The sequence below is a fragment of the Photorhabdus sp. RW14-46 genome (assembly GCF_963887965.1).
Taxonomy (GTDB): Bacteria; Pseudomonadota; Gammaproteobacteria; order Enterobacterales; family Enterobacteriaceae; genus Photorhabdus; species Photorhabdus laumondii.
Genome location: NZ_CAWPHH010000010.1, coordinates 115,343 through 167,225, shown reverse-complemented (window position 1 = coordinate 167,225; position 51,883 = coordinate 115,343). Strand labels below are relative to the sequence as shown.

Here is a 51,883-nt window from a genome sequence, read left to right as displayed (position 1 = left end):
GTGGTAAAGCAGCTAAAGAAGCCACTTTAACGTATAAGTATTCATGGGCCGATAATGGGTAATAGTCCGGTTGAATTGCCCACTTTACCGCTAAATAACTCAAGTGCCCCAGACTTTTTTATGCTCTCATTTTTACGCTCTCCTGTGGAAGAACCCCAAAATTTGACGATCAATTTAATCGAGGATCTAAAATATCTATTACTTTAGCTAAGACTTCATTAACGCTCCACATAAGCATCCATCACAGGCTGACGATAATCCTTATTACCTGTCAAACTTAATGAGGTTCCTGTCATACCGTGAAAACCATTGGTAAAAGCAACGACTCGACAGCGTTGGGTTACTTTACGTGCAAGCTTAATCGCCGATTCAACAACACTGCTACCAGTCGGTGAAGTAAACTGTAGTTTATAGGTCAACCCTCTGGGTACCAGAATGTTTTCTTGAAAAGCGGTGATAAAGTCTTTTTTCGCTTTAGTGTGCAAATCCAATGCACCTTGAATACCATCTTCATTGATGTACTGAAATACAGCCAGTTTTAGTGCGTAATGGTTATGCCCATAATTCAACGCCCCTGCACAACTGAGAAAATCAAGATATGGCGAGCCATCTGTTTAAGTTCTCCTCCAAATGTTTTCTGAATGAGGCTAATGTAAGTCAGCCTCGTAGATTAGATTTCTGCGTTTACAGCAACTAAAAACTGTGAAATCAAATACCAAAAAATTAACTATCCGACGATAATTAAATAATCTGCTCGGATACAAATGCTATGTCTTCTATCTTTTCACTAAGTCGTTCGGCCAACGCTAAAGCGAATCCCGTGCCATAACGTTTTTCATCTGCTGTCACATTTATTAAAATACCTTCGCCTTTCAAATCATTTATCAACTCAACCCTAATCGGTAAGCTGGTATGGTCACGCACATCTTCATCACTATTCACCAACCCTTGCTCTAATAACTCATTGCGAGAATGAAAATGAACGTAGCTAAATGCAGCCTCGAAGGGTGGCCCTCCTAACATGGTTTGTATTTCTGAATATGGAAAGCGTCTAAAGGGCAATATTTCTTTTTCAGCATCGAAAGACTGTCTTGCCAGTGCCTGCCAGTTATTAGCAGAGTCAAGATTCAACTTTATCGGAATATGATTAAGGAACAGTCCAAGAGTTAAATCCGCACCTTCCATCTCAGGCCTACCGTTAACAGACATCCCTGCAACAAAGTCAATATCTTGTAACTGATGAGCTGTTGTCAGATAGAAACCAGCAAAAAACATACTTTTTAACGGAATGCCCCAATCTGATACATTTTTTAACAATTGCTCCACTGTTCTTTCCGGCAAGACCAGTACTGCTTTCCTATAATCAGTATCTTGATATCTATCCGTTTTTTCTTTAGCTGAATATTGACTAAAAAACTGTTTCGCCTTGTCGTTATCGAGCGCTTCTCGCTCAAGTCTGACAAACTCTGACAATGGTGCCGGTTGCTCCAATAAAACAGACTCGCTAACTAAATTGGCTTGATACAATCTCAAAAGCTCAAGGATAAAAACAGACTCACTCCAACCATCAAGGATCGCATGATGAAAGGCATAAGCTAACCGAAATTGTCCTTCATTCAATGCCGCCGCATGTACCCTCATTAAAGGAGCCTCTTCAGGATCAAATGGTTGGCTTAACTCAACCATTACTTTTTCGTGACGTGCAGCCAACTGTTCATCATCAAGATTTGTGTAGTTTTCCACTATAAGTGGCAATGATGGTAGTGATTCAACCAATTGCATCACTTCACTAAAAGAGGCCAAATCAAATTTTGTTCTGAGAACCGGGTGCCTTTTGGCTATTGACTGAAGCGTGTCGTGAAGTATTTTTTCATCCAGTGGCAAGTTGACATCCCGAGCAATAACATCAAGGTAGATTGCTTTACCACTGTATAATCCCTCAAATAGCATCCCTAGCTGCAATCTCGTCGCCGGATAAGCAGTTTCGATATTAACAGGCAACCTTTGCTTATCCGTTTCATTTATCAGTGGGTTCTCATTCTGCTGACTGAGAGCTTCTTCTGTTTGTGCCAAACCGCGGCAAACCCCACGCAATGCCGGATTGCGAGTTAGTCCATTATCTGTTTGTTCTGGGAGCACCAAATCTTTACACATCGCCCTAAGCGTCGAGGTACGAAATAAGGTAGAGAGTGTCAGATTGAGTCCTCGTTTTTCAGCTTCCGCGATAACCTGAATAGCCAATAACGAATCGCCTCCCAACGCAAAAAAATCAGCATCAGGCACAACATCAAATGGCCCTAGAATTTGTTGCCAGATCTCTGCCACCAGTGCTTCTGTCATGGAGAGTTCACCGGATACCACCTCTTCTAATCTCTCAGCCTCTTTCCAACCCATCAAAAATCGACGATCCACTTTACCACTGCTTGTTAAAGGTAGCTGTTCATGCTGAATAAACTGACTAGGCCACATATAGCTGGGTAACAATGTTTGAACACGAGTGATGATAGCTTGCTCAACATCAGTGTTTTTATGAGTTGTATGATCAATGTGAGTTGTATAATGGGCGACCAGTTGTTCAACATGGCGATCACTGTCAATGTTCAGCACAACACAAACAGCACTCACATCCTGACAGCTTTTTATTGCATGCTCTACTTCTGCCAGCTCAACTCGATGACCCCGCACTTTGACCTGATCATCAAGCCTGCCCACAAACTCAATCAGTCCATCATTCGACAATACGCCTTCATCACCAGTAGCAAACATTCTGGCTCCTGGTTGGGTGGAGAAAGGATCAGGTAAAAAACGCAGGCTAGTTAGCCCAGGTTGATATAAATACCCCCGTGCGACAGACTGTCCCCCAATATAGATTTCACCACGCTCACCTGGCCTGACCGGTCTTAACATCTCATCCAATAAGTACATTTCCGCATTGACGATAGGTTTACCTAAGGGAGATTTTATCGCATCAATACTTAATGATGACATAGAGTAACTACTCACCAAGGTCGTTCCTTCAGTCGGGCCATATACGTTATTAAATAAAAAGTGTTTGCCTAATTTCTGCTTCCTGGACAAATACTTAAACGCATGAGTGACTGACATTGCATCGCCACCAACAAGCAATTGAGGTACGCTATCCAGAGCCTCTTCGCGATAATCTACCAATACGTGAAATAAGGCAGGTGTCAGTAGCAATATCGTAATCCCATGTTCAACAAGGCATTTCGGTAGCTCATCAATGGCTTGATATGAAGGAGAAGCCAATACCAATGCCGCGCCATTAGTCAATGCTCCCCATATTTCAAAGGCAGAAGCATCAAAAGCCGCAGGTGCTAACTGCAATATTTTTTCATTAGGTCCGAAATGAACGTACTGCTGTTTCTGGCTAACGAGGTTGGTAACGCCATGATGAGTCACTCCCACTCCTTTGGGGCGTCCTGTACTTCCCGAGGTATAGATAACGTAAGCTAGCTGTTGACTGGTAACTTGTGGCAGGATTTTTGGCACTACAGATTGGATTTCATCGATATAAACAGTGGCAACATTTTCAATGACCGTTGAATCTTTCATCATAGTTCGAGTTAACACCAACCTTGTACGCGAGTCCGTTATCATATAACGAAGTCGCTCAGTCGGATAATCGGGTGGGAGTGCTAAATAAGCAGCACCAACTTTAAGCGCAGCCAACATCGCTATGATCATGTCAGAAGAGCGCTCAATATGGATTCCAACCACATCTTCAGCCCCGATATCTAAGTCCATTAGTCGATAGGCAAGTTGGGTAGCACGGTCTTGCACATTTTGGTATGTCATTTCTACATGATGTGCACTAATGGCGATCTTGTGAGGAGCATTCTCAACCATCGCATCAAATTGTTCATGCAACACTATGCGTTCTTTCATTATTTATTCCTATGAATAATGTGCAGCAGTCAATTTGACTGGCAAGCGATGGTAACCAGATAGAAAAGTCGAATAGATAGGGCTGGGTTCTCCACTCAAAGAGATCTGATCAACGAGCTCCACAAGCGCCTCCAGCAGTGCAATAATTTCTATTCTGGCAAGAGCGGCACCAAGGCAAAAATGAGCCCCATATGAAAAAGAAATATGCCGATTATCACTCCGATTCAGATCAAGCTGATTGGGTTTAGTAAAGACGGTTTCATCAAAGTTAGCAGACCGATTCCAAACAATGACAATATCACCAGCCCTAATCTGCTGACCGCCTAATTCAACATCTACCGTTGCGGTCCGACCACCATGTAAAGCCGGCGTGGTCCATCGCAACAACTCCTCTACTGCCTTACTAATTTCTGCTTCACCACGTCGCAATTGAGCCCAGCATTCTGGATATTCGGCAAATGCTTTTATGATCCCTATCAATGCCAACCGAGTTGTTTCATCGCCACCCAGTAACACGCTATAACAATTGAAGACGAGTTCTTCTTCTGTTAATGCCAGGGAGTTTTGAGTCATTGCTATCAGGTTACTTATAAGATCATCTTCCAATGGCGCGATTTTGCGAGTCTGAATACATTTATAGAAATACATCAACACTTCATTTCTGGAGAGGCGGGTATCTACTTTATCAACTGACAAAGAGTTCGAAGCCAGTGCTGCACTTGCATTGACAAATAGTTTTGCTCGATCCGATTCTGGAACTTTTAAAATGTCACATATGGCCGCTAACGGAATATGTGGTGCTACATCAGTGGCAAAGTCACATTGCCCGGATGTTACTGCATTACGTACAAGCTCATGCATCGCATTTTTGATTCTTTTCTGTACCGACATCAGGTTCTTAGGGCTGAAAGACTTTAACAACTCTTTACGGATTTGACGGTGTCTATCTCCATCAGACACTGCAAGCATGCGACCACCCGCTGTGTCTCCATCATGTAACAGTGTAGCCATGACATTTCCACGAACAGAGGTAAAGGTTTGACTATCACGGTAAACCCGCATAGCTAACTCATGGGTGCTGACAACCCAAAATCCTGATTGACCATTGACCGCAGGATGCCAAGCGACAGGTGACTCATTACGTAATTGCCGCCAGATGTTATCTATATCAGGACGTAAATGAGTCAGGGGGTCAGTGAGATTTATGTTATCCGGCACTTTAGCTACGTTTGAAATAAGACTCATATCGCCCCCAATTCATGCGCATCAAGAATTTGAACGGCTTCACTGTCCATAAATCGAACATGAAAACGCAAGCACTGCCCCATACGCTGATAAATATCCAGAAATGCCTTATGGTTATCCACTTTGCCCAACACCATGTTAATTTCATTGGTTTGTGAGCCTCCCGGCAAAGTAGCTCCTGCCCATACATATGGGCGATATGACGATACACCCTCAAGAGAGAGAAGTTCATCTTCCCCATTAATTCGGAGAATTTCACATGGACGTGTTGGCGCAATATGGCAGATATTGAAATAGACGTGCTCAGGATTGAACACAGGGAGATCAATCATTTTTCCCAGCGCTAATCGTGCAGCCATTTCAAGCAGACTAATATTGAGGCTGATTTTGGCCATCTCGTTGATACCCCCGCCCACTCGGCCATTTACTTCAATGATCCTGGGTCCCTGCTCGGTCAACTTCAGCTCGGTATGGGTGATCCCCCGATTAACCCCTAACACGTTGATGGCACTTGACGTTAATGCATAGATTTGGTTTTGTTCACTATCACTTAAAACTGATGGCCAGATATGACCATATTCACGAAAAGGGGGACTAAGTGGCATCTTGCCGGTCACATTTATATGCTTAATCTCTCCGTTAACCACCAAGCTCTCAACCGAGACATAGTCACCAAAAGGCAACGATGGCCGCCCCTGGAGGAACTCTTCCAATACCAGTGAACGACCACCATCAAATCCAACCTGTTTATTTGAAAGCAGTTTTTCTACAAGGCTCTTTCCTGTTTGCGGATCTTCAATAAGATAAGTATCGATGCTGCCACCACCATAGGCTGGTTTTAACACTGCGGGAAGACAAACCTGTTCAACAGCTTGCTCCCAATCTGACACAGTGTTAATGAGGTAGAATCTTATCGACTCAATGCCAGCCTCTTGTAAAGCCACTCGCTGCTTATATTTGTCAGTAAGCCGATAGACCGTTTCGAGATTGTGAAAAGGCAAATTCAAGTGTTTTGCCAGCGTAGCTGTAAGACGTAAGGCACGCTCACTAAATGTCACAATCCCCGCAGGATTAAGGTGAGCAAGTTCTGATACCGCCCTTGCAATATCAGAACCATCAACTACGTGACCAAATCGTGAAAAGTAGGATATGCGCTCTCTTGTGTGTTCGTTTGAATTGATAACAAGTACAAGTGGTGCAACCCCATTCAATTCAGTGACAATATCTTTGGGAAGGGCTGCGCCTTCATCATAAATCACTATCAGAGGTTGATTATCAAAGGATTGTGGGCCATTACGCAGAGAAGCCGGGCGCATATCGGTCCAAACTTCTTCAATCCATTTTTTACATGCTTCTTGCGTCCCACTAAAACCGGTCGCTCGCCATCCGGTAGCGACAGGCCATTCAGAATGAACACAGGCATATTGCTCTTCATCATTTATTACAACCAAATATTCATCCGTCAAACCTTCAAAACGGGATGAATACTTCATTTGTGTTTGGGTATTTTCATCACTCATTAGCGCAGACTTCCTTCTTTTAAGCAAGTTTGACGGATATACAAATAAATGTCGTAAAGCTGATCTCGATAATAGAAGTGATCTCCAGGGAACATGACTAATTGGCAAGAATCATGTGTCAGCGATTGCCACTCTTGTAAATGATATGGGCTCACCCACGGGTCACGATCACCGCCAATGGCTAAAATAGGGCAATGTACCTTGCCACTGGCTTGTTTGTGCTCAGCCACTAACAAATAATCAGCACGCAATACAGGCAACATGAGATCAAGCACATCCGCATGAAGCAGTTTCTTATCTTCATTTCCTATATTGGTTTTTAGCTCTTCAATCCAAGCTTCCCGGCTCATACGGAGTATCTCTTCTGGCACCATACTATTCAAATGTGGTGGACGTGCTGCTGATAAGACCAAATATTCAACGGTTCGGTTAGCTTGTTCTAAAAGTAATGCCAGTTCATGACATAACAAAGCGCCCATACTATGACCAATAAGAAGAAGAGGCCCCTGTGTATGCAGCAATACATCTTTTGCCGCGGTAGCCACCAAATCTCTTATACATAAAGGGAGTGGTTCAATACTTCGAGAACCTCGTCCCGGATACTGAAGCACCAGCACTCGATAACTATCAGTCAACAGTTGCTGAACCCAGTCGGTCATAGAATAAGCACTGCCGCCGCCAAAAGGCGCAATCACAACAGTCATTGTCGTCTGCTGTCGATCGCAGTAATTCCATAATCCTGGCGTCAGTTGAACACGTTTCATTCCAACGTCTCTGCGGAAACTTTCAATTTAGGATCACTCCAATATGTAGCTATCCAATCCAGGCATTCTTGTTCTGATCCCGAAAAACCCACATTTTGCCACCCTAACGGTAATATCCGCCCTTCAGGCCAAATGGAGTGCTTACCCTCTTTGTTACATACCACCCTGTAATTCATGATGTTTCGCTCCGCCGTTTGATAGTCACCACTTGATCCGCCTGAGCAAGCAGGTCAATATTTTGCGAGGCTACAATCCAGATCCCCGACCACTTTTTAGGCAGTGCTGACCATATGGCTCGGGCGGTATCAGTATCCAGAGATGAATCGCAATCATCGACGACATAAACTTCGGCTGAATGACATAGCATACGGGCCAATGTCAAACGTTGGCGCTGGCCTCCTGATAACTGTTTGACACTACCGGACCCCAGCACAGTATCAAGCCCTTCAGGAAGATCAGATGAACCCGGTTTCAGATATACTGCCGTTAACGCCCGCTCCATAGTTTCATCACTGACAGCGTCGTTACCCAGTGCCAAGTTATCTCGAACAGTACCGCCAACAAAGCCAGCACCTTGACGGGCATAAGTAACTTTAGGGCTTTGCCACCAATCGACGTCTCCACAAACTTCTTTGTTATTCCAAAGCACACTTCCTGATAAGTGTCGTTCCAGCGCGAGCAGACCGCGAAGCATACGACTTTTACCGGAACCCACTTCTCCATTAACGACAATCAGTTGATTGGGTGTGGCTGTAAACGAAATAGGTTGCGTATCGCTATTGCAACAAAGCCCCCTCACTGTCAGTGATTTCAGGATGTCATCAGCAATAGGGGCTTCGCTGGCAGGCTGCTCTGTCTGTAACAGTGGCTGAATTCGCTCGTAGCAGACATCGGCATTTTTATAGTTAGCCAAGGCGCGACCGAAAAAGAAGATCTGCTCACTGACCCAACCGATATAAGTCAAAAACAGAGCCAATTTACCAATAGTGAAATCGCCACTGACAATTCGGGTACTGACAATAATCAAAACAATAGATGTACCTAGCATCACGATGTTACGAAATAGCCCCGACAGCAGATCAGTGAACATTTGATGCTTTGCCTGCACCGCCCGACGACGTTCAAAACTTGCCGAAAGTCGCTCAATATGCAGATCCAACTTTCCACCAAGGCGAAGGTCACGGATTCCTGCCAATATGTCGGTGATACGACCCGCAATTTGGCCTTGATATTGACGTTTCTCCTCCTGTAATGCTCCGACCTTATGTTTGAGAGCTATGCCCAGCCACAAACCACCAGCCATCGGTAAAAGCGCCAATGTCGTCACAATGTCAGTACTCAGCAACACCACAAGTGCTATCAACAATAGTACCGCTCGGTAGAAGAAATCCGCTGTCCAACCGAGAAAAGAGGCTACTTCATCACTGTCATTACGAATACGGTTGAGCATATCCCCTTGAGAAAGACCCAGATCCGCGCCAGAGTGGCTGCAATTTATTCCCTCCAGAATGCGTTGTTTAAGATATGCGCTGACCTTAAAAATAAGGGTAAAATCAATCTGTAAGCCAAAAATCAGTATCACTGAGCGTAATACCATTGAGCCTACCGCCAATGCCAATAGCCACCAAACCGCTGAGCCTACGGGATCGATAACAGCACTATCAAGAAGCTGGCTGATGGCAAAACCAACGACCAAAGGTAAGCCGTGGATCAGCGTCCATATAACCATGCTGATGAAGTAAAGAAAGGAAAATCTGCGCACTAAACTCAGTAAAGAAGGCAACATTTTTGATGGGAAAAAGTGGGTTAACCCCGTCATGATATAAGTTCCCTATGTTTTGTTAACGTTTTGATCCCTGCGCCATGAAGGAGTTCCTCGACACGGCCTTCATTCATGATAATGACTTGGTCAGTAGTGGATAATGTGTGCAGGCGATGGGCAACGATGATCACGGTACGATTAGCGCTAATTTTTTCCAGTAATCTCATCCAACTCTGCTCAGTGCGAGGATCTAATAGCGAGGTGCCTTCATCGATAATGATTAATTGTGCGTCTTGAAGCATGGTTCTTACCCCGGCAATCATTTGGACTTCCCCTTCCGACAATGAACGCCCCCCAACCCCCACCAAAGTATCCAGCCCCTCTGGTAATGTCTTCGCCCATTTATGGATCTCTAACTCTTCGAGCGCGCACCAAATTGCATCATCTGAAATGCTGTTATCGAACAGAGTTAAATTTTCGCGTAGTGTTGCTGAAAAGAGATACGCTTTTTGGCTTAACACTGCCACACGATTGGCAAATTCATCAGGATGAATGGAAGTGACCTCAACACCAGCAAGAGTAACCCGTCCGCTATCAGGCTGAGCCAACCCACACATGAGATTGAGTAATGTGCTTTTACCTGCCCCCGTGCGCCCAACAATGCCTACTTTGCTTCCAGCGTCCACACTGAAGCTCACGTTATGTAAGACTTGCTTACCCTGACTTTCATAGCGAAAGTCAACCTGATCAAATTGAACTGACAGGGGGCCTTCAGGTAGCTGATTCTCTACACTGTTGTGATTGACTTTCTCCTCATCTCGCAACATCTTGACTACCAGTGATAAGGTCGCCATCAATTGTTGTACCTGATCTACCTCCGAAGACATCTCTTCCATTGGCTCTCTGAGTCGGTCAACATAAAGATAAATCATGGTTAACGTACCAATACTGATACTGTTATGACCGAGTAATTGCAGCCCAAATCCAAAACCCAGGCCAAAACTCAAGGCAAAAAATAGCTGGGTAATCGGCCAAAATATGCGTCCGCTGACATAGGCTTTACGTTCCATTTTTAATAAGCCAGAAAGCATCTTCTGTAGTTGCAAAGCAGGCCAACGGCGTCTTCCCAATGAATGCAAATCATCTTTCGCAGCAAGAGCATCGCCGATAAAACCAAATATGTGGGCTTTCTCTTCACGGGCTTTTTTCCATCGCACTACTGCAAGGTTAGTAAGTTTCACCAGAACATAAGCCACAACGAGAACTAACACGGTAATTGCGATACCTACTTCTGGGATAATAGAAAACAAAATCACCAAAGTGCCTAATGCTAATGCGATATTGCCTATAATTCGGAATCCGGATTCCGCAATAGTTTTTCCAATAATGTCCGCATTCCCCTCAATCTTTTCAAGGAGCTTACCCTGAGCTTCACTTTCAATTTGCAGGATAGACCGATTGTGCACAACATGATGAAATAGCTGACGCCTAAGCGCATCGGCAATACCCCAACCTGCACTGGTACTGCAATAACTGGTAACCAGACCAGCGATAACACCGGCAAAAGAGATGATTGCGTATCCTAAAGCCAAGAGGACAAGTTCATAAACAAAAGTACCTGCGGTCGCTTTATCAATGTAATGACGGATCACAAATGGCCCCGCTAAATCACAAACCAGTGTGACAACTAATGCCAGAAAGGTGCCAATAATGGCTTTTTTCATTGTCCGGGCGCTCTGCCAAAGCAACTTAAAACCTGTTAATGGGTTAGGAGAATTCATACCTTGCATATTCGTTTGTATTTTCATATTAATTTTTATGAGTTATCCGTTCATTAAATTCAGATAGGACCGTTTTTATTTGCTCTTTTGGCATGACATCACCTGCAAATTGAGCACGAATTTCCATCTGCCCATCATTCACACTGATGTTAAAGCAAAGCAAATAATCCATCGGTGTTACCTGAGGATTCCAGTAACCCGTTCCCTCTGTGGTGATATCAATAAAGATCGGATTAACTTTCTCCTCATCAGGTGTATTCAGAAATAAAAGCTCTCCTTCAAAATCCAGTCTTAATTGTGGTCGAGGAATTGCCTTTAATTTTTCGGTGATTTTAGGATTAACAGAAAGATAGCGAAGTGCTTCAAAGCCAAACCCTCGAACAGGTACCTCACGTAACAACCGCGCCACATCAGTTGCATGTTCATCAAAACTGCGTCCCATCGAAAAGGGCAACAGGAACGGAAAACCACATGTAAACCAGCCGATAGTGCGTCCTAAATCAACTTCGTCGAATAGGTCTTCTCGACCATGTCCTCCCAACTCAACAAGGATATTGTTGGCACTGGAAAGAAAATGGCTTTCTAAAGACCGCGCAAGCAGAGTCAGTAATCGGGCAAGTACGGGAAGTTGACTGTGCTCAGATGGTTTTAAAAACTGCTGAGTCTGTACTTCATCAAATACTGTTGTTTGCTCAACCCTATTCGCCTCAATGCCAATAGCATCCGTACTTACTAACTGCTGTGCCTGTTCATAAGGTTGTGAAAGCCAATAATGAACACCAAACAACGCTGGATCATCCTGCACCAATCGGTGTAAACGCCTGGCCCAAGCGAGATACGAAGTTGTCGGAATATCTAATTCATGGGCTTCAGCTCCGCCAAGCAACGCCGCTAAATCCTCTGTAAGTAAATCCCAGGAATAAGGATCGACTACCAAGTGGTGAACTATAATCAACAACTTGTCCGGCAAATTATGAGCAGTTCGATAAAGTTGTATGCGGCAGATTGGCCCATTCAGCAGATCTAACGACTTATGACCTATATTCGCTAACTCAGTAATTTTCTGCGATAAGCTATTTAGGGCTATCTGCTGCAATTCAAATTGTTCAATTGCGATACGGGCTTGCGGGTTAATTCCTTGCCACCTCCCCAATGTAGTAACCATAAAGCTGGCTCCCAAAATAGGGAATCGGGCCAATAGCGCTGCTGCTGCCTGTTCAACAGTCTCCAATGACAAAGTGCGACTCAGTGTAAACAACACACCATGATTACAATGATTTTCATTTGGATTATCACGCTCAAAAAAGGCATGCTGAGCTGGTGTCAAAGGGGCCAGATCACTTAATTCATTCGGTGCATATCTGACTTTGGTTAGTGCACTCTTCCACTTGGCTAACAACACATTAATTGCAGCTTCATTATGACGGGAGGGGATGTACTCAAGGGTAATAATCAGTTTCCCATCAACGATGGCCGCATTGATTTCCCATTCCAGTGGACGGTGCCCCGTTGCTGCCCGCCGCATTCCAATATCTTCTTCTACACTGAAAAAGCCATCATTCTGCTGCTTCGTATTGAAGCGCCCTAAGTAGTTGAATCCAATATTTGGATTCTGCTCCATAACATAAGTTTGTTGTAAATGGGTCTTGATATAGGGACTAGCTTCAACCATTGCAGTCGCAACTTCGACTACCGTAACCATAGCATTGACCGGTAGCACAAAGGGGCCTATTGTTGTAAACCACCCCACAGTTCGCATTACGTCAATAGACTTGTTTTCCTCTTGCCTGCCATAACCTTCCAACTCAATCAAGAGTTGACCGTTACCCTGTTCAACAGCAATGGTATTTGCAAGTCCCGTCAAAAGAACCGCAGGTATTCCTCCGTTAGGCACTAATGCCGAAATTTCCTGAATATATTGTGTTTCTGACTCAGATAACTTGACCTCAGCAACCGAACGTTTGCCATAAAGGTTACTTACATGACTATTCACCTGTACCACATCAATTGGTGCAGTTAACTGGATCGGAGGAAGTATTTGGGGAGATATTGCTGCTTGTTGCTGAGACCAATAGAGATATTGCGTGCTTTTCCTCGGAAACCTCGGCATTTCTTTTTGAATAATAGCCTGATACGCAGTTTCAAGATCTTCCAGCAAGATTTGCCAGGAAACTTGATCCACAATTAAGTGATGTAATGTCAGCAAAACTCGAAAATCATCCAACATTACAATTCGTAGTAACGGTCCTTCCTCGATTGATAATGATGCATGAGCCTCATTGGCGATGGTTTCTTCCGAACAATCTGATTCAGCGAACCAAAGTAAGTTGTCATAAGGCGAGCGCAAGGCTTGATAATGCTTTCCCTTCTCTTTGGGAAAACAAACTCGCAATTGTTCATGGTGCTCAACTAATGACTGTATCGCCAAGGATAATGCTTCTGCATTTAACGGCTCCGTTGTACTGATCACATGTGACTGATTCCAATGGTGCTGTTCAGAAAATCGCTGCTCGAAAAACCATTGTTGGATTGATGTCAATGGTGCTTTTTCTATACGCGGAGTTGAATTTGCTGCCATTTCACCTTTGGTACTCGCCAGTTTTGCAAGTGAAGCGATAGTTGGATGTTCAAGCACATGACGAGGACGCAAATTGATCCCCAAAGAGCCCGCCTCATGTATCAGACGGATACCAATAATGGAATCCCCACCCAAAGCGAAAAAATCATCCGTGATGCCCACTTTGGCTAGCTTGAGGTATTTACACCATAAATCACAAAGCTGTTGTTCCAACTTGCTGCGTGGTGCAACATAAGAAGCAGATTCAGGTTGTTGTTTTGCCAGTGCCTTTAATTGCTTACGATCGACTTTACCATTAGCATTACATAACAGTGCATCAAGAAAATAAAACTTGCTCGGCACCATATAATCCGGCAATTGCTCAGCCAAAAATTTACTCAATGATCTGGCATCCACAACGGTATCACTCGTCTGCGTCACGAAAGCACTTAATTGCTCAAAGCCACTCATATCAACAAGTTCAACCGCACACATCGCTACATCCGGATGGTTTGCCAGCACCGCTTCAATTTCTCCAAGTTCGACGCGGCGACCACGAATCTTCACCTGGTTGTCGGCCCGGCCAAGGCACTCCAATATGCCATCCTCTCGCCAACGACCACGATCACCCGTCCGATACATACGGGCACCCGGGACAGGCAGAAATGGGTCCGGCAAAAAAGCCGCCGCCGTGAAGCGATTACTGCCGATGTATCCTCGCCCGACATTCGGCCCACCAACGAAAATTTCACCACCGACCATTGGAGGAACAAGTTGAAAATCTTTATCTAATACATAAATTGTCACGTTTGGCAAAGGCGTACCCACTGGACAATATAGCCCATCAGATTGCTCTTCGACCTTTCCTTGAGTCACATCATCGGTACACTCAGCGGGACCATAAGCATTTAGCAGTGTCACCATTGGCATACACTGATGCCAGCGACGTGCTAGATCCGTACTTAACACTTCTCCAGTTGAGATCATCCCACGTAACTGCCGCTGAACCCGCATCTTCAATGAAATCGATTGTTCAAGGATATCCAGGATAACTGCAATGAGCGAAGGAACTAGTTCAATATATTCAAATTTCTGCTCAATAATGTATTGAATTAACTCTTGAGGATCTTTTACAACATCATCAGAGACAATGGAAACCGTCGCACCTACGGTCAATCCAGTAAACATTTGCCAAACTGAGATATCAAACGAAATGGGTGCTGTTTGCGGCAATGTCACCCCTAGTTTCAATTCACAGTTTTGGACCTGAAATACCAGTAAATTAAGGAAAGAACGATGTTCAATTCCTACACCTTTAGGAAGACCTGTCGAGCCTGAAGTAAAGATTACATAAGCTAATTCGCTTGGTGATGGCTCAGTTACCTGCTGATTAAGTAACTTTATCTCATCACCATCCACTAAAACCGGGCTTTGAAAACTAAGTTCACTGAATGAGAACCAAACTATCTGCGGCATATCCACAACATGATCTGCAATCAATGCCTTCGCATGTTTTAGCATGTGCTGTTGCCGGGCTTTCGGTAAAGTTGGATCAATAGGTAAGTAAGCACCACCCGAGAAGAAAATACCGGTAGCAACAGCAATAAATCGAGCGCTGCGTGGTGCTGAAAGCGCCACAATATCATCGGCACTAATGCCAGCATTTTTTAACTTCAATGCTACCGATAACGCCAACTGAAATAGTTCCCGATAGGTAAGCGATTCTGTTTTATCACGGAGAGCTATCGCATGGGGGTTACTTTCCGCTTGCTCCAACACTAGCCGATAAAATGATTTTCCTGAGCTATAATCAGGTTGGGAATTGAATCTGGCTAGCAATTTTGTTTGCATCGCGTCATCGACGATAGCCATATTATTTAGACAGATGTCGAGATCGAAAAGCCCCTTGTTTAACAGTGTCGCGATACCTGCCGCTAAGTGATGAAGCGTCTGAGTCGCAGCAACAATTCCACTCACACTCACTACACCATCAATAAGCTCGATAGCTATCCCAGTTTCCGTCTGAGCGCAATTAACGACAATAGGCATGAAATGCTCCAAAAACGGCATCAACAGCACCTTGTCTATCGATCCATGATTAATAGCCTCAACAGCGGCCATGCGAACATGGCTTAACCATTCACGAAAAGTCACGGCAGGAGGTACCGTCAATAAGACAGGCAAACGCTTGCCTTGTTCGGTGTTAATATGCAACACAACAGAGGATACGCCCCCAATACGGCGCAACACGATACTAGTCACTGCCGCCAAAATTGCCCATGTCAGCAATTCAGAGTTGCCCGCTACTTGTTTTAGCCGGTCAGTAACGGTGGGGAAAAGCGGACATTGCGCACTTACCAGAGATCCCTCATGGTGAGGAAAAATATCTGCGGTTGTGGCAGCGGCCTTAGTTAAATCACCAACCCGCATCAGCCAGTATTCACGATCAATCAGCTTCATAGTTGTCATTTTTTTATCCACATCTAGAACTGAAAATCTGGAATATCGCTAAGAACATCGTCTTGACCATCAAACAAGGCGAAAAGAGTGGTTTCTTCGCCTAATGTCATCAGCCGTGTCAGTGCCTCTATATAAATATTCAACCAGCGAGAAACCGTGTCTTGTGAGAAAAGGGCAGCGGAATATTCCAATCGCGCTTGAAGCTCATCACCATATTCAATACAGGTAAGATTGAGCGGATATTTCGCGCCATTAGGATCGACATCCAGCAATTCGACAACGGCTCCATTTCCCCCTAATACCCTAATAGGATCAACATCATTCTGAAAATCAAACATGGTGAGATGATAGGAGGTATTTGCCATCAGTTTCTGGATTCGATCAGAAGGAAATGCACTATGTGAAATCGCGCTGAGTGATGCCTGCCTAACCGCATTCAGCACTACGTGAAATGGCTGGTGTGGATCAAGCCGTGCACGCACAATCACGGTATTAACATAACAACCAATGGTGTTTTCATCTTTCAGTTGCCGGTTAGCCACCGGCATAGCAACACAAATATCATGCTGCGCACTTATCTGCCATTGTAATGCCACCCAAGTTGTCAACATTATCATTTGTACCGTTACGCGAGAATTCATCGCCATCTGCCTCAACCTCTCGGTAACATCCTTCGATATCATCACAGGTAAATTAGCACCCTGGAGGTTAGATGCTGTCCCGCCCTCACCATCACAAGGCAGCAGCAGAATTGGGATGTTTGCCAAATATCCATACCAGAAAGCCTCCAGTTTTCGACCCTGTTCACTTTCAAGTAAGGTATATTGCTCCATCGCGTAATTTAAATAGTCGTTCACAGGCGGAGATATCTTGCCACCACTAAGAGCTGCCAATACCAATCGCCATGACCAGCCATCAAAAAACAGGTGATGAAAATTCAGCAATAGTGCTTGACGTACTCCATCGCTAAAATTCACTTGCAACAGTTCGAATCGTGTGGGAGGAATACCATAAGGTGAGAGCGGCGTTTCAACCATCTGCTGTAGACGCTGAGTCAGAACGGGTATGCCCGTTGCAATAGTGTATTTTGTTAAATCGACTTCACTATGAACCAGTTTGACCTGCATCGGAGGATGGATTACCGGGTTAACGCCTTGTTCGTTGTATTCCAGACTACAACGCAGCATCAACTGTTGTAAGACAAGTTCAGTTAGCGTTTTTTCCAACCAGGCAACATCCGCCTCCGCATTGATAAGCAGAGCAGCGGGAACATTATAAGCGCCAGACTCACCAGCAATTTCCGTTGCCGCCCAAATTGCTAATTGCTGACCAGAAAGTACATGTTTATTGTTCCTTGTTTCTATCTCCGGTGTTGTAGATACGGAGGATAATTGAACACTGTCTTTCACCAATTGATAAAACTCATTCAGATCCAGGCAATCCAACAAATCTATCAATTTCAGATCCGTACCTAATACCTCGTTCAGCCGAACCACAAGTTGCTCACCATTAAGTGAATTACCTCCAGCCGCAAAAAAATCATCATCAAGTGTTAATTTCGGCTCTTTCAGCACTTCTCTGACCTGAGTCAACAATATCTCTTCAACATTTTCTCCTGAATTTGATATCGAAGTGTGCGGTACAACATCAGAAACCATAGCAGGGTTCTCAATAGTCTCTGGCCAGCAATAGGTGGCAACAAAAGGAGCAAATGGCAGTTCAAGACGACGATTTATCTTGCGTTCACACCCTTGCTGCCAATCTAGATTGGCTCCATTGACAAACCAATCTCCAAGCAATGTCAACAGAGATCTTTCACTATCGTATGACTGATAACCCAACGTGTTAATGGCTGTTGCAAGCTCACCACAACGACTGAATCTCACCAAGCATAGTTCAGCCTGTTCTTGCAACAAGGTTTGCAAACGCTGGTGATCAAATGTTGAATCAGTGACCGGTTCATCAGCAAGACGCAATGCATCAACAAATTCAAGACCACCATCGACGACCTGTGCGGCCAATTTCCCCACACCGTAGGCCAGTAATAAGTCAATTGTCACCCCAAACGCTGTCAATACCGCGTGATGTCCCAACAACCAAATAATCCAGCGCTGCCGAAGCGTCCAAGTTTTCCCTGAACATAAGTTCTCTGCTTGTTTTATTACACGATGAAAAGCTGGAAATGTTTCTCCTCGTTTCATCAATAGTTGAATATCTATTGGAGAGCATTCATCAAAAATAAGACCAACAGATAACGAAGATGATGGTGAAGATGAAGATAGCGAGATTGAACCGTGGTTCGTGAGTTGCTGCACTAAATGCGAAACAGATGAAGCCACACAGCTCCAACGATATGGGAAATGCTCCCGTCCCAACATTAATATATCGGCAATCTCGTCAATTGATGCTTCGGTTGAAGATAACGCATTAGTTATAGCACTTAGGTAAGTGCTGAGATCTTGTGTCGTCTGTGCCGATATCAGCACCAATCTCTCATTTATCTCATATTTTTTGTGCCTTAAAGTTGAGGGGGCCTCTTCAACGACTAAATGCACATTAGTACCACTTAGCCCAAACCCACTGATTCCCGCGCAGTAAGGACGCTGACCTTGACGTGGCCACGGCTCACAAGAAGAAGAGACACGTATCGGCAGCTCTTCTGTAGATCTACACAATGGATTCAACTGTTGGAAGTGAGCCGTAGGGAAAATCTGACCAGTGCGGAATTGAGCTATAATACGAACAAGCCCCGCCAACCCAGCCATACCACTTAAATGTCCAAAATTACTTTTTACAGAAGAGATGACACAAGACTCCTGTTGCACGTCATAAGCGGCAAATGTATCGACTAAACCTTGTACTTCTATCGGATCACCAATTTTAGTGCCCGTACCATGAGCTTCTATGTAACCAATATCAGTAGCTGTGACCCCTGCTTGATGCCATGCTGCCGTAATCACCTCGGTTTGTGCGATGCTGCTAGGTGCAGTGATACCATTGCTACGGCCACCGTCATGATTAATCGCACTCCCTCGTATGACAGCATGGATAACATCATGATCTTGATGTGCACGACTCAACCGTTTAAGCAGAACAAAACCGCCTCCTTCCCCAAATCCAGCACCATCAGCCATTGCATCGAAAGGACGGCATCGATCTGTCATTGACTCAACCCCTAACCCACTTGAGTTCTTACTACTCTGAGGCAAGGTACCTAAAACAAGTTCACAGCCTCCTACCAGAGCAAAATCAGCCTCCCCTGTCAGAATCTTGTTCCGTGCTTCGTGAAGTGCGACCAAAAATGATGAACATCCCGTATCTATGGCATAAACTGGGCCACGCAGATCAAGCAGATACGCAATGCGACCCGCCGAAAAAGCATGCAAGCTGCCGATGAAAGCGAACGGATTGGCTTTTCCCTGTACCGATAACGACTGAAAAAGATCTGGATGCGGCCCGCCGTGCGCAGCAACAAGTACTGCTGTACGCGCATCAGATAACTCTTTCAGAGTGTATCCCGCATTGACAATCGCTTCTGTAGCCAGTTGAAGCCCTATACGTTGTCTGGGATCGATATATTCGGCTTCACTTAGTGCAATACCAAAATAACGGTGATCGAACCCGGTAATTTCATCAAGCCATCCCCCCTCTTTCTCATTGCCTGTAAGAATTTGCCCCGTATTAGCCACCCGACTTTCAGGTATTGGGCGAATGCAGTCCCGACCGTCAGCCAAAATATCAATCAATTCACGCCAATTTGAGCATTGTGGTAACCGAAAAGAGACGCCAATTATGGCGACCGCATCATCTGAATATAGTGTCGTCACAACTGTACCACCTTAGTTTTATTGGGAGCTGTACTCTCGCCACCGAGCACTTTGGCTAAGGACCCAATGGATGGATATTTAAATAGTTGGGCAACAGTGAGATTTGGAAAATGACGACGTAATCGCCCAAAAACCACTAACGACTTGAATGAGTCACCTCCCGACTCCAGGAATTTAGCCTGCATATCAATATCATCACGCTTAAGCACTTCACGCCAAATATCTAAGATAAGCTTTTCTATGTCATTACGAGGAACGGTAACATCAGAAGAAATCGATTCAACAGTATTAACAGAAGCCTGCAAACGCGCTATATCAAGCTTTCCATTAGCATTAACAAGGATTTCATCAATGTTGTAGATTCTGGATGGAATATGACTGGCCGGTAATCGGGTAGCTAAGTTTGAAAGTAGTTCATTCTCTCTCGCAGTACCCACAACATAAGCAACCAGTTCATCAATCTGGTGAAACTCAGATTTTACACTGGTAACAACAACCTGCTTAATCCCAGGTTCAGCAAGCAAGGCATTCTCAATCTCTTTAGGCTGGATTCGATATCCACGGATTTTGAGCTGGCGATCCACGCGCCCGATAAATAAATAGTTGCCTTGCTCGTTTTGTTTAACCAAATCACCACTGGCATAAAACCTACGTCCAAAGATATCAACAAAGTGAATTTCTGTCAGATCTTGATCCCCATGATAGCCTCTGGCCAGCGCACGCCCTCCTATATATAGTTGCCCCACTTCCCCGGGGGAAACTGGTCGCCTGGCGTCGTCCAATACAGCTATTTCAACACCATTTAAGGGCTTACCGATTGGAATTGAGTCATTGCCTAGGCGTGTTCCATTTAGCTGATGCATTAATACACCAATAGTCGTTTCCGAAGGGCCATAGTGATTAAATATTCTCAGATTGGGGTTTGCTGCAAATAAAGTTTTAGCAAGTGCCGAAGTTAGTTCTTCCCCACCAATAATAAGTACTTTTTCAGGTAATAATTCCGAAAGGTTACCTTCTCTGGATAACATCTCTAATTGCGAAGGCGTGCATTTCAACATTTCAATTGAAAATTTACTGATATGCTTAGCAAGCTCGATTGAGTCCAGCATCATTTCTCGATTGATAAGCTCAAGGGTACGACCTGTTAGCAGAGCAACGAAAATAGACGTATTACCAAGATCCGAAGCAAAAGTTGTTGTACTCGCCAAACTGGAGGGTATTGGTGATACACGCTCAACAAATGCCGAGACGTAATTCATGATACTGCTGTGTTCAATTGCAACAAGTTTGGGAATTCCTGTTGAACCGGAAGTTGATACCAAATAAGCCAAATCACCGGCTTTGCGACCTGATACCGGAATATATTCCTGTGGATCTAATATTTGTCTATCAAGATTAATGTAAGAATGGTGTTCAATACGTCGGCAGTTCAAATCATCAGTTAATACTGTAACCCCGCCTGCACGCTCTATTAATTCATTAATTCTACTGTCGGGTTCGCTGACCTCTAACTGAATATATGCAGCGCCAACGGCCCAGATAGCCAATGCAGCTACAAGACTTGTAGCAGATCTTTCCATAAAAATTGCCACAACATCACCATTTACCACTCCTTGTGAAATGAGTAATTGAGCAATGGCACCAGCCTTCCCTGCCAATTCTTTATAAGTAAGTGCAATGTTGTCATGGCGTACAGCATATAATGAATCTGAAGTGGTTACTGAATTGGCAAAAAGATCTGCACAAGTTCTTGATTCTGTCAAAGTGTCCCATGTTTGCATCTCATGTCCTCATTTGGCAGGAAAAAATTGCAATGCATTGGTGAAGCCATGATCACATAGACTTTGCGTGCTCCACTAAACGGTTCCCTGCCGTGGGCAACGGCAAGGTTGTCAACAACCGCCACATCACCGTTCTTCCAATCCGGATACACTGTCTCCGCATCAATAGCGGCTCGAATTTCAATTAATGTGGATGCGCTGATAAGAGTACCATCGCCATATTTCGCCATTCGTGGAAATATCCCCACACCGAGTGCAGCTTCCAAAGCAAGCTGAACTTCTTCAGGCAAACTGGAAGGATGGAACAGATTCGCTTGATTAAACCAGCTTTCTTCCCCAGTGTAAGGATGAGTCACAACACCTTGTACAACCTGTCGTGTGATTAACTGCTCTTCATCTAACCACTCAAAGTCAACACCTTCAGATCTGAGTTTCTCTTCAACTATTCTCCTTTCCTCAGTCTGAAATACTTGCTGCCAAGTTAAGTCAAACCCAGTGTTATAACGTCGTTCATATAAAACACCTTTACTTTTAAATTCTTCGCGGGTTTCATTCGAGAGACGTTGGAGCACTTTTCTATAGTCTGCCAATGTTGTCTGACCACCAGAATCAGCAGCTTTTTGTGACCACAGCCATAAATATTTTGGCCAAGTACGCCGGTAAGACATTTCATTATGCAAAGGTATTCGTTGATCAGCAGGGTACTCTGTAGAAGTGAACACCCGATCATTGACTTTAGTACGTGGTGTTGAGGGTTCTTCATAATCCAATATTTCAGGAGTTGCACTTAATACTGCTTCTCTGAATGCAATAACATCTTCAATGTTGAATCCACGAAAAAGTAAGGCACCATGATCATTAAGCTTTTTTTTACACTCGTTCCAGTTATTACTAAACCAGGAATACAGTGTGATCCCACTATTTGGAGAGCAAATCGTGTAAGGTAGCATATCATATTAATCCTATTTAAAATGGATTAGCTAAACTGCCTACGTCATTCATTTTCCAAAGTTATTAATTGAGTAAATTACCAAAACTAAAAAGAGCAGCACGAATTCGAAATATCTGGCACTATTTCGATACTCTTAAAATAGATTTAAACCGTATATCCAAGTAACTTGGATATGTATACCCGTTATCTTTCAAGTTGCCTCTTTGTTGGCTGCACTCGCTCACCCCGGTCACATCGTTATCTATGCTCCCGGGGATTCGCTCCCTTGCCGTCGCGATGCACCTCGAAATCCATAAGGTATAGGTTTTAGAATTTGTAAACGGTTAGTAATCCCAAATGCTAGTGAACGCTAACACTCTGGTAAAATTACATTTAGTAAATCGATCTATTGCTATTATGAACATCTTATTACATAAATCAGAAAGACTCAATACTCCCACATAATTGAGATGAATAAAATTGCCGTTTGTCTCAAATGCTTTATCTTTAACTTTTTTATAAGAGTAAATATATTCAGTTAAATAGTTAATAAGCTGTATGATTTGATAGATTGAAAAACTATTACTGACATTATTATCAGACTTATTTTTCATATTTTAGATAATATTTGATATGCCTAATAATGGTCGTTTTATAAATTTATCATACTTGAAAACCATGAGTGTACTCCAGTTCATATTAAAGCGTTTTCTCGCTGTTATTTTACGAAGAAAACCATGATAATTAAACTTAAAAAAATAGGCGTTTCTGCCCTAAAAAAGGGTAAATAAAAAGGTGAATGGTTTTAATACCGAATTTCTTTCCTAAAACATAGAAGCTTTTTTTATCTGTTTGAGTTAATAGTTTCGTTTATTAGAGATGGTTGGGATAATAGAATTTAAAGCATTTATTTTTTCATTTTCATACTTAAAGCCTCATTCCTATCTCGTCAGGTTAAATCACATTTAAGTGTGGAGCTTCGTTCTGTTACTCAGTTTTAAGCATTATAAAAATCCGAGCCTAAAGGGATTAAGTCTATGGTGTTATCCCATCAGAGGTGATTTTATCCATTATGATGCAGGAATATAATGGCTGATGCGTTGCGATTATCCAACATTTTGCTATTATGCAACCAATATGGCTTTTTTTTACACAACGATGTTATACTCAAATTGTAAACTCCATCCGTTAAATACCGATGTGATGATTTTTGATTTTAAGAATATTAAAGGAAATTTCACGATGACACATAAAAGATACAGCCCCTCTTGGGAAAGCTATATGGGCGATTTTCTAAGAGGTAACTCTGGGATTAATCATTTGAAACCTCAATATCAGCCCTTTGATGCTATTGGTCTTGAGAAACAGTTAAACGAGAATACAACGTATATTGCGTTACTATCCTTAGAGGAAGCGAAAGATGTTTTAGAGGATATTGATTCGCCAAAACCAAAAAGTCCATTTATAAAGAAAGTGTTTTCGATTACCGATCCTATATCACCCTATGCAGGTAATATACGTGATGCTTTTGACTTTGCAAATGTAGTAGGAGAATTTAAAAAATTAGGAATTAAAGCCACAGAGTATGTTGGTAAAAATGGGCAAAGATATATTAAAATTTCAGGTCATGCGGAGCTTAGAAAAATCATCAATGCTTCAAGATACAGTGCTTCTAACATGAAGATGATCTCTATGGGGATAGGGCAACAGGGAATAAATAGTAGCATAGTTAAGGGAGTTAAATTCAATATACTATTTTCCTCAGCTTATCGAGCGGTTGAATACATCTTTAAAGATGAATACACGCTGGCTGATTTCTTAGGCAATATTTCAGTAGATATGGCGCTAAAGCAGCAGTAGCGGCCTTTGCTTCTTGGGTTATTGGAACTTTTGCAGCAACTGCATTTGCTACTGGTGCTAGCGTAATTGCTGTGGCTGGCTCAATGCTTTTTGTAGGTGCTTTGACGACATATATACTTGATTCTATAGATAAAAATTTCAAAATTAGTGAAACTATAATTAATTTGATCAAAAAAGAATTAGAAAGAAAACCAAAAACACCAGAAGCTAATTTCAATCAATTTCTTCATAACTGGGGGAATTATGGTAAATAAAAAAAAGCTTTTGCATATTATAGGAGCTTTTTCTTTTATTATTCTAACGTTATTTACTTTTTTTTCTAGCGGAGAAAATTTAATTTCCTTAGTTAAAATGGAAGATAAAATAATATTCTCAGTCCCTGTTTTTATGCTATTTTTTGCTTTTCCTTTCCTTTCATACTTTATAGTTTCTGTTATTTTCCTTAATATAAAAAATCGCTGGCCAAAACATCACGATAGTTTTATTAACTGTTTTGAGGTGATTGCCATTGTTTCATTCTTTTTAAGTTTTCCCCTATCTTTTTATGTGGATTATAAATTAAAAAGTGAAAATTATTTAATATGTGAAAAAATATCCTGGAGGTCGCCTAATACCTATGTGAAAAACATTAAGCTATGTGATTAATATTATTGCGTTTAATTTCTTTATAACTGGAGGGGTTATGATAAATAAAAAAAAGATTATGCATATCATCGGCGCTTTTGCTATTTTTATTTTAGCACTATCAGGTTTCTTTTTGACTGGGGAAAATCTAATTTCCTTAATTAAAATGGAAGAGAAAATAACATTCTCAGGCCCTGTTTTTATAATATTTTTTTCTTTTCCTTTTCTTTCATACTTTATAGCTTCTGTTATTTTCCTTAATATAAAAAATCGCTGGCCAAAACATCACGATAGTTTTATTAACTGTTTTGGGGTGATTGCCATTGTTTCATTCTTTTTAAGTTTTCCCCTATCTTTTTATGTGGATTATAAATTAAAAAGTGAAAATTATTTAGTATGTAAAAGAATATCTTTAGCATCACCTAATACCTATGTAAAAGATATTAAGCTATGTGATTAATATTATTGCGTTTAATTTCTTTATAACTGGGGTGATTATGAAAAACAAGAAAAATATCTTACCAATAATCTGTGCCATTGCTATTTTTATTTTAGCACTATCAGGTTTATTGTTATCTGGGGAAAACTTAATTTCTTTAATTAAAATGGAAGAGAAAATAACATTCTCAGGTCATATTTTTATAATATTCTTCTCTTTTCCTTTGATTTCATATCATATGGTTTTAGTTATTATTGTTTATATAACTGGTCGTTATCCCAAGCATCATGATACCTATGTTAAATATTCAGCCGTAATAGCTTTTTATTCATTTATTTTAAGTTTTCCCCTATCTTTTTATGTAGATTATAAATTAAAAAGTGAGAATTATTTAGTATGTGAAAGAATATCTTTGGCATCACCTAATACTTATGTAAAAGATATTAAGCTATGTGATTAATATTATTGCGTTTAATTTCTTTATAACTGGAGGGATTATGATAAATAAAAAAAAGATTATGCATATCATCGGCGCTTTTGCTATTTTTATTTTAGCTCTATCAGGTTTCTTTTTTGCTGGGAAAAATCTAATTTCCTTAATTAAAATGGAAGATAAAATAACATTCTCAGGTCCTGTTTTTATAATATTTTTTTCTTTTCCTCTGCTTTCATATAGCATGATTTTTGTTATTTTCTTTAATATAACTGGCCGTTATCCAAAATATCACGATAATTTTATTAACTGTTTTGGGATGATAACTGTCATCTCATTTTTTTCGAGTTTCCCCCTATCTTTCTATGTAGATTATAAATTAAAAAGTGAGAATTATTTAGTATGTGAAAGAATATCTTTGGCATCACCTAATACCTATGTAAAAGATATTAAGCTATGTGATTAATATTATCGGATTTAATTTCTTCATAACTGGGAAATTATGGTAAATAAAAGAATAACCTGCACACACCAAATTAAACTTGCTTTACACTGTTTTAATCGGTCTGGTTTACGAAATATGGCCTGATACTAAAATCAATGACGACAACCTGATAACTCTTTGGGCTGTTTGCTATCCATCTCCCCCCGAATACTAAAAGCTCGCTTTGCTCTCAATTAGCATTCAGGAAGGAGAATTCCGCCGATTTGTTAAACTCAGATAATCCGATGTTTCTCTAATTGAACCTGCCGCGCAGCTTCACGCGCCATACGTTTTTTACGGGCATCACAAGGTTCTGGGCAATCACATACTTTTTCCACCCCAATACTGCTTAAACCACCGCAGCTCCCTTGTATGCTCTTACGTTTAATCATATAGCCTAACGACATTCCCGCAAAAGCCAGCAGGAAAAAGACGAAGGCAGCAATAAATACTTTCAGCATTTCCTTCCGCTTCTCATTGATTTTTCTGTAGGTATGGCTCAAAGGCTTTACTGTAACGCTCTTCAAAACCATTTTTCGTTTTTATAATCATAAAAACCGGGATATTCAAATTTTCCGCAACTTCCATTCCTTTTTCCGGCCCTAAAACATTCAATCCAGTAGAAAGCCCATCAGCACTCATACAAACTGGAGCAATCACCGTAATAGAGACTAAATTATGAGAAATAGGGTTCCCCGTTTTTGGATCAATGGTATGTGAATAGCGCACGCCATTTTGTTCAAAGTAATTACGGTAATCACCCGAAGTCGCTATCGACATATTCCCAGGCATTATCACTTCCTGAGCATTTTGTGCCATGCCAGTGTCAGATGGCTTTTCAATCGCAATCCGCCACAGCAGATCTTTACCATTATGACCTGATGTACGAACTTCACCGCCAATGTCAACCATATAGTCTTTGATATTCTGTGATTCCAGATATTCAGCAACAACATCTACGCCATAACCTTTAGCGATAGATGATAAATCGATATACAGCTCTGGAACGGTTTTAATCAGGCTATTACCTTCTACCACCAGTTTATCAATCCCAGTCCATTCACGGCGTTTTTCCAGTTCACTCGCAGAAGGTGCTTTCGTCACGTGCCCTTCGGGACCAAACCCCCATAAATTAACCAATGGGCCAACCGTCACATCCAATGCGCCATCGGTCAATTTATTAATGTAGATCGCTTCTTTAACCACTTTGGCTGTCGCAGGTGATACCGGGAATGGCCGATCAATTTGGCGACTTTGATTAAAACGACTTAATTCAGAATCAGGGCGATATGTCGACATCTGACCGTTAACCTCCTCCAGCAAGCGATCAATCTCTTTTTGCAGAGCTTCTGGCGAAGGAGCCGATGAACCCGTGACAAATTTAATGGAATAGTAAGTCCCCATTGTTTGCCCATGAATATTTTTCTGCTCCAGACCATCGCATGCCGCCAGCAGCAATACTGCAAATATTAACGCTATCCAGCTACTTATCTTTTTACGCACAGTTAATTACTCTTTCCGAATTGTTAGCGCCCACAAATTTGTGGGCGCGCCGGTCATTAAAATCAAACTATTTATGGTGTATCAGCCGCCAAAATCATCTAACATGATGTTTTCATCCTCAACACCGAGATCTTTCAACATTTTGATCACCGCGGCATTCATAACCGGAGGCCCACACATGTAAAACTCACAATCTTCAGGAGCCGGATGATCCCTCAAATAATTCTCATACAGAACATTATGGATAAAACCGGTGTAACCATCCCAGTTGTCTTCAGGCAGTGCATCTGATAGGGCTACGTTCCAGGTAAAGTTTTCATTTTCAGCCGCTAGCTGATCGAAATCCTCTGTATAGAACATTTCACGTTTAGAACGAGCACCATACCAGAAGCTAATCTTACGTTTGGAATTCAATCGATTAAGCTGATCAAAGATATGAGAACGCATTGGTGCCATACCTGCACCACCACCGATGAAGATCATTTCCGCATCAGTATCTTTTGCGAAAAATTCACCGAACGGACCCGAAATAGTCACTTTATCACCGGGTTTTAGTGACCAAATATAAGAAGACATAATTCCCGGAGGTGCTTCCGAATTTTTTGGCGGCGGCGTCGCAATACGAACGTTAAGCATGATAATTCCGTGTTCTTCTGGGTAGTTTGCCATTGAGTAAGCACGAACTGTTGGCTCTTTCACCTCAGAGACAAAACGGAACAAATTAAATTTATCCCAGTCCTCACGGTATTCTTTCGGCACATCATAATCCTCGTAACGAGCAATATGTGGCTGAGCTTCAATCTGAATATAGCCACCTGCGCGGAAAGGTACAACATCCCCATCAGGGATCTTCAATTTTAGCTCTTTAATGAAAGTTGCTTTGTTATCGTTGGAGATAACTTCACATTCCCATTTCTTAACACCGAATATCTCTTCCGGTAACTTAATTTTCAGGTTCTGTTTTACATTGACCTGACAAGCCAGACGACACCCCTCTTTTGCTTCACGCTTACTAATGTGAGAAAGCTCTGTTGGCAGAATGTCACCACCACCATCTTTAATCTTTACGCGGCACTGACCACAAGAGCCACCACCACCACAAGCAGAAGAGACAAAAATCCCCTGGCTTGACAACATATTTAGCAATTTATCACCGGCAGGAGCGGTAAAGCTCTTTTCCGGATCACCATTAACTTCAACCCTAATATTTCCAGTGTTAACTAACTTTGATTTTGCGAACAAAATCAGCGCCGTCAGTACCAACACAATTAGGGTAAACATCACTACGCCTAAAATTATTATATCCATGAACGCTTCTCGCCTTTATAACTGGACACCAGAGAAGGACATAAAACCCAATGCCATCAAACCCGTAGTGACAAAGGTGATCCCCAATCCTTTCAGACCCGCTGGAACATCAGCATATTTCATTTTTTCACGGATAGAAGCCAGCAGAACAATTGCCAACATCCAACCTATACCTGAGCCAAAACCATACACGATGGATTCAGAAAAGTTATAGTCACGCTGCGCCATGAAAGAGACACCACCAAAAATCGCACAGTTAACCGTAATCAGTGGTAAAAAAATGCCAAGCGCGTTATAGAGTGAAGGGAAATAACGATCAAGGATCATTTCAAGAATCTGCACTAATGCAGCAATCACGCCAATAAATGTAATAAAGTTCAGAAAGCTGAGATCAACCCCTTCAACCAATGCACCGTCACGCAATACCAAGTTATACACCAGGTTATTAGCAGGAACCGAGATCCCTAAAACCACCGTGACGGCAATACCCAGACCAAACGCTGTTGTGACATTTTTCGATACGGCCAAAAAGGTGCACATACCGAGGAAGAAAGCCAACGCCATGTTCTCAATAAAGACAGCGCGGACAAACAGGCTTATAAAATGTTCCATGTTGTCAGTTACTCCTTCTCAACCTGCGCCGGTTTCAACGTCCTCAGACCCCAAATCAGCATACCAATAATGAAAAACGCGCTTGGGGCTAACAGGAACAAACCATTAGGTTGATACCAGCCACCATTCTGTACCGATTCCATCACGGTAATCCCAAACAGTTTGCCGGAACCAAACAACTCACGCAGGAAACCAACCAATACCAGAATAACCCCGTAACCTAAACCATTACCGATACCATCCATAAAGCTCTCAATGGGTGGAGACTTCATCGCATAGGCTTCCGCACGTCCCATCACGATACAGTTAGTAATGATAAGACCAACAAATACCGACAACTGCTTGGAAATCTCATAAGCATAAGCCTGTAAAATCTGATCTACCACGATAACCAGTGATGCAATAATAGCCATCTGGACAATGATCCGCACACTGCCGGGGATGTAATGACGAATCAACGAGATAAAAAAGCTGGAAAAGGCAGTCACCAATGTTACCGCTATTGTCATGACCAACGCTGTTTCCAGCTTGGTTGTTACCGCCAGCGCTGAGCAAATCCCCAAAACCTGCAATGCAATCGGGTTATTATCCAAGAGTGGCCCAAGAAGGACTCGTTTTATTTCTTTACTATCAGCCATCTTTCAACGCTCCTTCGCGTACTTTTTTCAGGAACGGACCAAAACCGTTATCCCCTAACCAGAAATTAAACATATTCTGGACACCAGCAGAGGTGAGAGTCGCACCAGACAAGCCATCAACACCATAAGAGTCATCGGCAGCAGCACCGCCACGAACAATTTTAATCGCCGGGTTGCCTTCATCGTTATACAGTTTTTTACCTATCCACTTTTTACGCCACTGCGGGTTATCCACTTCTCCTCCCAACCCCGGCGTTTCGCCATGCGAATAATAAGTGATACCGCGAGCCGTTTTGCCGTCCACATCAACGGAGATAAAAGCATACATAACAGACCACAAGCCAGAACCATAGATAGGCAGAACGATTTCACGAGTTTTACCCTGTTCATTCTTCACCAGATAGACCTCGGCCATATTGGCGCGACGGCGAATTTTCGCCAGATCCTTTTCAGGTGGTAATGCAATACTGGTATCATCACTACGCAACGCATCGTTCAGGTTAAACTTGCCCTGACTGCTTTCAAGCGTTGCCGTCTCCAGATTCAATAACTCAGTTTTAATGCGGCTTTTGAACGCTTCTTTAACCTCATCGGCACTCATCTGTGGATTAAGTAACCCCGCAACATCGAGGATATTACGCTGTTTATCCAGCAATTTTTGTTCCTGTTGCTGAGATTTCAGCCCTACCGCAGAACCTGCTACCACAATTGAGCAAACGAGACATAGCACAAAAACAACGATAAATGTTCTGCCGATGCTGTCATTATTTTTTGGTTTATCATTAGCCACGGGCTTTTCTCCGCTTAATATTGGCCTGCACTACCAGATAATCAAACAATGGCGCAAACAGGTTTGCGAACAGAATCGCCAGCATCATACCTTCCGGGTATGCCGGGTTAACAACCCTGATCAGAACGCACATTACACCAATCAGAACGCCGTACCACCATTTACCTTTATCGGTAAATGAAGCAGACACTGGATCGGTCGCCATAAAAATCATACCAAAAGCAAAACCACCCAGAACCATATGCCAATACCACGGCATAGCAAACAACGGGTTAGTCTCTGAACCGATAGCATTAAATAGGTAGGAAGTTGCAACCATACCCAACATCACCCCGGCGACAATGCGCCATGAAGCAATGCGGGTAAACAGGATAATTGCCCCACCGATGAAAATCATCAGCGTAGATACTTCTCCGATAGAACCAGGAATATTACCAATGAAAGCATCCATCCAGGTAACAGGCTGACCGGTAACGGTATTCACTAATCCCTGACTACCACCAGCCGCCCATTGAGATAACGGGGTCGCACCAGAGAAACCATCAGCCGCAGTCCATACCAAATCACCTGAAATCTGTGCAGGGTAAGCAAAGAATAGAAAAGCACGGCCAGCCAGTGCCGGGTTCAGGAAGTTACGACCTGTACCACCGAAGACTTCTTTCGCAATGACAACACCGAATGTAATACCCAGCGCCGCCTGCCACAGAGGAATCGTTGGTGGAACAATCAACGCAAATAAAATAGAAGTAACGAAAAATCCTTCGTTAATTTCATGCTTACGGATAAGGGCAAACAGCACTTCCCAGAAGCCACCCACCACAAATACAACGATGTAAACAGGCAAAAAGTAAGTTGCACCAAGCAACATTTTACTGCCCCAACCCGCATCCGGTGTCAGTGATGCCCCCAAAAACTGAGCAACGCAATAGTGCCAGTCAGATACCAAAAGTTGTTGTAATTCTGCGCCACTGTATAAATGATACAACGCAGGGATCGCCTGCTGACCAACGTTATACATTCCCCAGAACATTGCCGGGAATACGGCCAGCCATACCATGATCATCATACGCTTTAGATCGATAGCATCACGGACATGGGCACCGCCAGAAGTTACTGTACCTGGTGTATAGAAAATCGTCGTTACCGCTTCATACAACGGATAATATTTTTCTAATTTGCCCCCGGGCTCAAAGTGGTGCTCAATTTTTTCAAAATAGTTTTTCAGGCCCATGAAATCATCCTTCCTGCTCAATCTTAGTCAGCACTTCACGCAGTACCGGACCATATTCATATTTGCCAGGACAGACATAGGTACAAAGCGCTAAGTCTTCCTCATCTAACTCCAGACAACCCAGTGCCTGAGCACTATCGGTATCACCCGCCAGCAGATCCCGCAGCAAATGCGTTGCCATAATATCCAAAGGCATAACACGCTCATAGTTACCAATTGGTACCATAGAACGTTCACCACCATTCATTGTGGTTGAAAAAGCAAAGCGCTTATTTTTCAGGAAATGACCAATGGTGGTGCGGGTGATAGAAAATTTATCGATGCCCGGCATGATCCAACCAAATAGCTCTTTTTCGCGACCTTCACGCAAAACGGAAACCAAAGTGTGGAAACGACCAAGATAGTGATGAACCTCATCTGACTGAGTACCGCACAATACGGAACCTGAAATAATACGGTTTTCACCCTCTTTAAGCTGACCCTGAGTTAACTCAAGCAGATCGGCCCCTAAGCAAGTACGTATGAGACGGGGTTTCTCAACCTGTGGACCGGCCAGTGCAATGACACGATCAGTATAAAGTGTACCGGTAGTGAATAATTTACCGATCGCAATCACATCCTGATATCCCAGGTGCCATACCGTTTTAGTCGCACTGACGGGTTCAATAAAGTGAATATGAGTTCCAGCTAATCCCGCAGGGTGCGGACCAGAGAACTGATTATAAGTGATTTGTGCATTATTACCGACATTCGGCAAGCTTCCTGCACTATGGCAAACATGGACTTTACCTTCGGTCAGTTTAGTCAGTACATTCAGACCATCAACAAAAGCCTCTTTATCGGTAGCAATAATCACCTGTGAATTTGCAGCCAGAGGCTGAGTATCCATCGCGGTTACAAAAATTGCTTTTGGCGAGGAGCCGGGAGCAGGACTTCGGCTGTAAGGACGGGTACGTAGTGCAGTCCATAACCCGGAATCAATCAGATTCTTTTCCACTTGTTCTCGGGATAATTGAGTAAATTGGGCACGATCATAACGGTCAAAATTAACCTGTTCGTCTCCCGTTATCTCAATCACAATTGACTGCAAAATACGTTGTTCACCACGATTAATCGCTACAACCTGCCCACAGGCTGGGCTGGTGAAAACCACACCTGGATTCTTTTTATCTTCAAAAAGAATCTGGCCCTTCTTAACATGCTCACCTTCCTTCACCAACATAGAAGGACGCATTCCAACATACTCTTCACCCAACAGTGCTACATGGCGAATCGTCGGACCGTCTTCTATTACTTGAGCAGGCGCTCCTGCAATCGGGAGGTCGAGTCCTTTTTTAATTTTAATCATAAGATTTGCACAAGTTTATCAATTAAATCATATGCTACAGATTACCTGGTGGTAATATAGCCACTCTATAAAAAACCCCTTAAGTCACGAATCGTGCCCAGGTTATAATTCTCCGATAATTGTTACGATTTTCTGTTAATCTCCGGGCGGCAATTTTAACATCTCCCTTCTTAGACTGTCTGACTAATCAAGTGATTTAGTTCAAGCAAACAGGAATAATTTTGGCATTGAACGATTAACCGATCGCAAAAAACGAATGATTATATCACCTTTACCGACAACTGATTGTATTTTAACCTAACAATCACTTTGTAGTGATAAAGTTACCGTCATCATTTTCTATTCACAAAGTCGATGACTCATGGCAATCTTAAGCTAAATTTTTAGTTAGTTCGCGACATCGCTATTACGGTAGTCACATGAAAAAAACTGCGGCTTTTCCTGCAATAATTACAATAATATTGTTGTTATTTAGTTCATTTACTCCTGTCTATACTCAGGATACTTTAGTGCAATTGCAGCAAAATTTCCCTGTGCAGCCTGGCTCTCCTGTCTTTATCCAAATATTCAAAGAAGAGCGGATATTGGAGCTTTATACTAAAAATAGTCATGGAAGCTACCAACTGTCTAAAAGCTACCCCATCTGTAATTACTCTGGCGGCCTTGGTCCCAAAACCACAGAAGGTGATCTGAAAAGCCCGGAAGGCTTCTATCGTGTAAAAACCCATCAACTTAATCCAAATAGTCGGTATTACCGATCTATTAATCTCGGCTTTCCAAATGAATACGATAAATTCAGAGGCTATTCCGGCAACTATTTAATGATCCACGGAGAGTGTAAATCTGTCGGTTGCTATGCGATGACTAATGGTTATATGGATGAGATCTACCATTATGTAGAAAGTGCATTATTGCGCGGGCAATATGAAATTAATATCAGTATTTATCCATTCAGAATGACACCACAGAATATGCTACGCCATCGTTCATCCTCCCACTATATGTTTTGGTTACAATTACAGCCGGCTTATGAATATTTTGCAAAAAATCACCAGCCAGCAACGGTCAGCATCATTAACGGCCAATATGTGGTTAATGCTACACCTGAAAAATCACCACTTTTGCAGCATCAATCACAATATGCGTTCACCAAGATGAAATAGTGCATAGCGACCCGGCTCAATACGATTCCAAGCTTCATTACCCGTTAAAGGTTGAGTAACAATGACAGAAACAACATCATCCGGCTGTGTATGTTGTTGAAAATCAATTTCAATATCTTGATCCAGAAGTTTCGCTTTTCCAAACGGCGCCCGACGGGTAATCCAATAAAGGTTGGTTGAACAATATGCCATCATAAAACGCCCATCTGACAACAACATATTAAATACGCCTTTTTTGCTGAGCTCATCTGCTAGTGAAGCGATAAAACGAAAAACCTTAGGCCAATTGGAGGGGGTTCTTGGGTATTTTTGTGAAAGTTGCTGCAAAATCCAGCAAAAAGCATGTTCGCTATCAGTTTGCCCAACGGGACGATACTGACCCGTTTCAAGCTGCCGATAGCCCCGAAGCTGCCCATTATGGGCATAAGTCCAGTTGCGCCCCCACATCTCACGGATGAAAGGATGAGTATTTTCCAACGTAACATTACCGCGATTAGCCTGCCGGATATGAGAAACCACCACTCTAGATTTAATCGGATACTCTTGTACAAAGCGGGCAACGGGTGAATTGTAACTTGGTTGATGATCTTTAAATGTGCGACAGCCCCGCCCCTCATAAAAAGTGATCCCCCAACCATCTTTATGGGGCCCAGTATGACCACCTCGCTGAATCAAGCCACCTAAACTAAAGCAGATATCTGTTGGCACATTTGCACTCATGCCAAGTAACTCACACATTGCCCACCTCTGTAGCCTGTATACCCGTCATCTTTCAAGTTGCCTCTTTGTTGGCTGCACTCACTCACCCCGGTCACATCGTTACCTATGCTCCCAGGGATTCGCTCCCTTGCCGTCGCGATCCATCTTGAAATCCATAGGGTATAAAATCAAGCTTTAACCATCTCTTTTTCAATAAGTTGAATCAGGATATGAATAACTTTGATATGAATTTCCTGAATACGATCTGCATAACCAAAATGCGGGACACGAATTTCCACATCAGCGGTTCCTGCCATTTTACCGCCATCCTTGCCTGTCAACGTAATGACTTTCATGCCTTTTAAGCGGGCAGCTTCAACTGCTTTGATAATATTACCGGAATTACCGGAAGTAGAGATACCCAGTAATACATCGCCCTCTTTCCCTACCGCTTCTATATAACGAGAAAAAACAAATTCATACCCGAAATCATTACTGACGCAGGAAAGATGACTGACATCAGAAATCGCAATCGCTGGATAGCCAGGACGATTCTCGCGGTAACGACCTGTTAATTCTTCGGCAAAATGCATCGCATCACAATGCGAACCCCCATTACCGCAGGACAGTACCTTGCCACCCACTTTAAATGAATCAGCCAGCAATACTGCTGCTTTTTGAATTGCTTCAATATTTGCATCGTCACTTAAAAACTTTGCCAGCGTATCCGCGGCTTCGTTCAATTCACTACGGATCAAGTCTTGATACATAGGCTCCTCACTTCGGTCAGGTAATCTTTAATGTTGTGCCGGATGGCAGTTTACCGGATCAAGAGAATTGAAAGAAGACAACATCACATTTCTGGAGAATTAATCCGTTCCTGATCACTGCGAGTTTGTGAGCTACATTGTAATTAAGATGTAAAGATATTGCTAAAAGCAATTTCCTGGTCTAAAAAGAGAAGAACACCACAACAGGTCCGACCTCTGATGACTTACCTGACCCTGAGATTAACCAGGAGCTTTTATTATGACCACATTGAGTATTATTCTATTCTTAGTATTGATTGGGATACTTTGCTATCACAAAGTCAATCTCAGTCTCAGCAGCCTACTGCTCCTTGTCTATACCGTCCTGATGGGCGCTATTGATGCATGGAGCTACTGGATGTTGTTACCAATGGCCATTATTCTGTTCCCGCTGAATTTTGCGCCAATGCGCCACTCCTTACTGACTGTTCCGGCCTTAAAAGCCTTCCGTAAAGTAATGCCAAGTCTATCTCGCACGGAAAAAGAAGCTCTTGATGCAGGAACTACCTGGTGGGAAGGCGAGCTGTTCCGCGGTAAACCCGACTGGAAAAAATTGCATGACTATCCTAAGCCTCAGTTAACCGCTGAAGAACAAGCATTTCTGGATGGCCCGGTAGAAGAAGCTTGCCGCATGACCAATGATTTCCAGATAAGCCATGAACTTGCTGATTTACCACCTGAGTTATGGCGTTACCTGAAAGAACACCGCTTCTTTGCCATGATCATTAAAAAAGAGTATGGCGGTCTGGAATTCTCAGCCTATGCACAGGCACGAGTCCTGCAAAAATTGGCGGGGGCATCCGGCATTTTGGCAATCACCGTAGGTGTACCTAACTCTCTCGGCCCAGGTGAATTGTTACAGCATTATGGCACCGAAGAGCAGAAAAACCGCTATCTACCCGGGCTTGCCCGTGGTGAAGAGATCCCATGTTTCGCACTGACCAGCCCGGAAGCTGGCTCTGATGCCGGATCAATCCCAGATACAGGCGTAGTCTGTATGGGAGAATGGCAAGGTGAACAAATTCTCGGTATGCGCCTGACCTGGAACAAACGTTATATCACACTTGCACCTATCGCCACCGTACTCGGTCTGGCTTTCAAACTGTCCGACCCTGACCATTTATTGGGTGATACAGAAGAATTGGGCATTACCTGTGCATTGATCCCGACCAATGTACCAGGAGTAGAAATTGGTCATCGCCATTTCCCACTGAATATTCCATTCCAGAATGGCCCGACTCGCGGTAAAGATATCTTTGTTCCGATCGACTATATTATTGGCGGGCCAAAAATGGCCGGACAAGGCTGGCGTATGCTGGTTGAGTGTCTGTCTGTTGGCCGCGGTATCACTCTGCCATCAAATGCAACCGGCGGTTTGAAAAGCGTTGCGATGGCAATTGGTGCATACTCTTATATCCGCCGCCAATTTAAAATGCCAATTGGTAAAATGGAAGGGATTGAAGAACCACTAGCACGCATTGCCGGTAACACCTATTTGATGGATGCCGCTTCAACACTTGCAACAACCGGTATCATGCTAGGTGAAAAACCCTCTGTGTTATCCGCTATCGTGAAATATCACTGTACTCACCGAGGCCAACGCTCAATTATTGACGCAATGGATATTGCCGGTGGTAAAGGTATCTGCCTTGGTCCATCCAACTTCCTTGCTCGCGCTTATCAAGGTGCACCTATCGCCATTACCGTTGAAGGTGCCAATATTCTGACCCGTAACATGATTATCTACGGTCAGGGAGCTATCCGCTGCCATCCTTATGTACTTGACGAAATGGCCGCGGTTGAAAATAACCGTATTAAAGATTTTGATAAGGCACTGTTTAGCCACCTTGGTCACGTTGCTAGTAACACGTTACGCAGCTTCTGGCTTGGCTTAACCAATGGCCGCACCAGCAGCACACCGGTCAATGATGCAACACGCCGTTACTATCAGCAATTAAACCGCCTGAGCACCAACCTTGCGCTATTATCAGATGTGGCAATGGGGGTATTAGGTGGTAGCCTGAAACGCCGTGAACGTGTCTCCGCCCGTCTTGGAGATGTTTTGAGTCAAACCTATCTGGCTTCCGCGACATTAAAACGCTATGAAGATGAAGGTCGTCAAAAAGAAGATTTGCCGCTAGTTCAGTGGGCCGTTCAAGATAGTTTGTATCAGGCAGAACAGGCGATAGATAACTTACTGAGTAACTTCCCGAATCGTCTGGTTGCCGGTCTGATGCGTGTTATTGTCTTCCCTCTAGGGCGTGTACACTCAGCACCATCTGACCATCTGGATCACAAACTGGCCCAGATCTTACAGCAACCTTCGGCTACCCGTGATCGCATTGGCCGAGGTCAATATCTGACACCAAACGAGCACAATCCTCACGGATTATTGGAAGAAGCGCTGCACGATATTATTGCCGCAGAACCGATCCACACCCGTTTGAGTCGCGAAGCAGGTAAGCGTCTTGGCTTTACTCGCCTGGATAAACTGGCAGAACAGGCACTCGCAGAACGTAAGATCACGCCAGACGAGGCCGCAATTCTAAAACGTGCGGAAGCAAGCCGTCTGCGTTCTATTAATGTCGATGAGTTTGAACCAGAAGCGCTGGCTGTTCCTGCCCGCGTTGAAAAACTGAGAACAGAAGCCGCCTGAAACTGACGACTAAAGAGAGTTAAGCACTAAATTAATCACGGGGCGATATCTTAACAAATATCGCCCCGTATTTTATGACGTAGAGGCACAAGATACTTCTTCCAATGCTAACAACTCTTCAATCGTTTGACGGCGACGAATTAATTGAGGCTTACCATTAACAAACAACACTTCAGAGATAAGCGGACGGCTATTGTAATTGGAAGACATTGACGCACCATAGGCACCAGTGTCATGAAAAACTAAATAGTCGCCAACTTGAACAGGTGGCAATGCTCTTGGCGCAATTCCACCGCCCTCAACCTGCGTAAAGATATCACCGGATTCACATAACGGCCCCGCAACTAACGTTTCCCGCAATGGCAATTGCTCAATCTTACGTCCATCAGCAGGCAAAACCGAGATATGGTGATAACTGCCATACATTACTGGACGCATTAAGTCATTGAACCCCGCATCCACCAGAACATAATTACGGTTCCCCATCTGCTTAACCGCCCGAACTTCTGTCATCAAAACGCCAGATTCCGCAACCAAAAAACGCCCCGGTTCAATTTCCAACTCAATTTTATGACCCAAATGCTGCTCAATTCTTTTACGAGCATCATCCCACAACCCAAAATAATGAGCGATATTGATTCGTTCATCTCCCTGATGATAAGGAGTCGATAAACCTCCACCGGCTGAAATTGCCTGAATATCTTCACCACAAAGAATAACCTGTTCAACCATCGCATTACATACACTGGCAAGGTGATGATAATCAACACCAGAGCCAATATGCATATGTAAACCAAGCAATTTCAATCCATAGTGGCGGATTTTTTCAATTGCCTGAGGAAGATTCTGGTACCAAATACCATGTTTACTGTTTTCACCCCCGGTATTCGTCTTCTGGCTATGACCATGACCAAACCCAGGATTAATCCGCAACCACACCGGATGCCCTTTTTTATATTGACCAATCTGTTCCAACATATCGATAGAACCCGCATTAACCGGAATATCCAATTCGGTTACTCTTTGCAGCGTCGACACATCGATTAAATCAGCAGTGAAAACGATATCTGACACTTCTTGCCCTGGACAAAACCCGGCCCGTAAAGCACGTTCAATTTCCCCTAGCGAAACGGCATCAACTTTCACACCATACTCACGCATCAGGCGTAAAATGTGAGTATTAGAACACGCTTTCTGAGCAAACCTGACCACATCAAATTGACATAACAAATTGATTTTTTGGATAATTGTTTCACTATCGTAAACCCATAATGGAGTACCATACGTTTCTGGCAGACGACCCAAACTCTCCGGTATCAGATTAGGACAATTATTACGGGTAAAATTGGGAGTAAAAGTAGTACTCATCAGGGTTTCTCTCACAAAGTCAGCAGATAACCCATTATTGGCAGTAAAAAACAGGAATAAAAATATCCATTTCGTTATAGTCTATTCATCTGTGATATAGAATTATCCTTTGAAGGAACAAACAATTTATGCCTTCTTGTTCATGGCGCCATATTGAAATCTTCCATGCAGTAATGACGACAAAAAATCTGACAGAAGCGGCTATTTTATTACAAACATCACAACCAACCGTCAGTCGTGAATTAGCACGATTCGAGCATCTAATAAAATTCAAACTATTTGACCGAGTAAAAGGCCGCCTGCATCCGACAGCACAAGGATTACGCCTTTTTGAAGAAGTTCAGCGCTCTTATTATGGACTCGAAAGAATAATGAATGCGGCTGACAATATACGTAAATTTCAACATGCTCAGCTTTCCATTGCCTGCCTGCCAGTATTTTCTCAATCACTATTACCGAAAGTTTGCCATCACTTCATCCGTCAATATCCTGAGACTAATTTAACAATCATTCCACAGGAATCACCGCTACTGGAAGAGTGGCTTTCAGCTCAACGCCATGATCTGGGTTTGACAGAACATTTGCAGACACCACCGGGTACACAGAGAGAAACACTGATCACGCTGAATGAAATTTGCGTATTGCCCTCTGCTCACCCTCTCAGTCATAAGCCGCTATTGACTCCAGAAGATTTCAGCGAACAAAATTTCATCAGCCTTTCAATAACGGATAGCTACCGTCAGCTCATTGATGGAATATTCGCAGAACACCATATTCGCCGTCGCATGATTATGGAAACTCACAGTGCTGCATCAGTATGTGCAATGGTGCGCGAAGGCATTGGTATTTCGATTGTCAACCCACTGACCGTACTCGATTATCTAGAGAGTCACGGCAAATCTGAAATATGCGCTCGCCCATTTAGTATTAACATTCCTTTTACTGTCAGCCTGATAAAACCCATTCACCGCCCTTCTTCTGCCCCAGTTGATACTTTTATTGAACACCTAAAAGCACAAATTGCTCTGTTTCCTCAGAAACTAAAGTCAGCTTTTCAGCATTAGGGCTTGCCAGTACGGAGAAGAAGCAAACCATTGAACCAGAAAATCCAGTAATGCCCTCAGCGTTGCTGGCATATTTTGACGGCTGGCATAAATACCATAAATTCCCATCGCTTGAGGTCGATATTCTGGCAACAACTGAATCAATTTTCCTGACGCCAAATGCGAAGCAACAGAATAATAAGGTTGCATAGCGATTCCCGCACCTTGCAATGTTGCTTCCATTAACACCATCGATTCATTGGCACTCAAAGTACCGCTAACAGGAACAGAATATTTTTCCCCTCGATGTTCAAATAACCAAAGACTTTTACCAAAAAAGTTATAAGTCATACAGTTATGCAAGGCTAAATCCGCAGGCTTTTGCGGGAGCATTTTTCCCGCCAGATAACAAGGGGCGGCACAAACCACAGAATGACATGTCGATAACGGTCTGGCGATCAAATTGGGTTCCAGATTATTCGTGATGCGTAACGCTAAATCTATCCGCTCCTCGACCAAATTTATTGCCTTATTGCTTATTTGCATATCAATCGCTATCTGAGGATAAATCTGCATAAACTCAGGAATCGCCACAGACAACGCGCTTACTGCCAGAGATTGAGAACTGCTTATCCGCAAAAGACCACTCAGCTCCTGCGCTTCTACTGGTTGATGAACTGGTATCTCTTCCGACAATTGCAATAACTTACGGCTGCGCTGATAGGCGATCTCTCCTGCTGATGTCAGGCTGATCTTTCTCGTTGTACGATGTAACAGACGTACCCCCGCCCATTTTTCCATTTCAGCCAAATAACGGGATACCATTGCCCGCGACATATCTAACCGTTCCGATGCAGCAATCATGCTGCCTTGTTCTACAATTATAGTGAACACTTGCGCAGCAGTGATTCTATCCATCAATTAGCTCGATTTATGCAACAAATAATTACCCATTATGCGGTTTTTCCATCGAAAAACGCAACTTATTATGAACCTCGTTCACACAACATCAGGAATTCAATCATGACTCGCAAAACAACACTCAATATTGCGCTGGCAGGTATCCTTTCCTTGGGTACCATTTCTCTGGCACAAGCCGCTGATCTCAAACTGGATGTTTATAATCCGGGTGAGAAAAGCCTATTTCCCGTCTCTTCTGAAATCATCAGTGGAGATAAAGAAGTTGTCCTGATCGATGCTCAGTTTCAAAAAAATGATGCTGAAGCACTGGTCAAAAGAATTAAAGATACCGGCAAAAAGCTGACAACCATTTATATCAGTCAGTCCGATCCTGATTTCTATTTCGGCCTTGAAGTACTGACCAAAGCATTCCCTGATGCCAAAGTCATTGCATCACCAGAAACAATTAAAGAAATCAACAAGACCAAAGATGGCAAATTGGCTTATTGGGGAGGTGTCCTGAAAGAACAGGCACCCAAAAAAGTCATCGTGCCGCAACCACTGGAAGGTCACTCTTTTACAGTTGATGGTGAAAAACTGATCGTCGAAGGTCTTGATGGCCCAGCGGCTGATCGTACTTTTGTTTGGATACCAAAACTAAAATCGGTAGTAGGTGGCGTCACCGTTTCAAGCAACATTCATGTCTGGATGGCGGATACACAGACTAAAGAGTCGCGTAAAAACTGGATGCAGACACTAGATCGTATAAAAGAGCTGAAACCGACAATTGTGGTTCCAGGGCATTTCATTGGTAACACACCAATGACATTGGAATCCGTTCATTTCACGCAAAAATATCTGACCATTTTTGAGAAAGAGCTGGCAAAAGCGAAAGATTCAAAAGCGCTAATCGCCGCAATGGAAAAACACTATCCAAAACTTGGAGACAAATCCAGTCTCGAATTAAGTGCTAAGGTGCTGAAAGGCGAAATGAAGTGGCCCCAATAAGTAAATTAACTCTTTTTCAGGAATAAGTAATATGCCCGGAATGACTCTGCATTATATCTATGATCCACTATGTGGCTGGTGTTATGGCGTTTCCTCTCTGATACAAGCCGCAAAAGAGGTCGCAAATGTGAAAATTGAATTGCATGGCGGCGGAATGCTGACAGGTGATAATAGACGTCAAATAGACAACACATGGCGTGATTATGTCCTTAGTCAGGATAAACGGATCGCAAGCCTTACCGGGCAAATTTTCAGTGAGCAATATGTCGCACTGTTAAATGATAAATCACTGATTATGGATTCATTACCACCAATATCAGCCATTCTTGCAGCAGAAAAATTGGCTGGTAAAGGTGTCGAAATGTTATTAGCAGTACAAAAAGCGCATTATGTTCGTGGATTAAAAATCAGCGAAACTGAAACATTATTGAATTTAGCAAATGAACTACAGCTTGATTCAGAACAGTTCCAGCAGGAGCTGATATTGAATAATGAATCAGAAAGTCTCCAACATATTAGGAAAAGCCGTGAATTATTGGCAAAAGTTGGCGGCTCAGGTTTCCCTACATTTATTTTAGAAAATGACAGAAATGAGCTATCTATTATTTCTCTTGATAAATACTTGGGACAACCTAAACGTTGGCAAGATGCGCTGATTCATTATCAATTTTAATCCCACAGTTCTAATACCACAATTTTAACTACTGGTGCCCATACGTTTTCAGCTATCGGGCACCATCCACGATATCCCATCCATTCCCAATAAATTCAAATAGATCATTATGACCGCAGAAATGGCTATATATGGGCCAAAAGCAACAGGCTCTTGGCAATTTTCTCGTATTCTCCACATCCATAAGCACCCAATAAGACCAAACAGTGAGGATAAGAGCATTAATAAAGGAATTGCACCAATCCCCAACCAAGCACTAACCGCCGCCATTAACTTAAAATCACCATATCCTAACCCTTCTTTATGACAAATTATTCTAAATAACCAATAGAGCGACCATAAAATCAAATAACCCACAATCGCACCTGTCACAGCTTGTTCAATAGGCACAAAAGTTTGATTCAAATTCAATAATAATCCTAACCATAACAGTGGATAATTTATTATGTCTGGCAATAACTTAATTTTTATATCAATAAAAGACAATATAATTAACACCCAAACAAATATCAAAACAACATATAAATGGAAATTTAATGGAAAATAAATCATAAAGAAAGCTGTTATAAACAGTGTCACTAATTCAACCTGAAAATAACCAAAAACTATTTTTTCATAGCCATAAATAATTTTAATAAATACGGCTATCACTTTATTCAAAATCATTCCTGATACTATTCCAATACAAATAGCTAAAACAATAACCTTAATATTAAAATCCATTTAATAAAACATCTCCAATAAATAAAAAAACAAATATTCATTATGTTTTTGGCATAAAAAGATAATAATAAACACCACTACATTAAAACAACAAAATAAATATAAAATAGTCAAATAAGATATAAATATGCGAGCAGACTCGCAACATTTATTCAGAGATAACAATCTGCATCGAGATAGCTTGATAATTGGATTAAGCCTCCTTTATCATACCCACCATTATTTATTGCTTTATGTATACCCGCAGGAAGGAAAGAAAAACATGCGTATACCCCGCGTATATCACCCGGAATTACTCTCATCGAATACTGAAATTTATCTGAGTGATGAGGCGGCTAACCATGTTGGGCGGGTACTCAGAATGAGCCACGGTCAGCAGTTGCAACTGTTTGATGGCAGCAATCAGATTTTCAACGCTCAAATTACCGAAGCTAGCAAAAAATCTGTCAAAGTACATATCAGCAATAGCGAACTTGCCGATAATGAATCACCACTTAATCTCCATCTGGGGCAAGTCATATCCCGCGGTGAGAAAATGGAATTCACCATTCAAAAATCTGTAGAATTAGGGGTAAATGTTATTACGCCTTTAATTTCTGAACGCTGTGGTGTAAAGCTGGATGGAGAACGGCTGGCTAAAAAGCTTCAACAGTGGCAGAAAATTGCTATTGCTGCCTGTGAGCAATGCTGTCGTAACCGTGTCCCTGAAATTCGCCCAGTGATGCAACTTGAGCACTGGTGTGCAGAAAATGATGGCAGTTTAAAATTAAATCTACATCCACGAGCCAGCCAAAGCATCAATACCCTGCCTTTACCTGTAGAAAAAGTGCGTTTACTGATCGGCCCGGAAGGGGGATTATCGATAGATGAAATTGCTATGACAGCTAATTACCAATTTACTGATATCCTATTAGGACCACGGGTACTGAGAACAGAAACGACAGCGCTCACCGCAATTACTGCATTACAAGTGCGTTTCGGCGATTTGGGTTAAGGAGAAAGAATGATCAAACTCGGCATCGTGATGGACCCCATTTCATCCATCAACATCAAGAAAGACACCAGTTTTGCCATGCTATTAGAAGCGCAACGTCGCGGCTGGGAACTCCATTATATGGAGATGAGTGATCTTTATCTGCACCAAGGGGAAGCCCGCGCACGTACCCGCTTATTGCAGGTAGAAAACCATCCACAACAATGGTATCAATTCGATAGAGAACAAGATCTGGCACTGGAAACATTGGATGTCATCCTGATGCGTAAAGATCCACCATTTGATACCGAATACATTTACGCCACTTATATTTTAGAACGCGCGGAAGAGAAAGGCACTCTCATTGTCAATAAACCACAAAGCCTACGCGATTGTAACGAAAAACTCTTCACAGCCTGGTTCCCTGAATTAACACCAGATACATTAGTGACTCGCAATGCCGCTCACTTACGTGAATTTCACCAGAAACATGGTGATGTCATCTTTAAACCACTAGATGGTATGGGCGGTGCATCGATATTCCGCCTGAAAAAAGATGACCCAAACGTCGGGGTTATTATTGAAACCCTGACGGAACATGGCAATCGCTTCTGCATGGCACAGAATTTCTTACCGGCCATCAAAGAAGGTGATAAGCGGGTATTAATTGTCGATGGCGAACCCGTTCCTTATTGCCTGGCTCGTATCCCAGCCCAAGGTGAAACCCGTGGTAATCTTGCTGCGGGTGGCCGTGGTGAAGCTCGCCCGCTTTCAGAAAGTGACTGGGCTATCGCCAGAGCTGTTGCTCCAACGTTGCAAGAAAAAGGGTTAATCTTTGTTGGCCTGGACATCATTGGTGACAAACTGACTGAAATTAATGTCACCAGTCCAACCTGTGCACGCGAGATAGAAGCCGCTTTCCCTGATATTTCAATTACTGGCATGTTAATGAATGCAATTGAAGAACGATTAGAGAAATAAAAAATTCTTTTTACGAATTTGCCTGTCAAGGTTTGTCATTTATACTTTTAGCCCACATACTGTTGGGCTAAATAATCCTTACATAGCCAGGTTAATTACTAGAAAAAAAATGAATCTACAGCACCATTTTCTTATCGCCATGCCTTCATTATCTGATCCCTATTTCAAACGCTCAGTTGTTTACATATGTGAACACAATGCAAATGGGGCAATGGGATTGGTGATAAATAAACCTATTGAGCAAATCTCCGTTCGGAAAGTTTTACAAAAGCTGAAAATATCACCAGAAGATCGGGATGAAAGTGTCAATCTAAACAAGCCTGTCATGACTGGTGGCCCACTTGCTGAAGATCATGGTTTTATATTGCACACACCAAAACCCGGTTTCAGTTCAAGTATCAAAATTTCCGATGACACAATGATCACCACCTCCAAAGATGTCCTTGAAACCTTGGGTACACCACGCCAACCAAAACAGATATTGGTCACGTTGGGGTATACCAGTTGGGAAAAAGGCCAACTTGAAAAAGAGATAATGGAGAATAGTTGGCTAACAACAAACGCTGATCCACACATTATTTTCAACTCACCTATTGCGGACCGCTGGCGTGAAGCCGCATCTTTGCTCGGAATCAATATCTATAATATTGCGCCACAGGCGGGACATGCATAGATGAATAATCGTACAATAATGGCCTTCGATTTTGGCACCCGCAGCATCGGCGCAGCTATTGGACAAGAAATCACGGGCACCGCCAGAGCATTAACCTCGTTTAAAGCCACAGATGGTATCCCCAATTGGGGGCAAATCGAAAAATTACTTAAAGAATGGCAACCTGATCTGGTTATCGTTGGTCTTCCCCTCAATATGGATGGCACTGAGCAATTCGTCACAGTGCAAGCACGTAAATTTGCAAACCGGCTACATGGCCGGTTTGGCGTACAAGTGCAACTCCAAGATGAACGCCTGACAACGGTTGAAGCCCGTGCTCATCTGTTTGACCGAGGTGGTTATAAGGCTTTAAATAAAGGAAAAGTAGATGCTACTTCCGCTGTTATTATTCTGGAAAGCTGGTTTGAACAGCGCTATTAATAGCAATCAACCAACAGTAACAGCAATCAATTAACAGCAACCATATAACCGCGATTAACTGATAGCATTTTCTTTAATCTTCCTTTCCGTTTGCTCTGCCAGTAATCCCTGCAATTTACGCTGCTGCCAGCCTTGTTCATAGGTTTGCATCCCACTGGCAGCGCCCGTCTGCATAAGCGTTGTTATTTGATGATTTTTTCCTTCTCGTATCAGATGACTCACTGCCTGATTAACTACCAATACTTCATATATAGCAACTCGTCCCCCTCCCTGGGCAGAGACTAATTGCTGTGCTATCACAGCTTTCAGGCTGCCTGCTAGCTGGCTACGTACCCACCCTTTTTCTTCAGCGGAAAAAATATCCACCAGCCGGTCAATTGCCTGTACAGCACCTCGGGTATGCAAAGTCGACAATACCAAATGCCCAGTCTCTGCCGCGGTTAACGCCAAGCGTATTGTCTCTTTATCCCGCAGCTCACCCAACAACAATACATCAGGATCTTGCCGGAGAGCCCCTTTTAACGCAGCCTGATAACTGGGAGAATCCAACCCAATTTGCCGTTGTTGTATCAAACAATTGCGACTATGGTGGATAAATTCCACAGGATCTTCCAATGTAATAATGTGCTGACAACAGTGGCTGTTCAGCATATCCACAATGGCAGTTAACGTTGTCGACTTTCCGCTGCCTGTAGCGCCGGTTACCAAGATCAACCCACTCTCTTCCCGCAAAGCCATTTCACGGATAATTTCAGGTGCTTTTAGCTGTTCCAGAGTTGAACACTGAGAGTGAATTAAACGCAAAACGGCTGACAACCCGGAGTGCTGACGAAAGATGTTGCCTCTCAATCGTTGGCCATTTTCTGTTTCCAACGCAAAATCCACATGTCCACTAGTTAATAGCTGTTGTCGCTGATTTTCTGATAAAAACTGCCTACTCCACTCTTCCAGCAATAGATTATTTACAGATGGCAGTTGAGTTTGCGGACAAAGCACTCCATTTATACGTAATACAGGAACTTGCCCAATACAAAGATGCAGATCTGAAGCATTATGCTTTACACTAAGGGCCACTAGCTTATCCATATTCATTTTTTAATCTCCTGAGTCACCATGAACAATATTGAACAAAATTTACAAGATGTCAGGACCCACATAGCCATTGCCGCACAGAAATGCGAACGCGCTCCAGAAGAAATTACCTTGCTTGCAGTCAGTAAAACCAAACCTGTGGAAGATATCGAAAAAGCAATCGCTGCCGGGCAACGCCAGTTTGGTGAAAATTATGTGCAGGAAGGTGTAGAAAAAATTGCTTATTTTGCAAATTGTAATGATTTGATATGGCACTTTATCGGTCCGTTACAGTCTAATAAAAGCCGTTTGGTGGCAGAAAATTTTAACTGGTGCCATACCATAGACCGCTTAAAAATAGCACAACGCCTGAACGAACAACGCCCGGAGGGAATGGAACCGCTGAATATTCTTATTCAAATAAATATCAGTGATGAACGGAGCAAATCAGGTATTCAACTTGATGAACTATCAACGCTGGCAGCCGAAATGAACAAACTGCCGAATGTAAGGCTCCGTGGTTTAATGGCAATCCCGGCACCAGAACCTGACTATGCACATCAATTAGCGGTTTTCAGGAGAATGGAACAAGCCTTCCTTAACCTGAAAACGAAATATCCCCAAATAGATACTCTTTCAATGGGGATGACTGATGATATGGCTGCCGCTATTAATTGTGGTTCCACATTAGTACGAATTGGAACAGCAATTTTCGGTGCACGTCAGTATCACAATTAACCATTTCAATGCTACGAGGTATTCAATGGAGAGACGTAAAATTACCTTGATTGGTGCAGGTAATATGGCTCACGCCATCATAGCTGGATTAGTAAAAGGAGGGTACCCTGCTGAGCTGATTAATGTCTGCGCACCAAGTCATACTCGCCGTGATGCACTCGCAACAGAGTATGGCGTTAACAGCGGTAGTGACAATATTCGCTACGCACAGGAAGCGGACGTTGTTGTTCTGGCGGTAAAACCGCAAGTGATGGCAGATGTCTGCCAGCCTCTGAAAGAAAATGTAGATTTCAGTAACAAGCTGGTTCTGTCTATTGCCTCAGGTATTTCCGTTGCACGTTTTGATGCTTTATTACAAGACAAACTCAATATTGTTCGTATCATGCCAAACACGCCGGCATTAATTGGTCAAGGGGTGAGTGGATTATTCGCATCTGAGCAAGTCAGTCAGTCTGACCGTGATTTCACTCAAGCATTAATGAACAGTGTTGGTAAAACTTACTGGGTAAAAGATGAAAACGGCATCAATGACGTTATCGCCGCAGCAGGCAGTGCGCCCGCTTATTTCTTCCTATTTATGGAATCAATGCAACAGGAAGCAGAACGTTTAGGTTTTGATAACCAAACAGCCCGTGAAATTATTTTGCAAACGGCAATAGGTTCTGCGGCACTGGCCGCATCAAATGTAGATCTCCCTTTTGCAACCCTGCGTGAACAGGTAACATCTAAAGGCGGTACTACTGCGGAAGCATTACGTATTTTTTATGAAGGCAAATTACCGGAAACCATATCCAACGCGATGCAGGCGGCTATTCGCCGGGCACAGGAAATGGAAAAACAATTTTAATTTTATCAAGGCTGCTAAATGCAATTTTTAACCTTTATTCTGTTCACAGTTCTGGATTTATACATCGCTGTTTTATTACTTCGTGTATGGATGCAATGGGCCCGTTGTGATTTTTATAACCCATTTGCCCAATTTATTGTGAAAATGACCCAACCGATCATTCGGCCATTGCGCCGAGTTATACCATCTATTGGTTCGCTCGATACTGCCTCCATTGTTATCGCTTACGTTCTGGTATTGTTTAAATTAATCATGCAACTTTGGTTCAGTACCGGTACGGTTGCTTTCCTCACACTTTTCATCCCTATCGGGTTAATCGAATTGCTAACAGCAACAGGTAAACTGGTATTTTGGTTAGTGCTGGCACGCGCTCTACTAAGCTGGATAAGCCAAGGGCGCAATCCGATTGACTATGTTCTGATGCAACTAACAGAGCCATTGATGGCACCTATCCGCCGTATTATCCCAACAATGGGCGGCCTTGATTTTTCAGCAATGATCGTCATTTTGATCCTCTACGCATTGAACTATCTTCGCGCTGATGTTCTCTCATGGCTGATACAGTAAATAAGAATTAAATTGGGTTCAAAATAATGCAAAAAGTCGTTCTGGCAACCGGCAACCCCGGAAAAGTTCGTGAACTGGCACAATTACTGGCTGATTTTGGTCTGGATATTGTTGCTCAAACTGAGTTAGGCGTAGATTCAGCCGAAGAGACCGGGCTGACATTTATTGAAAATGCCATTCTTAAAGCTCGCCACGCCGCACAAGTTACCGGCCTGCCCGCAATTGCTGATGATTCTGGCCTATCCGTAGACATCCTTGGTGGAGCTCCGGGTATCTATTCAGCTCGCTATGCAGGAGAAAATGCCACTGACCAGCAAAATTTGGAAAAATTGCTGGATACGATGAAAGATATTCCTGACGATCAACGTCAAGCTCAGTTTAACTGTGTGCTGGTTTATATACGCCATGCAGAAGATCCAACACCTCTGGTATTTCATGGCCGCTGGCCGGGGTTCATCGCACATAAATCTGCCGGTAATGGTGGGTTCGGTTATGATCCCATCTTTTACATACCGGAATTAGGCTGTACTGCGGCTGAATTAACTGGTGAACAAAAAAATGCTGTTTCACATCGTGGTCAGGCACTAAAGATGATGTTGGATACACTACGTAATGCTTAAGCTCCCACCACTAAGTCTTTATATCCATATTCCGTGGTGTGTACAAAAGTGCCCTTACTGTGATTTCAACTCTCATGCCTTGAAAGGTGATGTTCCACACCAAGAGTATGTTGACCATTTATTGGCAGATCTGAAAACGGATCTGCC

At 42.9% G+C, this 51,883-nt stretch carries 45 protein-coding genes and 1 pseudogene (1 of these 46 only partly in view); 20 read left to right on the top strand and 26 right to left on the bottom strand.

Annotated features, from left to right (window positions below):
• Nucleotides 1–218: 218 nt before the first annotated feature.
• The 12 genes and pseudogenes from AACQ38_RS11260 to AACQ38_RS11205 form a co-directional block, all read right to left on the bottom strand.
• Nucleotides 219–599, bottom strand: a pseudogene (locus tag AACQ38_RS11260) (aminotransferase class III-fold pyridoxal phosphate-dependent enzyme); the annotation flags it as partial.
• 142 nt (nt 600–741) lie between these two features.
• A complete protein-coding gene (locus tag AACQ38_RS11255) occupies nt 742–3,906 on the bottom strand; it encodes a non-ribosomal peptide synthetase (RefSeq protein ID WP_165578138.1) in 3,165 nt (1,054 codons plus the stop codon).
• Nucleotides 3,907–3,915: 9 nt separating this feature from the next.
• Nucleotides 3,916–5,151 carry a cytochrome P450 gene (locus AACQ38_RS11250; protein WP_165578137.1) on the bottom strand — a complete coding sequence of 412 codons (1,236 nt, stop codon included), beginning with the start codon at nt 5,149–5,151 and terminating at the stop codon, nt 3,916–3,918.
• Nucleotides 5,148–6,671, bottom strand: coding sequence for an MbtH family NRPS accessory protein (locus AACQ38_RS11245; protein ID WP_011145545.1), 1,524 nt, complete (start codon nt 6,669–6,671; stop codon nt 5,148–5,150). The genes AACQ38_RS11250 and AACQ38_RS11245 overlap by 4 nt, the downstream gene beginning before the upstream one ends.
• Nucleotides 6,671–7,435: a thioesterase II family protein gene (locus tag AACQ38_RS11240; protein ID WP_011145544.1), complete on the bottom strand. Its 765-nt coding sequence runs from the start codon at nt 7,433–7,435 to the stop codon at nt 6,671–6,673. Before AACQ38_RS11240 ends, AACQ38_RS11245 begins: the two co-directional genes overlap by 1 nt.
• Nucleotides 7,432–7,611 (bottom strand): MbtH family NRPS accessory protein, encoded by a 180-nt coding sequence (locus AACQ38_RS11235; RefSeq protein WP_011145543.1) that lies wholly within the window; start codon nt 7,609–7,611, stop codon nt 7,432–7,434. Before AACQ38_RS11235 ends, AACQ38_RS11240 begins: the two co-directional genes overlap by 4 nt.
• Nucleotides 7,608–9,254 carry an ATP-binding cassette domain-containing protein gene (locus tag AACQ38_RS11230; protein WP_011145542.1) on the bottom strand — a complete coding sequence of 549 codons (1,647 nt, stop codon included), beginning with the start codon at nt 9,252–9,254 and terminating at the stop codon, nt 7,608–7,610. The genes AACQ38_RS11235 and AACQ38_RS11230 overlap by 4 nt, the downstream gene beginning before the upstream one ends.
• Nucleotides 9,251–11,005 carry an ABC transporter ATP-binding protein gene (locus AACQ38_RS11225; protein ID WP_165578136.1) on the bottom strand — a complete coding sequence of 585 codons (1,755 nt, stop codon included), beginning with the start codon at nt 11,003–11,005 and terminating at the stop codon, nt 9,251–9,253. Before AACQ38_RS11225 ends, AACQ38_RS11230 begins: the two co-directional genes overlap by 4 nt.
• Nucleotide 11,006: 1 nt before the next feature.
• Entirely contained in the window at nt 11,007–16,004 is a 4,998-nt protein-coding gene (locus AACQ38_RS11220) for a non-ribosomal peptide synthetase (RefSeq protein ID WP_165578135.1), read from the bottom strand.
• Between the two features lie 14 nt (nt 16,005–16,018).
• The gene (locus tag AACQ38_RS11215) at nt 16,019–19,822 is read right to left on the bottom strand and encodes a beta-ketoacyl synthase N-terminal-like domain-containing protein (RefSeq protein WP_165578134.1); all 3,804 of its coding nucleotides are present in this window, start codon (nt 19,820–19,822) and stop codon (nt 16,019–16,021) included.
• Entirely contained in the window at nt 19,819–21,603 is a 1,785-nt protein-coding gene (locus AACQ38_RS11210) for a non-ribosomal peptide synthetase (protein ID WP_165578133.1), read from the bottom strand. The genes AACQ38_RS11215 and AACQ38_RS11210 overlap by 4 nt, the downstream gene beginning before the upstream one ends.
• Nucleotides 21,582–22,553: a TauD/TfdA family dioxygenase gene (locus AACQ38_RS11205; protein ID WP_165578132.1), complete on the bottom strand. Its 972-nt coding sequence runs from the start codon at nt 22,551–22,553 to the stop codon at nt 21,582–21,584. The genes AACQ38_RS11210 and AACQ38_RS11205 overlap by 22 nt, the downstream gene beginning before the upstream one ends.
• Before the next feature lie 1,076 nt (nt 22,554–23,629).
• Here AACQ38_RS11205 and AACQ38_RS11200 point away from each other — a divergent pair.
• The 6 genes from AACQ38_RS11200 (at nt 23,630) to AACQ38_RS11175 (ending at nt 26,356) form a co-directional block, all read left to right on the top strand.
• Complete coding sequence (locus AACQ38_RS11200) at nt 23,630–24,394, top strand: hypothetical protein (protein ID WP_339367042.1); 765 nt, start codon at nt 23,630–23,632, stop codon at nt 24,392–24,394.
• A 71-nt stretch (nt 24,395–24,465) separates the two neighbouring features.
• Nucleotides 24,466–24,648 (top strand): hypothetical protein, encoded by a 183-nt coding sequence (locus tag AACQ38_RS11195; RefSeq protein ID WP_165578131.1) that lies wholly within the window; start codon nt 24,466–24,468, stop codon nt 24,646–24,648.
• Entirely contained in the window at nt 24,638–25,039 is a 402-nt protein-coding gene (locus AACQ38_RS11190) for a DUF1240 domain-containing protein (protein WP_165578130.1), read from the top strand. The genes AACQ38_RS11195 and AACQ38_RS11190 overlap by 11 nt, the downstream gene beginning before the upstream one ends.
• A 37-nt stretch (nt 25,040–25,076) precedes the next feature.
• Nucleotides 25,077–25,478 carry a DUF1240 domain-containing protein gene (locus tag AACQ38_RS11185; protein ID WP_165578129.1) on the top strand — a complete coding sequence of 134 codons (402 nt, stop codon included), beginning with the start codon at nt 25,077–25,079 and terminating at the stop codon, nt 25,476–25,478.
• Between the two features lie 37 nt (nt 25,479–25,515).
• On the top strand, nt 25,516–25,917 hold the full coding sequence (locus AACQ38_RS11180; protein WP_165578128.1) for a DUF1240 domain-containing protein: 402 nt from the start codon (nt 25,516–25,518) through the stop codon (nt 25,915–25,917).
• A 37-nt stretch (nt 25,918–25,954) separates the two neighbouring features.
• Nucleotides 25,955–26,356, top strand: coding sequence for a DUF1240 domain-containing protein (locus AACQ38_RS11175; protein WP_165578127.1), 402 nt, complete (start codon nt 25,955–25,957; stop codon nt 26,354–26,356).
• Between the two features lie 251 nt (nt 26,357–26,607).
• Here the strand turns inward: AACQ38_RS11175 and nqrM are convergent, their stop codons facing one another.
• The 8 genes from nqrM to AACQ38_RS11135 form a co-directional block, all read right to left on the bottom strand.
• Nucleotides 26,608–26,835, bottom strand: coding sequence for a (Na+)-NQR maturation NqrM (nqrM, locus tag AACQ38_RS11170; protein WP_041379971.1), 228 nt, complete (start codon nt 26,833–26,835; stop codon nt 26,608–26,610).
• A 13-nt stretch (nt 26,836–26,848) separates the two neighbouring features.
• On the bottom strand, nt 26,849–27,877 hold the full coding sequence (locus AACQ38_RS11165) for an FAD:protein FMN transferase (protein ID WP_165578126.1): 1,029 nt from the start codon (nt 27,875–27,877) through the stop codon (nt 26,849–26,851).
• An 81-nt stretch (nt 27,878–27,958) separates the two neighbouring features.
• Nucleotides 27,959–29,185: an NADH:ubiquinone reductase (Na(+)-transporting) subunit F gene (nqrF, locus tag AACQ38_RS11160; RefSeq protein WP_011145528.1), complete on the bottom strand. Its 1,227-nt coding sequence runs from the start codon at nt 29,183–29,185 to the stop codon at nt 27,959–27,961.
• Nucleotides 29,186–29,200: 15 nt separating this feature from the next.
• Nucleotides 29,201–29,797, bottom strand: a complete 597-nt coding sequence (gene nqrE / locus AACQ38_RS11155) for an NADH:ubiquinone reductase (Na(+)-transporting) subunit E (protein ID WP_011145527.1) — start codon at nt 29,795–29,797, stop codon at nt 29,201–29,203.
• Between the two features lie 8 nt (nt 29,798–29,805).
• On the bottom strand, nt 29,806–30,435 hold the full coding sequence (locus tag AACQ38_RS11150; protein ID WP_011145526.1) for an NADH:ubiquinone reductase (Na(+)-transporting) subunit D: 630 nt from the start codon (nt 30,433–30,435) through the stop codon (nt 29,806–29,808).
• Nucleotides 30,428–31,225: a Na(+)-translocating NADH-quinone reductase subunit C gene (locus AACQ38_RS11145; protein ID WP_165578125.1), complete on the bottom strand. Its 798-nt coding sequence runs from the start codon at nt 31,223–31,225 to the stop codon at nt 30,428–30,430. Before AACQ38_RS11145 ends, AACQ38_RS11150 begins: the two co-directional genes overlap by 8 nt.
• On the bottom strand, nt 31,218–32,456 hold the full coding sequence (locus AACQ38_RS11140; protein WP_165578124.1) for an NADH:ubiquinone reductase (Na(+)-transporting) subunit B: 1,239 nt from the start codon (nt 32,454–32,456) through the stop codon (nt 31,218–31,220). The genes AACQ38_RS11145 and AACQ38_RS11140 overlap by 8 nt, the downstream gene beginning before the upstream one ends.
• A 4-nt stretch (nt 32,457–32,460) precedes the next feature.
• A complete protein-coding gene (locus AACQ38_RS11135) occupies nt 32,461–33,804 on the bottom strand; it encodes a Na(+)-translocating NADH-quinone reductase subunit A (protein ID WP_113025247.1) in 1,344 nt (447 codons plus the stop codon).
• A 419-nt stretch (nt 33,805–34,223) separates the two neighbouring features.
• Between AACQ38_RS11135 and AACQ38_RS11130 the strand changes: the two genes are divergently transcribed.
• Nucleotides 34,224–34,967 (top strand): L,D-transpeptidase family protein, encoded by a 744-nt coding sequence (locus tag AACQ38_RS11130; protein ID WP_165578123.1) that lies wholly within the window; start codon nt 34,224–34,226, stop codon nt 34,965–34,967.
• On the opposite strand, the gene AACQ38_RS11125 is transcribed toward AACQ38_RS11130, so the two are convergent.
• Together AACQ38_RS11125 and lpcA are read right to left on the bottom strand one after the other, a co-directional pair.
• Entirely contained in the window at nt 34,938–35,705 is a 768-nt protein-coding gene (locus AACQ38_RS11125) for a class II glutamine amidotransferase (RefSeq protein WP_011145521.1), read from the bottom strand. The genes AACQ38_RS11130 and AACQ38_RS11125 overlap by 30 nt on opposite strands.
• 149 nt (nt 35,706–35,854) lie before the next feature.
• On the bottom strand, nt 35,855–36,436 hold the full coding sequence (lpcA, locus tag AACQ38_RS11120) for a D-sedoheptulose 7-phosphate isomerase (RefSeq protein WP_011145520.1): 582 nt from the start codon (nt 36,434–36,436) through the stop codon (nt 35,855–35,857).
• A 259-nt stretch (nt 36,437–36,695) separates the two neighbouring features.
• On the opposite strand from lpcA, the gene fadE reads away from it, so the two are divergent.
• The gene (gene fadE, locus AACQ38_RS11115) at nt 36,696–39,131 is read left to right on the top strand and encodes an acyl-CoA dehydrogenase FadE (RefSeq protein ID WP_165578122.1); all 2,436 of its coding nucleotides are present in this window, start codon (nt 36,696–36,698) and stop codon (nt 39,129–39,131) included.
• A 72-nt stretch (nt 39,132–39,203) separates the two neighbouring features.
• Here the strand turns inward: fadE and lysA are convergent, their stop codons facing one another.
• Entirely contained in the window at nt 39,204–40,499 is a 1,296-nt protein-coding gene (gene lysA, locus AACQ38_RS11110; protein WP_165578121.1) for a diaminopimelate decarboxylase, read from the bottom strand.
• Nucleotides 40,500–40,627: 128 nt separating this feature from the next.
• Here lysA and AACQ38_RS11105 point away from each other — a divergent pair, with 128 nt between their 5' ends.
• The gene (locus tag AACQ38_RS11105; RefSeq protein WP_165578120.1) at nt 40,628–41,563 is read left to right on the top strand and encodes a LysR family transcriptional regulator; all 936 of its coding nucleotides are present in this window, start codon (nt 40,628–40,630) and stop codon (nt 41,561–41,563) included.
• On the opposite strand, the gene AACQ38_RS11100 is transcribed toward AACQ38_RS11105, so the two are convergent.
• Nucleotides 41,546–42,460, bottom strand: a complete 915-nt coding sequence (locus AACQ38_RS11100; protein ID WP_011145516.1) for a LysR family transcriptional regulator — start codon at nt 42,458–42,460, stop codon at nt 41,546–41,548. The two genes, AACQ38_RS11105 and AACQ38_RS11100, sit on opposite strands and share 18 nt — an antisense overlap.
• Before the next feature lie 105 nt (nt 42,461–42,565).
• Here AACQ38_RS11100 and AACQ38_RS11095 point away from each other — a divergent pair, with 105 nt between their 5' ends.
• Together AACQ38_RS11095 and AACQ38_RS11090 are read left to right on the top strand one after the other, a co-directional pair.
• A complete protein-coding gene (locus AACQ38_RS11095) occupies nt 42,566–43,450 on the top strand; it encodes an MBL fold metallo-hydrolase (RefSeq protein ID WP_011145515.1) in 885 nt (294 codons plus the stop codon).
• Between the two features lie 31 nt (nt 43,451–43,481).
• Nucleotides 43,482–44,123, top strand: coding sequence for a DsbA family protein (locus tag AACQ38_RS11090; protein WP_011145514.1), 642 nt, complete (start codon nt 43,482–43,484; stop codon nt 44,121–44,123).
• Between the two features lie 48 nt (nt 44,124–44,171).
• On the opposite strand, the gene AACQ38_RS11085 is transcribed toward AACQ38_RS11090, so the two are convergent.
• Complete coding sequence (locus AACQ38_RS11085; RefSeq protein ID WP_242685562.1) at nt 44,172–44,846, bottom strand: prepilin peptidase; 675 nt, start codon at nt 44,844–44,846, stop codon at nt 44,172–44,174.
• Between the two features lie 262 nt (nt 44,847–45,108).
• Between AACQ38_RS11085 and rsmE the strand changes: the two genes are divergently transcribed.
• The 4 genes from rsmE to ruvX all read left to right on the top strand — a co-directional run bounded on the left by rsmE (nt 45,109) and on the right by ruvX (nt 47,893).
• Nucleotides 45,109–45,840 carry a 16S rRNA (uracil(1498)-N(3))-methyltransferase gene (gene rsmE, locus AACQ38_RS11080; protein ID WP_011145512.1) on the top strand — a complete coding sequence of 244 codons (732 nt, stop codon included), beginning with the start codon at nt 45,109–45,111 and terminating at the stop codon, nt 45,838–45,840.
• A 9-nt stretch (nt 45,841–45,849) separates the two neighbouring features.
• Nucleotides 45,850–46,800, top strand: coding sequence for a glutathione synthase (gene gshB, locus AACQ38_RS11075; RefSeq protein WP_165578119.1), 951 nt, complete (start codon nt 45,850–45,852; stop codon nt 46,798–46,800).
• A 109-nt stretch (nt 46,801–46,909) separates the two neighbouring features.
• Nucleotides 46,910–47,473, top strand: a complete 564-nt coding sequence (locus AACQ38_RS11070) for a YqgE/AlgH family protein (protein WP_011145510.1) — start codon at nt 46,910–46,912, stop codon at nt 47,471–47,473.
• Entirely contained in the window at nt 47,474–47,893 is a 420-nt protein-coding gene (gene ruvX, locus AACQ38_RS11065) for a Holliday junction resolvase RuvX (protein ID WP_011145509.1), read from the top strand.
• Between the two features lie 54 nt (nt 47,894–47,947).
• Here the strand turns inward: ruvX and AACQ38_RS11060 are convergent, their stop codons facing one another.
• The gene (locus tag AACQ38_RS11060) at nt 47,948–48,985 is read right to left on the bottom strand and encodes a type IV pilus twitching motility protein PilT (protein WP_165578118.1); all 1,038 of its coding nucleotides are present in this window, start codon (nt 48,983–48,985) and stop codon (nt 47,948–47,950) included.
• A gap of 21 nt (nt 48,986–49,006) precedes the next feature.
• Here AACQ38_RS11060 and AACQ38_RS11055 point away from each other — a divergent pair, with 21 nt between their 5' ends.
• The 5 genes in view from AACQ38_RS11055 to hemW are tightly spaced (at most 26 nt apart) and all read left to right on the top strand, a layout consistent with a single transcriptional unit that may run on beyond the window.
• Nucleotides 49,007–49,702 carry a YggS family pyridoxal phosphate-dependent enzyme gene (locus AACQ38_RS11055; RefSeq protein WP_011145507.1) on the top strand — a complete coding sequence of 232 codons (696 nt, stop codon included), beginning with the start codon at nt 49,007–49,009 and terminating at the stop codon, nt 49,700–49,702.
• A 25-nt stretch (nt 49,703–49,727) separates the two neighbouring features.
• Entirely contained in the window at nt 49,728–50,549 is an 822-nt protein-coding gene (proC, locus tag AACQ38_RS11050) for a pyrroline-5-carboxylate reductase (RefSeq protein WP_165578117.1), read from the top strand.
• A gap of 18 nt (nt 50,550–50,567) precedes the next feature.
• Nucleotides 50,568–51,116, top strand: a complete 549-nt coding sequence (locus AACQ38_RS11045) for a YggT family protein (RefSeq protein ID WP_011145505.1) — start codon at nt 50,568–50,570, stop codon at nt 51,114–51,116.
• Nucleotides 51,117–51,142: 26 nt separating this feature from the next.
• Complete coding sequence (locus AACQ38_RS11040) at nt 51,143–51,736, top strand: XTP/dITP diphosphatase (protein WP_011145504.1); 594 nt, start codon at nt 51,143–51,145, stop codon at nt 51,734–51,736.
• Nucleotides 51,729–51,883, top strand: partial view of a radical SAM family heme chaperone HemW gene (gene hemW, locus AACQ38_RS11035; RefSeq protein WP_011145503.1) — the 5' portion only. It continues 976 nt past the right edge of the window; 155 of the gene's 1,131 nt are visible here — the first part of the coding sequence; the start codon lies at nt 51,729–51,731; its stop codon lies off the right edge, out of view. Before AACQ38_RS11040 ends, hemW begins: the two co-directional genes overlap by 8 nt.

Coding starts and splice junctions, on each gene's coding strand:
- AACQ38_RS11255 (WP_165578138.1), bottom strand. CDS start 3,906: ATGAAAGAACGCATAGTGTTGCATGAACAATTTGATGCGATGGTTGAG.
- AACQ38_RS11250 (WP_165578137.1), bottom strand. CDS start 5,151: ATGAGTCTTATTTCAAACGTAGCTAAAGTGCCGGATAACATAAATCTC.
- AACQ38_RS11245 (WP_011145545.1), bottom strand. CDS start 6,671: ATGAGTGATGAAAATACCCAAACACAAATGAAGTATTCATCCCGTTTT.
- AACQ38_RS11240 (WP_011145544.1), bottom strand. CDS start 7,435: ATGAAACGTGTTCAACTGACGCCAGGATTATGGAATTACTGCGATCGA.
- AACQ38_RS11235 (WP_011145543.1), bottom strand. CDS start 7,611: ATGAATTACAGGGTGGTATGTAACAAAGAGGGTAAGCACTCCATTTGG.
- AACQ38_RS11230 (WP_011145542.1), bottom strand. CDS start 9,254: ATGACGGGGTTAACCCACTTTTTCCCATCAAAAATGTTGCCTTCTTTA.
- AACQ38_RS11225 (WP_165578136.1), bottom strand. CDS start 11,005: ATGAAAATACAAACGAATATGCAAGGTATGAATTCTCCTAACCCATTA.
- AACQ38_RS11220 (WP_165578135.1), bottom strand. CDS start 16,004: ATGACAACTATGAAGCTGATTGATCGTGAATACTGGCTGATGCGGGTT.
- AACQ38_RS11210 (WP_165578133.1), bottom strand. CDS start 21,603: ATGCAAACATGGGACACTTTGACAGAATCAAGAACTTGTGCAGATCTT.
- AACQ38_RS11205 (WP_165578132.1), bottom strand. CDS start 22,553: ATGCTACCTTACACGATTTGCTCTCCAAATAGTGGGATCACACTGTAT.
- AACQ38_RS11200 (WP_339367042.1), top strand. CDS start 23,630: ATGCGTTGCGATTATCCAACATTTTGCTATTATGCAACCAATATGGCT.
- AACQ38_RS11190 (WP_165578130.1), top strand. CDS start 24,638: ATGGTAAATAAAAAAAAGCTTTTGCATATTATAGGAGCTTTTTCTTTT.
- AACQ38_RS11185 (WP_165578129.1), top strand. CDS start 25,077: ATGATAAATAAAAAAAAGATTATGCATATCATCGGCGCTTTTGCTATT.
- AACQ38_RS11180 (WP_165578128.1), top strand. CDS start 25,516: ATGAAAAACAAGAAAAATATCTTACCAATAATCTGTGCCATTGCTATT.
- AACQ38_RS11175 (WP_165578127.1), top strand. CDS start 25,955: ATGATAAATAAAAAAAAGATTATGCATATCATCGGCGCTTTTGCTATT.
- nqrM (WP_041379971.1), bottom strand. CDS start 26,835: ATGCTGAAAGTATTTATTGCTGCCTTCGTCTTTTTCCTGCTGGCTTTT.
- nqrF (WP_011145528.1), bottom strand. CDS start 29,185: ATGGATATAATAATTTTAGGCGTAGTGATGTTTACCCTAATTGTGTTG.
- nqrE (WP_011145527.1), bottom strand. CDS start 29,797: ATGGAACATTTTATAAGCCTGTTTGTCCGCGCTGTCTTTATTGAGAAC.
- AACQ38_RS11150 (WP_011145526.1), bottom strand. CDS start 30,435: ATGGCTGATAGTAAAGAAATAAAACGAGTCCTTCTTGGGCCACTCTTG.
- AACQ38_RS11140 (WP_165578124.1), bottom strand. CDS start 32,456: ATGGGCCTGAAAAACTATTTTGAAAAAATTGAGCACCACTTTGAGCCC.
- AACQ38_RS11135 (WP_113025247.1), bottom strand. CDS start 33,804: ATGATTAAAATTAAAAAAGGACTCGACCTCCCGATTGCAGGAGCGCCT.
- AACQ38_RS11130 (WP_165578123.1), top strand. CDS start 34,224: ATGAAAAAAACTGCGGCTTTTCCTGCAATAATTACAATAATATTGTTG.
- AACQ38_RS11125 (WP_011145521.1), bottom strand. CDS start 35,705: ATGTGTGAGTTACTTGGCATGAGTGCAAATGTGCCAACAGATATCTGC.
- lpcA (WP_011145520.1), bottom strand. CDS start 36,436: ATGTATCAAGACTTGATCCGTAGTGAATTGAACGAAGCCGCGGATACG.
- fadE (WP_165578122.1), top strand. CDS start 36,696: ATGACCACATTGAGTATTATTCTATTCTTAGTATTGATTGGGATACTT.
- lysA (WP_165578121.1), bottom strand. CDS start 40,499: ATGAGTACTACTTTTACTCCCAATTTTACCCGTAATAATTGTCCTAAT.
- AACQ38_RS11105 (WP_165578120.1), top strand. CDS start 40,628: ATGCCTTCTTGTTCATGGCGCCATATTGAAATCTTCCATGCAGTAATG.
- AACQ38_RS11100 (WP_011145516.1), bottom strand. CDS start 42,460: ATGGATAGAATCACTGCTGCGCAAGTGTTCACTATAATTGTAGAACAA.
- AACQ38_RS11095 (WP_011145515.1), top strand. CDS start 42,566: ATGACTCGCAAAACAACACTCAATATTGCGCTGGCAGGTATCCTTTCC.
- AACQ38_RS11090 (WP_011145514.1), top strand. CDS start 43,482: ATGCCCGGAATGACTCTGCATTATATCTATGATCCACTATGTGGCTGG.
- AACQ38_RS11085 (WP_242685562.1), bottom strand. CDS start 44,846: ATGGATTTTAATATTAAGGTTATTGTTTTAGCTATTTGTATTGGAATA.
- rsmE (WP_011145512.1), top strand. CDS start 45,109: ATGCGTATACCCCGCGTATATCACCCGGAATTACTCTCATCGAATACT.
- gshB (WP_165578119.1), top strand. CDS start 45,850: ATGATCAAACTCGGCATCGTGATGGACCCCATTTCATCCATCAACATC.
- AACQ38_RS11070 (WP_011145510.1), top strand. CDS start 46,910: ATGAATCTACAGCACCATTTTCTTATCGCCATGCCTTCATTATCTGAT.
- ruvX (WP_011145509.1), top strand. CDS start 47,474: ATGAATAATCGTACAATAATGGCCTTCGATTTTGGCACCCGCAGCATC.
- AACQ38_RS11060 (WP_165578118.1), bottom strand. CDS start 48,985: ATGAATATGGATAAGCTAGTGGCCCTTAGTGTAAAGCATAATGCTTCA.
- AACQ38_RS11055 (WP_011145507.1), top strand. CDS start 49,007: ATGAACAATATTGAACAAAATTTACAAGATGTCAGGACCCACATAGCC.
- proC (WP_165578117.1), top strand. CDS start 49,728: ATGGAGAGACGTAAAATTACCTTGATTGGTGCAGGTAATATGGCTCAC.
- AACQ38_RS11045 (WP_011145505.1), top strand. CDS start 50,568: ATGCAATTTTTAACCTTTATTCTGTTCACAGTTCTGGATTTATACATC.
- AACQ38_RS11040 (WP_011145504.1), top strand. CDS start 51,143: ATGCAAAAAGTCGTTCTGGCAACCGGCAACCCCGGAAAAGTTCGTGAA.